Source organism: bacterium (genome assembly GCA_019695335.1).
Taxonomy (GTDB): Bacteria; CLD3; CLD3; order SB21; family SB21; genus JABWBZ01.
The window spans coordinates 1-55,721 of record JAIBAF010000018.1 but is presented as its reverse complement, the minus strand read 5'-3'; the positions used below and the strand labels follow the sequence as shown (position 1 = coordinate 55,721).

The following is a 55,721-nucleotide window of genomic DNA, read 5'->3' as shown; positions in this document are numbered from 1 at the left end:
TGTTGAAATAAACGGTACTTGAGCTGATTGTCCTGATTGTCTAACTGATTATGAATTTTGTTTTGCTGTTTCACTAAGTATTCACGTTTGACCGGCATCCAGCTTAGCTTCACTTCGGATGCGGGAATTTCAAGCGTGAGCGCCCGTCCGTCGTATGCATATTTAGGCAATTCAGGTTGTTCCACGCTGTTGTATAAAATCAAATAATCCGTCGGGCCGTATTGCATGATCTGCACGCGCACTACCGACTCGGTTCCCTTCATCGGCAAGTCTTCAAAAAGTCCGTACTTCTGACGCTGGAGTTCACTGATTGAGCGTCCCACTGAGCGGTCGAGAATCAATGGTTCCACGTTTGGATTGATCACCATGGACGCCGAAGCCTTCCGGCTTCCATACCACGCACCGGCTAGAAATCCAACCGCAGCCCCTGCCGCCGCCGCTGCAAATTGTTTGTCATTATCTTTGAATTTTTGCCATTCACTCGCCAATACTTTTGAACTGACTACCTTACCGGCTAACCATCCTGCGACGCCACCCAGCGCCGATACACCGCCCGCTCTCAAAAGCGAACGCCCGATATCATCCAATTCAATCCTGCTGATCGCCCTGACCGGTATTTCCTGCATGCGATCGCCTTGACGAATGATCACCCGATCCGATTCCAGGCCGGCCATCACACATTGGATCTCCACATCTCCTACATGCACCGTCACCGGCTTATTCATATAAATTCCCAAGGCATCTTTTAGCGCGTAATAATCATAACTTCCGTCTTTTGAATTCATCAGGCTTTTCGTTCCGGAACATCCGGTTAATAATAAGGCCCAAAGCAGCAAATAAATGAATCGCTTCATGGATTCTCCTCGAAGATAAAGTGGATTATTTATTAAAATTTTTCTCACTGAAATATCAACCCCTCAGTTGATGGAAGTTTTTTGTGAAGATCGCAGCAGGTTCGTGCAATCTTTCACATGACCGCGAATAAAGTTAGGAAATCGAAACAACGGATTTCAACGCACATTTTCGCAAGGCTAAATTGCTATGCTTCTTCGATGGGCATTTTCACAATATCAGCAAGCATAGGCTCCTGATTTTTTTGAGAATACGAAGCATTCATTTTTCCATATTCCGTCGGACTCATACCATATTTTCTTTTAAATGTCCTCAAAAAAGTACTGTAATGAACATAGCCGCACTCCGAAGCTATTTCAAACCGGCGTAATCGGTTTTTTAGCAACTCATTTTTGCCATGTTCCATACGGAAGCTTTCGATCAGTTCCTGCGGAGTGGTCTTTCTGAATATTCTTACGATTTCATAAACCCTTTGCGGGCTTATTCCCAATTCCGCGGCCAGCGCATTTACATTAAAATCCGGCTCATGGAAACGCTTTTGAATAATCTGATCGATTAAATTGAGCCAGTAGTCAGAGCGTTCCCTTTTTTTAGAAAGCATAATTCACCCCTCGTAGCATTTGAAACTTTTTTGGAAAGTTTGTGTGTGCGGCAAGACGAGATCGTCTCTAGCCCTCATACAAGAGACGCTTAACCGGTCATTTTTCCATGAAAACGATGGAATTTTTTTGACACAAAGGATAAGCTTAATATTTTAAGGAAATGCTATCGTTTTATTACGCACATAATTGAATTTTTAGTGATAATTAAGCATTGATTTATTTATCAAAATGTCTTAGTTTTACCACGGTTTTATCTTACTTTTAATCAGAATTTTCTATGCCTACTAAGACCGAAGTTCCACCCCAAGACCGCGTAAAAGCAAATTTTGTCAGCGGAGATATTCACATGGTAGATCCGTTTACACAAACGCTTATCCGAAGCGGACTCGCCGACCAATATTTTTTATCCGCAATGTACATGGCGCTGTCTGAATCATCCAAAAAAGATGCGGTCGAAGGACAATTAGCTTCTATTGGCAACGCTTGGGGAAAAGAATTTTATTTACAACTCAACAACCGAATTCAAGAAAACCCCTCTGACAATATTCACAAGCCTCAGGATTATCTTAAAGATGAATTTGTTGAACATCTGAACAGCTATTTTAGTTATTCGGGCCTTGGGCAATTTCGCATTACAGAAGGCCATAAGTTTTACGTTATCAGCATGAATAACCCGGCGATTTTGTACATTGAAAAAAGCGCCATATACATTCCCCTGTTTGCCGGATTTTTTTCAGGACTCTTCAGTTCCGTAGCGGCAAAAGAATTAGACTGCATTCCGCTCACGACAGCCAATCGTCAGGATCAGATCCATTTTGCTTTGAGTATTCCTGCCGTGATCAATGAGATCCGTACATTGCAGAAATCCGGCAAATCGGAAGCGGATATTCTGAATCAATACAACAATCAACACCTTCAGTAATTCGATAGCCTCTTACGTAATCGGTACCAATGGGACACATTATCAGCATAGCCAGCCAAAAAGGAGGCGTCGGCAAAACCACAACCGCGCTTAACTTGGGTATTGCATTTTCCTCGCGGCAATACCGCACGCTCATCATCGATGCCGATCCGCAAGGCGGCGTGGTCTTCAGTCTCGACCGGGGCCGTCAACATTACGATGCCAATGATCATCATCGCGGTCTTTACCATGCACTCTGCGGAGAGGCTGAAATCAATGAAATTGCACGCACGACGGAATTTGATCAATTATTTGTCGTCGATTGCGGTATTGCCAACTCCGTCATCGACGTACAGGCTTTTGAAGAAGCCACTCGCGCATCGGGCCTGCTGAGAGAAATTATTCAAAACACCATGCAATATTTTGATTTGATCTTGATCGATTGTCCCCCGGGTGTCGGATTGATCACTAACGGCGCTCTGATCGCATCCGATTATGTCGTTATTCCGCTTCAGAGCGAACCCCTGAGCCTGCGAACTTTGCCACAGTTGCTGCGTCAATTGATTGAAATTAAAAAAACATCCAATCATGCCATTGAAATAGCGGGTATTCTGATTACGATGTTCGACACATTGAATCCTGTATCTAAAACGGTGACCGAACAAGTTCATACCTATTTCAATGATGATCTGGTATTTCAGTCGCTCATTCCCCGCGACCCGCAACTTCATCGTTTGTACTCAGGGTCGATGAGCGTGAAAGAATTGATCAAAGAAATCGAACCGACTTCGATCGGACTGCAGGCCTACGACGAATTAGCCGAAGAAATTGAAAAAAAGTTTTTAAGAAAATGAGGTAATTCAATGTCAGAGATTAAAGATGAACGTCTTGAAAAATTTGCCGCCGTCGTGCTGCCGGAAAATTATATCAAGCACTCACCCGTTACGGCCGAAATTATTATGGACGAACAGCATCGCGTTATGGCGCTGGATACGGTGTTTCTTTCGGCACTGCACCAATTCATTCATCACAGTTACAAAGGTCAATCCGCCGCAGTTTTATACAAAACGGGTTTTCATTGGGGCGATCAGGCCTATCAAAGTATCGAAAAATTAGCTTTATCAGTTTACACGGATGTTAAGACAATTAAGGAACTTAGCATGCCTCAATTCCACCGGCTTTTCACCAATCACCTGGCGGCCATGGGTTGGGGAAATTTTGAACTTAAACGCCGGGATGACTTTCTTTTTGTTGATCTTTATGACAGCTTTGTCGTTGAATCGTTAAAATCGAATGAGAAAACGGCGACGACGGTGTGTGATCTTTACGCGGGTTTTCTTGCAGGAATTTTCAGCCGTATTTCCAACATGCAATTGGCCTGTTTGGAAATTACATGTATGATTGAAGGATATGAATTTTGTTCTTTCCTGCTCGACAATGAAGAAACGATCGGACAATTAAAGGAAACCATTAGCCATGGCATGACTCCTTTGGAAGCTTTTCAGAAATTGAAGAAGGAAATAGGAGAATCCGCATGAGCGAAAGCAAAGCGTTTGAAGAGACAACCGTTGCAGCTAAATTACTCGATGAATTTTTTTCCCTCTCCCGGCATTCGGTTCAAACTACCGCAACATCGGTATTTTTTGATAAACAATATTTGACGATTACGGAATTTTTAGCGCCGATCGGAAACGATTTGGCCGTCGCAAAACCCGAAATGCGTTCGAATGGCAGTATTGAAAATTTTATTGCCACGTCTTTAAAACGTAAGAAACCAAACGCTTTTCGAAACACTCTAGCCCAAACATTAATGGTTACGAACGATGAACTGAAACCCATGACAATTAAAAATTTTCTGGACCGTTTGAGTTAAGACTTAAGCTGACGATAGCAAAAAGCCTCTCAAAAGAGAGGCTTTTTTAGTTTCCGAGATTACAGTAGAGTTTTAATCGCTTGCAGCGCTTTATCAAAGTCGGGTTGTTCTTCGATCTTTGGACAATATTGCGCGTACTTTACGGTATCGTCTTTATCGACGACAAAAACGCCTCGCCCACAAACTTGCCATTCTTTCAATAAAATGCCATAATTCATTGCAAAAGATTTTTCAGCGTAATCCGACGCCATTTTTATTTTTGCAGCGCCTTTAAGCTGATGCCCGCAAAAACGTCCTTGAGCCGGTGGCAAATCCATACTCACCGTCATGATTTCAACACCGTCGCCCAATTTGGCCGCTTCTTCATTAAACCGGATGGTTTGCGCTTCACACACACCTGTATCTAAAGACGGAACCACATTAAATACTCTGATTTTGCCTTTACTTGAATCCAAAGTAATCTCAGTATTTGGCGCGAGCCCTGTTCTGACTTTAAAATTGGGAGCTTTTTGCCCAACTTTGACTTCTTCGCCTAATAGCGTTAAGGGATTGCCTTTGATCGACGTAATACCGGTTCGCTCAGTCATTATTGACCTCCAAGTATATTGACTATAATAAAATGTAATTAAACGATTTTCTCTGCAAGAAAATAACGATTCTCGAGTCCAGAATCAAATGGAATCTCAGATATTCATTACGAAATCTTGATGAGAGAATTATTTTTTCATTAAAAAAAGATAACAAACATACTTATCTCTTGACTACATAGATCAATTTCTTTATAATAGGCCATCACCCTACCAAATATATTTCAACTTGCTTAGAAACATCGTTTGAAAAGACATATTAAGGACTAGAATTTTACCTTAATTAGTGAATTTTTTCTTAAAGTTGTTACTATTTTGTTTTCGTTACTTAATTAACGTATTTACATTAACTTAATTGAAGAGGCATGTATGAAACGAAGCTATCTACACAAAGTATCTTTGTTTGCTATCGCAGCAATCGCTATTGGTTCCCTCACCTACATCGGTTGCGATGATATCAAAAAAGATATCGCCAGCGTAAACCCCGAAACAAAACAATTTACCGGAACTGTGTTAGGTAAAATTTTTGATCGGTGTACGGGAGCACCGATCGCAGGTGTTAAAGTATCGATTGCTGGAAAATCAGCTGTGACAACCAATTCAAACGGCGAATTTGTTTTCCGTGATGTGCCGATTACTACGGATGGAACCTATACGAATGGCTACAACACTTTTTGGGATTCGTACGAAGTATTAATGGATTTCACTGGGTACAATAAGAATAAAGCCGACAGCCTAAAATATCCCGATTACAAACTGGATCAAGTAGACGTGATTTTTACAGATTTGCATGACGGAGATAATTACGGCAGCGGATCGGATGGAAATCCCAACGAGTCGGGTTCAGGTGCCGACACACCGGTTGATGGTATCGTATCCAGCATGACCGATCTTCAAGCTGGTCGTTTAAACACGACTATTAGCGGTGAAATTGTTGATGCTTTATCATACGATGCTGTCGCGAATGCAATTGTTTACTTAAAACAGACTAATTCAGTTGGAAACACTACGGTTGTTAAACAAACTACAACGGACAATAACGGACAATATGCATTTACACATGTTGAAAACGGCTCTTCATTCACTGTAGAAGCGATGAATCAAGCCAAGACCATGAGTGGTTCCGTTGCAGTCGGATTGACTTGCGGTCAAGATGCTATGTTAAGCTCACAAGTTACCGCACAACGCTTATTACTATCGTCCAATGACAACGTAGCACCGTTTGTGACTTCAATTAATATTCAAAACAACGAAGACGTTGACCTCGCCGCTAAATCAACGATCGTTTACACATTCTCTGAACCCATCAAACAAACGGCTTATACCGATGCAAGCCTTCCCAAAGGCCATAACACGATAATCGATGACATTACTTTTTCATTTACCGGCTTGAAAAAATCCGATGCGGTTATTCAATTTACAGCATCATGGAATGCACCGACCTATGATCAATTAACCATTTCACCGACGGGTATGGTTGGCGCATCACGTTATTCGGTTGCATACGCTGCCGGTATGGCTGCGAAGTTAACTGATGCCAAAGGGAATGCCTTAGCCAACGCAGGAACGGCAATTGTTGGTGACTTTTTAAATACGGAGTCGCTCGCGTTTACTACCAAAGGATTGAGTACTGAACCAGCTAAACCTGTATTGACGAAAGATCCGACTACTCCGCTTGTTCAATGGAATGGCGGCTCAGTCAAATTAGAATGGACGGTTAATGAAACCACGGTTAAGGTTAAATACTTTGACATCTATAAGAAAATTGGCGATGGACCTTTTGATCGCATTGCTACCAATGTTCGTTCAACCGATACGACATTGACAATAGGCACCACGGATTTAAACAGCGGTGGTAACAATCCTCGTTTTGCTCAAAGCGTTCAATTCATAGTTCAAGCAATCAGCACTAATTTGGTGGTTGGACCCGTTAGTGATGCCGTGACTGTAGTTGACGACACAAGACCGACGCTCGATGGAAATTATGCTATCAACGCTGCAGTTTCGGGATTACCCGGTGATGAATTAGCTGGAGCCGGCGATTATGTCTATATCGCGTTTAACGAGCCTGTCAGCGAGACAGACGCTGAGAATATTGCAAACTACGGTATTGACAACACGGGTGGAGGAACTGCTACAACCATTTCAAGTGCGGTTTATTTCGGTCGCACAACAATTACCGGCGTTTTTACTAACCTTTATGTAGTTCGTCTGACAGTAACCAATGGTTCAATAGACGGTGGTGATGTTTTAACGATTACGAATAATACATTCCATGATCTCGCAGGAAATCCAATTGATGTCAACGTCGATCAATTGACTTTCTAATTCAGTAGTTATCGTTTTACCAAAGCCAGCCCAATTCACAACGGGCTGGCTTTTTTTATTGTTGCCTTGATAAATTTCGTGTTGATTTTTTAAAGTACGGTACGTAAGTTAGCACGTCCAAGATTGGAATGTCGTCCAACGGTAGGACAGTGGACTCTGGATCCATTAATCGGGGTTCGAATCCCTGCATTCCAGCAATAAGACTTTCGGCAATACCTGCATGAAAGTCTTTTTTATTTTCTTGCATTTTTACTTTCAATGAGCTAATTTCCAGCGTTAGTTAATAAAGATTTATTACTCCTAATGGAGGTGTTATCCATGAATTTAGGCATGCCTGAAATTATCGTTATTTGTATTGCGGTATTAGTCCTTTTTGGAGCCAAAAAAATTCCTGAATTCGCTCAAGGACTCGGTAAAGGTATCCGGGAATTCAAGCGCGCAATGAACTCAACGGAAGAAGAAATCAAAAAGGGAATGAACGATACTTCCGAGAAAAAATAAAACCCATTGTACCTATCGCAAAATTTTTGCATCCACATCCCGATTTTATCGGGATTTTTTTTATAATTTAAACCTCACTCCATAGCATGAACCTAACGTATTCGGAAATCCGGAATGCTCTACAGCACGGCCGTTCTACTTGCCGCTCGATCATCGAAAATTATTTAACCGTCATCGAATCTAAAAAAAATCTTAATGCGTTCATTACTGTATTTGACCGCGAAAAATTAGTGAAACAGGCCGAGGTCATTGACACGAAGTTTAAATCAGGAAAAGCCGGACGCCTTGCCGGAATGGTGGTCGCTGTCAAAGATGTTATTGTCGTGAAAGACGAGCGCAGCACCAGTGGATCGAAAATCCTCGAACACTATATTTCACCGTACAATGCCACTGTGGTCGAACGATTAGAAAGCGAAGATGCTATCGTCATCGGTAAAACCAATCTGGACGAATTTGCCATGGGATCGTCGAACGAAAATTCGGCTTATGGACCTGCATTGAATCCCATCGATCCGACCCGTGTACCGGGTGGTTCGAGTGGCGGCAGTGCCGTGGCGGTTGCTGCAGGGCTGGCTACAACAGCTTTGGGTTCGGAAACCGGCGGCTCGGTTCGCCTCCCCGCTTCTTTTTGCGGCGTTGTCGGATTAAAGCCGACTTATGGCCGTGTGTCTCGTTACGGCCTTAGCGCATTTGCATCATCTTTTGATCAGATCGGGCCGCTTGGCAATAATGTGGCTGATACGGCTCTGATGGCTTCGATCATTTCCGGGTTAGATGCGCATGATACAACTACAGCAAATATTCCCGTCGCTGACTATTATACCGAGATGGAAAAAGGCGTCAAAGGATTAAAAATCGGAATTCCAAAAGAATATTTCGGTCAAGGCATTCAAAAAGACGTTGAAGATGCCGTACAGCAAACTATACGACGTCTTGTCGGCGCCGGAGCCGAGCCGGTTGAAATTTCTCTTCCCCATACGGAATACGGGATTGCAACGTATTACATTTTGGTTACGGCTGAAGCATCGTCGAACCTTGCCCGCTATGACGGGGTTCGGTACACGCACCGGTCGACTGATTCCAAAACGATCAACGATGTTTTTGTTAAAAGTCGTAGTGAGGGTTTTGGCCCCGAAGTCAAACGTCGAATCATGCTCGGCACTTACGTTTTAAGCGCGGGTTATTATGATGCTTATTATAAAAAAGCACAAAAAGTCCGTACACTGATCAAAAATGATTTTGTCGCCGCGTTTTCCAAAGTGGATTGCATCATAGCGCCCACATCACCTACTGCGGCTTTCAAACTCGGCGAAAAAACCGATGACCCTTTATCTATGTATCTCTCCGATGTCTACACGGTGAATATCAATATTGCCGGTAATCCTTCACTCAGCGTGCCGTGCGGAAAAGATTCTAATAATCTCCCTATCGGTATACAAATCATTGCCCAAGATTTTGATGAAGGCATGTGTTTCAGAGTTGCGCAGGCAATTGAAAAATTCTGATCATTCATGAAACGAGCCATTGTACTGATTTTTATTTTTTTTGGAATTGCGTGCTCGAAGCCGCAATCCCCAGCAGGTACAATAACCCTGAGTTGGTGGCAATTTTGGGCCGAACCTTACCAAAAACCTGTCGTCCAGGACATTATACAGAAATTCGAAAAAGAAAATCCCGGAATCAAAATTCAAATGACTGAGCTTACATGGCAAACCGGGCATGATAAAATCGCAGCAGCTTTTGCTGCCGGTCGTGCACCCGATGTGGTGGAATTAGGTTCAGACTGGATTTATGAATTTGTCTCCGGTGGAGTTATTAGAAACATTACTCCTCAGGCCGATTCCATTCGCGATCAGTTTTTAGGATGGGGTATGGCGACAGTTGACGGGCAGGTATATGCTTTTCCATGGATGCTAGGCTCGCGGGCCATATTCGTCAATAATGATCTTATTCAACAGCCAATTGCGGATTGGAACGAATGGCTGGCAGCCGTTCAAAAAGTTCATAAGCCCGAATCCGGAATTTATGGATTCGGCAATACCAAACGCGAACCGCATCAATTATATAAAAAAATTCTTCCATTCTTCTGGAGCAATGGCGGCGATTTATTTTCACAAGACGGAAAAATGCCGTTGATCAATGATGATCGCAACATTCAGGCTCTTGAATTTTATCTAAAATTATGTGAATTAGGATTACTCGAAAGTCAAAAAAATCTCGACGATTATTTTACGCAAGGTAAGGTCGGCTGCGTCATTTCCGGAGGATGGCTGATCAAAAAAATTCAGGATCAGAACCCTGAATTGAACTACAAAGTAATACCAATGCCCAAAACTTCCGTACAATCTGAGATTCCCGGTTATTCATTTTTGGGTGGAGAGTTCTTAGCCGTTAATGCCAAATCAGAAAATACCGACGCTGCAATACGATTTATTCGTTTTTTGATGAAAAAAGAAAATGTTTTACCGCTCTCAACTTTATCCAAAGTAACTACGCCTGCAGCTAAGAACGGCATTGACGACGCTTACTTCCAAAACGCACCCTTTGAAAAAACCTTGTATCAGCAAATGTTAATTTCAAAACCATCTCCTCTTCATCCGAAATGGACGGCCATTGAACGGATTTTAGAAGAAGAAATTGAACAGGCCGTATATCGTAATAAAACCGCCAAGCAAGCTTTGGATGATGCTCAGAAACGCGTTGAGAGTTTGAATTGAAAAAATATTTTTTTACAATTTTTCTGATAACAATAACCGGGTATCATGCCGACGGACAAGTCAAGCAAGATCTCGGACGTGTATTCTATCAGCAAAACTATCGCCCGGGCGACTGGATTACGTTTTCGGGAAGCCGTTTTGTGACATCGATAGCCGTCAGTCATAACAAAGCGTATATCGGCACTGAAAGCGGGCTTTTGCGGTACGATTATGTCCAGAAACAATGGGAATATCCGCTGACGACCAGCAATGGCATGCTGGATAATGTTGTCTATCGAGTCGGTTACGATCAAAGAACGGATTACGTCTGGATTGCCACTAAAAACGGAATACAATTTTACAACCCCTACTCCCAGCAATTTTCAACGACCACGTACGCCCAGATTGGAATTGATCCGAATGAAACGATTTTGTCTATCGGCTTTGATCAAACCAATGTTTGGTTACAAACATCGAAGACCTTTTATACTTCCAATGCAGCTATTATGACCGTTTCCCGCGGAACACCTCCGCAAAGTGGTATCCAATGGTTTGGCAACGCATCGCAACTCATCAACCGTTTGCCCAATGTTTATACCAACACGGAAAGCGGATATCAATTTTATAGCGCAGAACTGAATTTTGTTGACAGAGAGTTTCGGAAATTTCCGCTATCCTGTTACGCCTTTGATCCTTTCGGCAATATCTGGATCGGCAGCTACGGAGCCGGCGCCTGGTTTGCCAACGGAGTATCGAATTTGGCCGAACCGTTGAAATATGGACTTGCAATGGAAGATGTTACGGCAATGGCTTTCGATGATGCTTCCATGTGGCTTGGCGGATATGCTCACCCATTGATTCAAAATTCCCTTTTCAGCGAATATTCCGCCATTACACAATGGAATCAGGAAACGGACCAATTCACATATTATGAATCAGGATTTCAACGCGGTTTGAAAGCCGATAAAGTAACGGCCATGTTGATTGATTCGCATAGCGTGTGGATCGGAACGGAAGAGGGATTGATTCGTAAATCCAAATCCATGGATTACTGGAGTACCTTTGGAGCGTACAGCGGGTTGTTTCATCCTCACGTTTATGCTTTGGCCAAACAAGATAAGCGTTTGTTTATCGGATCGGAAGACGGTTTGAATTTTGCTTCCGTTGTTGATAAAGAGTATGTAATCCAGCGGGTCGATATTCCGGAACTACGCAACCTTGCGGTCTTTAAAATCGTGATCAGCGACAACATCTTGTGGCTTGGTACCGATAATGGTATCTATGCTATCGATCAAAATGAAAAACGTTGGTATCATTATGACTCTTACGGATTCAGCACCGGTGCGACGACCTATTTACGCCAATATGTGCGTGGCATAGCTGAAGACGACTCATCTATTTATTTCGCTTCGCAGAAAAATGTTGTTCGTTATAGTAAAAAATCCAAACAGTGGGAATCCATTCCTTTGAATCCTGATTTTATCGAAGCGGGGATCAATGACGCATCTTGCGATGATCGTAATCTCTGGATTGCGACTAATTCAGGCGTTCTGCGATTTGTCAAAAATAAACGGAAATGGATTTATTATAGTTCACAGGACGGGCTGGCATCCGATATCGTTAAAAGCATACTCATCGATGGCGATTACGTTTGGTTCGGAACCGAAAAAGGCGTGACACAATTTTATTGGAATGCCCCCCATCTGAAAGAATAAAATTCTACCGCCACCAGCTTGCAACCGCTCCCAGTTTGTTAACCATTTTTTGCCGCGACGGATAAACGTTCGGGTCATCCGAATACCGGATGTATTCTTGATTATAATCCGATTGTGAACGGCCTACAAAAATCGTAGCAAGATCCTCATGTTCATTGCGAATTATAACCCTTGTAGCAAAAGTTTCTTGAACGCCTAATTTCGCATACCGCGATGTATCATCGGTCACTGCTCCTTCGCGTTCACCTCTTAAAACCTCCTTAAGAAATTGATCGATTTTATATTTGGCCGGCTGACCCGTGTCAGGCTCAGCAAAAAACCAAGCTGTATCTTTTTTAACAATCGACACCGAAACATTATCTTTTGAGATACTAAAACCGGTGACTTCTTCAGGTTTGAATTTAAAAATCGGTTTAATGATAGCCTGATATTTTTGCTCGCGAAATTGGGTGTATACGAGCAAAAGAATCAAAATTCCGAATACAGCCAAATACGGAAACCACGGATTGGATTTCATATTTTTAAGCATACAACTCCTCCAATAATTTGCGGCGATCACGATTGCGTTTCCATCGGTAAAAACCCAGCAATACAATCACCACTGCCGGTAAAACAATGTTGATCCATTTCAGCGATTTACGGGCCGTATCACCGACGTCTTGAAGCGGCTGCAACGTCACATCGCGCGCTCGAATAGCAATCAATTCCTGATCACCGGTAAGATAATCTACTGCGTTCAGAATCCACTCCGTATTTTCCTCAACGCCACCGCCGCGACGGTCGTTAAAAAATTGATTATCGGTGATAAGCAAAATCCTACCGGAATTAGTCGATTGAATAAAATCAGTTTTTCTGGAATACGCTGAATCGCCTGAAAAGAAACTGCTCATCGTTCCTTCGATCATACCGGCTATGCATTTGGACGGAAACGCAAACGCCTGCATCATCGGATTTTGATTGGGTTGAATCTGAAAAAAAGGCCCGGGTAAAACGCCCGTCTTGTCGGATGTAAACATCAGCGGAGTAAACGCAGTTTTAACGCCTTCGGTTTGGGATAATTCGCTCACAAAAAATACACGCGCTTGCGACAGACCTTTTGTAATCGGATGATCGGTATTAAATTTTTGAATCAAAGGAAAAACCGGGTAATCGATAGCATTTCTGAAAACAAAAGGCCCTTGCTGCGTTTGGATTTGAATCTTACTGCACTTTGCGTCTGTTAGCAATTCCTTCCCTACTTTGACTCCGTAATGTTCAAGCCATGAAAAAATATTCGAACGTATCTCGGTAGCGAAACCCTGTTGAAGGAAATCTTTCACTGAACCTTGCGCGATGAATAGTTGTCCTCCTCGCATCACAAATTGATCCAGATGATATAATTCATCGGGTTTCAGCGAATCCGAAACGCCGTTCATAATAATTGCCTGAATTTCAGACGGAATAGCTGATGACAATTCCACTCGCCGAATCGTGTACAATTGTTCGAGAAACTTCGACAAATTTTGAGTGGTTACTTCCTCATTTTCTTCCGAAATAATCCCGACTGTTTTCAAATTGGTCGCTGTGATCTTCTTAATCGTCGCCGTCAGGTTATATTCCAACCCTTGAGTCGTTTGGATCACGGGAACGGTTTCTTTTTTGTCGCGATACAAAAAAACCAATCCCATATAAACATTCTTTATCTCCATTTTATCATTTTCAATTGCCTGCAATTGCACCGGCGGAATATTATAATTGCGGGCCTGCTCCTGAGTTTTGGCGTCTTCGGCAGGATCGAAAAATTCAAATCGAAACCGGCCGCCGGAATACGCCTGGTACTCTTCAAGTAAATCTTGAAGATACCGTCGTGAATTGGCGTATGTATTGGGCATATTGCTGGAAAAATAAACCTTAGCTACAAGCTGATCCTCCAGTTTACCGATCACTTCCCGGCTCGCATCGGACAACGAATACATCTTAGAATCCGTCGCATCCCACCGAAAAAACAATGTCCTCGAAACGATGTTTAAAACCACCAAAATGGCGGCCATCAACAAAAAATATTTGACGAATTGATTTTTATTACTGATTTCCATCTTATCTCCACTTTCTGATTTCTAAAACCCGCGCGCTCATGATCAAAAAAAACACCATTAATGACCCAAAATAAATCAGGTTTCGCGAGTCGATTACCCCCCGTGAAATGTTGTTCAAATGATAATCAATACTGATAAACTGAAGCACTTCTGTCATAAAATCGGGAACAAACGGCAAGATTTTTTCTAAAAACCATAGTATTGAAATAAAAAGAAAACTAAGGAGAAATGCTGCGATCTGATTTTCAGTCACCGAGCTTCCCAAAATGCCAATAGCCGTATAAGCCGCCCCTACCAATAAAAGTCCGAAATATCCGCTGAAAATAGCGCCAATATCAACGGCCGTACCGACAAACAACAGAGTAATAAAATGAATTCCAGTGAACAACAAAGCTATGCCAATGAGCGAAACGATCGCCAAAAACTTTCCCAAAACAATGTGCGAATCCTTCATCGGAAGCGTCGCCAGAAATTCCATCGTTCCGCTGTTTTTCTCCCTCGCAATCGATCCCATAGAGATGGCCGGAATGAAAAAAAGATAGACCCAAGGAACAACATCAAATAAACTCCGCAAATCCGATTGATTGGACAGAAAAAAAGTATTGGTAAAGAACCATGATGTAATGAGTGCAAATACGATCAGCACAATATACGCGACCGGGCTGTTAAAAAAAGCAGCCATTTCTTTCCGATATATCAACTTAATATTATCCATTCTGCACGCCTCCTTCTACGGTCAAAGTGCGGAAAACATCTTCAAGACTGACTTTATAACGGCCCATTTCCAGGATCGTCCAGCGCCGGCTAACCGCATAATCAAATATATCGCTTCGTGGATCAATCGTATTCGGATATTCCAATTGAACGGTCATCGTTCCATTCAGGTTAACGACTTTTGCTACGTTGACGGCCTTCACTGTTCCTACAATACCGTTGATATCGGCTTCGTTGGCATTTTTTAATTCAAGAGTCAAAACCGTTTTGCCTTTGAATGATTGCATCAATTCTTCCGTCGTACCATCTGCCACGATTTCGCCTTTATTGATGATCACCATCCGGTCGGCCGTCAGTTCGATTTCCTGCAAAATGTGACTGGACATGATCAGAGTTTTTTTCTTGCCGAGGTTTTTGATCAATTCCCTGATCTCAACAATTTGATTAGGATCCAAGCCGCTGGAAGGTTCATCCAGAATCAGAATTTTCGGATCATGAAAGATCGCTTGAGCCAAGCCGACGCGTTGACGGTAACCTTTTGAAAGCTCGGAAATATATTTATGGATCACGCCGCGTAATCCGCACAGATCAACTACTTCGCCCAACCGCTTTTTGAATGCTTGCCCTGTAATCTCTCTTGCCGACGCAACAAATTGCAAATAATCATACACATTCATTTCAACATACAGCGGATTAAGTTCCGGTAAATAACCGATCATCCGCCTGATGTCGAGTGAGTGCTCGAGAATATTGAGTTGGTCAACATAGACATTGCCGGATGTGGGCGCAAGATAGGTCGTCATCATTTTCAAGGTCGTCGATTTTCCCGCTCCGTTCGGCCCCAGGAATCCCAGAATTTCTCCATCATTAACTTGAAAATTGATGCTATTGACGGCGCGCAACGTCCCGTAATTTTTTACCAGATTCTCAACACGAATCATATTGTCTCCTGATTGTTTTAAGCGGGTGCAAATTATAAAATCAAAAAAAAATTGTCAAGTAATACTATCCAAACCTTCAAACAGGTAACGCTTCCATAAAATAGGGTTTTTTTCCATAGAACAAATCTTCAATCGCCTTTTAAGTTCAATAAATCAATGAGATGCAATTCGGCATGGAGATTGTCTTAAGTTAACATCGAACTTAAGAAATTTCACTGAGCAATAGCTCAATAATAATTCACCTAATCACCTTAAAAGGAGAAAAAAAATGAAAGCTCTCAAAAATCAAAGCGGTTTTACCTTGATGGAATTGGTAACCGTGATCGTTATCCTCGGTATTTTGGCCGCTGTTGCGATTCCGAAATATTTTGACCTTACCGATCAAGCTGAAGCCGGCGCCTGCAAATCGAATCAAGGCGCTATCGAAGCGGCTGCTTCAGTCGGATATGCTCAAAGCGCTCTTGCTGGCGGCCCAGCCACTTTTCCGGCTTCTGCGGCTATCTTAGCAACGTCCAGCAACGCTTATTTCGCCAGCGGCGTCGCTCCGACATGCCCTTCCGGCGGTACCTATACCTATGATGCGACAACCGGTTTAGTTACTTGCAGTGAAGCAGGACACGCCCGTTAATTTATCAACCTATTTGACAAGAGTCCCGATTAAAGTCGGGACTCTGTTAAATTTAAAACGGCTTTAAGGAGTGCCTTTAACATGTTGAATCAATTCAAATCCAAAAATCCAAACTTAACGGTCGAAATCAATCCGGAAAGTTTTGGCGGCGAGCCCATCGAAGTACCGATCACGATTTTGAAATATTCGTCAGTGCGGCAAAAAGAATCACAGGAACTTTCCCGCGAAGTTAAGAAAAAAATCCGCCGTAATATTCAGGATTGGAACGTGGTTGAAGCGATGATCAAGCCATTCACTCCAAGCCAGTTGATCGAATTAGAAGCTTTTTTATGGGATGAAGCGATGGCGTACGCGGAAACCAATTTGCATCAGAAAATGACGCGTGAATTCATCACCAGCCGTATGGAACCAACGGCTAATTATCACCGCCGTCAGATGTGCAATGAGCCGTTGATTGCCTGTCGCGCTAATTATTGTATTCATTCGAATCCCGAATGCGCCAGCCGGAAACTTCGCGAACACATTCATGCCATTGCGAGCATTTTCGACCGGCGTACGGCTCGTAATGCAAGCATCAGCGACGCCCTCGATAAATTTCTTCAACAGCTGATCAAAAAATTCGGTTTATTCGCCCTGATCCTTACAACGGACAACGGTGTACCCGTTGCGGCACTCAGCGATATCGACGTCGGCAATCCATCTTCGGGTGATCATTCCGATTTTATTCGTTTTTTCTATTCTCACTTGCAAAAATATATCGATTCAAAATCACAGGATAGTTCAGTGTATTTCGACGTCGATTTAAAAGCCGTTTCGCAAAAGTTTGAAACGGATGGACAGACAATGATCATCACGCTTCTCGGCGTCAAAGACATTAATTTCGATGTGGCCATATTTCAAGCGACCATGGGCATCAGCCGCATTTTCGCCCAAGAAGAAACTATGCGTTCTAACAGCTAAACAAAAAAACAACCATGTTATCAATCTACGTCATACTTTTCAGTTTAGGTTCGATTATCGGCAGCTTCTTAAATGTGGTCATTTATCGTATTCCTAATGACTTGTCATTGTGGTCCCCTCCATCGCATTGCCCTAATTGCAGCCACCGCATTCCGTGGTATTACAATGTGCCGCTGTGGGGATTTCTTGTTCAATTAGGCCGTTGTGCATTTTGCCGAACACCTATTTCATTCCGTTACCCTGCCGTTGAAATTCTTAGTGGAATTTTCGTGTGCTTTCTTTTTTCGCAATTCGGATTAACGGTCCTATTTTTTAAACTCACGTTCTTAGCGTTGCTCATGCTCGTTTTAAGTTGTATCGACTACCAAAAACACCTGATCCCCAACCGCATCGTTTTTTTCAGCTTTCCCTTTGCCATACTGTTCAGCGTGATGGAAGGTAAACCTTCGATTATCGATTCCAGCTTGGGATTTTTAGTCGGTGGTTTAGGCCTCTGGGCTGTTTGGTACATCGGCCATCTTTTGTATAAACGCGATGGCATAGGCGGTGGCGACATCAAGCTTGCCGCCCTGCTCGGTATTTTTATCGGATGGAAATTATTGCTGTTAAGTATTTTTACATCATTCGTTTTGATATCGTTGATAGGATGGATGGGTATTCTGGCCCGGCGCCTGACGAATAACAGCCAGATTCCGCTGGCTCCGTATCTCACCATCGCTTTGTGGATTAATGTGTTTTACGGTCTCGATATCATCCGCTGGTATATTGAATTTATTAATTGATCAGAAAGAATAAGGTCATGGCACTACAACTTTTAACATCGCGGTTTCCTGATAATTCAGATTTTTCGGAAATCGCATCGAACATCGGCGAAGAAGATACGTCTGGCCTGACCGGCATTTTGCGTAAAGAACTAAACAACGAATTATTCGAAATCATTGACCACCTCGATGACGGCATTTTCTTTATCGATCTTCTCGATCAAGTGGTCATCATCAATAAACGTGCGGTACATATGCTTGGGTTACGCCGCACCGTCAATCCTGGTGAAAAGCTTTCCCTCAATGAAATTTTCAATACTTCCCGTATCGCGGTTGAAGATCTACTCAATCGCGTCCGTTTGTCAGAAAAGAAATCATTCAAAGAAACAGTAGTTATCAGCCACCGATCGATCATTTATGAGTTGGAAGTTAAAGACGTCGTAACCAAAAACAACGTAAGGATGGGCCGGCTGTGTATCATTCGGGATATTTCGAAAGCATGGATTGAATTGCATCGTAAATCGGAATTTTTATCGATGGTTGCGCACGAGTTGCTCAATCCAATGACGCCGATGAAAGAAGGATTAAGCCTCGTCCTGGAAAAAAGCGTAGGACCTTTAAACGAAGTACAAGAACAGTGCCTGCATGTGGTTTATGACGAAGTCAATCGCCTTTCGCGTTTAGTCAATGATCTATTGGATATCAATCGTATTGACTCCGGAAAGCTCAGAATCCATCGTCAATTAGTCGATGTTGAAAAATTAGTCAATGAAGTTTTAGCAACAACGGAAAATAAAGCTTCTGAAAAAAGCATTGACCTTGTTACGCACATTCAGCCCAACCTTTTCGACATGTATGCCGACCCGGACCGGATTAAACAAGTTTTGTTCAACCTGATCGACAACGCAATTAAATACTCTCCCACACAATCGCACGTCGTCGTATCGGTTATCGGCCGCACGAGTGGATTTGAAATTACCATACGCGATCAGGGCTTCGGTATCCGCAAACCCGACATCAAAAAATTATTCGACCGCTTCGTCCAACTCGATTATCCCGAACACATTCAAAACCGCCGGAAAGGCAGTGGACTTGGATTAAGCATCGTTAAAGAAATTATAAAACTGCATCACGGAAAAATTAAAGTTCAAAGTGAGTTCGGTAAAGGCAGCGCTTTTACCCTGCTTTTACCCAAACGAAAGAAGGCGCGTAAAAATGACTCATAAAATTTTGATCGTCGACGACTATCCTAATATGGTCGATATGTTAAGCGTTCGTCTCAAAGCCAATGGCTTCGATGTCATCTCCAGTTATGATGGCGTCGAAGGTTTGCAAATGGCGCGCTTGCAAAAACCGGATTTGATTATTCTCGATGTACTGCTTCCGCGTATGGACGGATTCAAAATTTGCCGGCTGTTGAAATTCGATGAAAAATACCGGCACATCCCGATCATTATGCTGACGTCACGCGCCCGCGATATCGACAAAAAAACCGGATTGGATATGGGCGCGAATGCTTATATCTACAAACCTTATGACTCGGCTTCACTCGTTCAGAAAATCAATGAACTCTTAAATACCCGTACGTTCGTGCCGCAAACTGAAAATTTCAGCGCGGCGGTTAACGTCATTTAAACGAAAAGACCATGCTCACTCATTCTAAATTAGGCGAAATGTTACTAGCCAATCAGTTGGTTACTGAAGCGCAGCTTTCGGACCTGTTATCGCAGCAGCAACGGTATGGGAAGAAACTCGGTAAAATCGTAGCCGAAAAGAAAATGGTGAGTGAAAATGATTTGATGCAGGTGCTTTCGGATCAGTTGGGATTGCCGACGGTTGAATTATCAACATTCGAAGTCGATCCTGAACTCGTTCATCTGATCCCGGAAAATCTGATGAAAGCAAAACTTGTTTTTCCATTATTCATAATCGGCGACGAATTAACTGTGGCGATGGTTGATCCGCGCGATCTCGAAGCTATCGATGAATTACGCCGTGTGACCAAAATGAACATCTCGCCGATGTTGTGTTCCGAGCAGGATTTGCAGGAAACATTGAACAGGATTTTCAAGGAATCGTCCTCATCGATCAAAAGCGAAGTTGAAGATGCCGTCAAAGATTACCAACTCGATGTCGAGATGGTCGAGGTCGACGCCACGGATCAAACTAAAGAAGAACTCGAAGAAGCGGCTCAACTGACGCCGATTATCCGGCTCTCCAACTTAATCATATCCGCTGCGGTCAAAGAAGGCGCCAGCGATATTCATATCGAACCGGAAGAGAAAAAGGTTCTAGTGCGTTTTCGCGTCGATGGGGTCATGAAAGAATCATTCGTGTTAGAGAAAAATCTGCAATCCGCATTGTTGTCCCGTTTCAAAATCATGTCGGGTCTCGACATCGCCGAAAAACGTTTGCCGCAAGACGGACGCTTTCAGACGCGCATCGGCAACCGTACGATCGATTTTCGTATTTCATCCTTCCCGACCATCAATGGCGAAAACATCGTCATGCGTATTCTCGACAAAAGCTCGGTAACCATGAGTCTATCGCAGCTTGGCTTCGATAAAAATACGCAAATCTTTTTCGAAGAACTCATTCGCCGCCCCAACGGAATCATTCTCGTCACGGGTCCGACTGGAAGCGGTAAAACCACTACGCTCTATTCTGCTTTGAGTACGATCAATTCCGTCGACAAAAACATCATCACCGTCGAAGATCCGATTGAATACAGACTTGAATTGATCCGTCAATGCCAGATCAACTCGAAAATCGGGCTGACGTTTGCGGCCGGACTACGTTCGATTTTGCGGCAAGATCCCGACGTGATCATGGTCGGTGAAATTCGAGATAAAGAAACAGCCCACATCGCCATCGAATCGGCTTTAACAGGCCATCTCGTATTCTCGACGCTGCACACGAACGATGCACCTAGCGCTATCAATCGTCTCACCGATATGGGCATTGAACCATTTCTGACGTCGTCGGCTTTGGCCGGTGTCCTCGCGCAACGTTTAGTCAGAAAACTTTGTCCGAAATGCAAAACGGTATTTCATCCCGACTCCGATACGCTTAAATCACTGAATATCCGCGTATCGCCGAATTATTCGTTTTACGCACCCAAAGGATGCCCTCATTGCAATAATAAAGGCTATAAAGGCCGACTGGCCATTTATGAATTACTGCTCGTCAACGACGAAATACGTCACCTGACGATTGAACGCGCATCGGCTAATCGGCTGAAAGACGCGGCCATCGAGAACGGTATGCGAACGCTGAGGCAAGACGGCGTCGCTAAAATTCTTCAAGGCCTGACCAGTATTGAAGAAGTCATCCGCGTCACATCGGAGTAAGATTATGAGCCAATTTCAATACAAAGCGATCAATAACTCAGGACAGATCGTCGTTGATACGATGGAAGGCCCAACAGCCGGGTTTATATCGGAACAACTCGAACGCTTAAATTACGTGCCGCTTCAAGTCACAGAAAAAAAAGGCATGTTTGCCGGTAAAAAAAACAGTGCAAAAAAGATCGAACCTAAAGAAGTGATCGTTTTTACTAAACAGTTTGCAACGCTTTTTAAAGCCGGCGTTCCCCTGCTCTCGTGTTTACAAGCGCTCGAAGAACAAGCGGCATCCGAAGCCATGCGCGACGTCATCAAAGACATTGCCGGAAGCGTGCAAAGCGGCAAAACGCTCTATGAATCAATGAAACCGCACAAAAATGCTTTTTCAAGTTTGTATGTCGACATGGTACGCGTCGGCGAAGCTGCCGGCGTTCTCGATGAAGTGCTCACGCGGCTGGTCGCATTTCTGTCGCACGATCTGGAAATAAAATCCTCGATCAAAAAAGCGACCCGTTATCCGATCATTGTTTTGGTAGGTATTGTGATTGCGTTTATCGTACTGATTCTTTTGGTTGTGCCAAAATTCGTAGACATTTTCACAAAAATGAAAGTCGAATTACCGCTACCGACGCAGATCCTCATCGCAATCAATACCGGCATCACTCAATACTGGTATATCGTTATTCCCTCGGCGATCGCGTTATTTATCGGTTTCCGGATGTTTATCAGAACACCGTACGGCAACAGAATGTGGGACGAAAAACGATTGAAACTGCCGATCTTTGGACCATTGTATCTGAAAACATCGATATCACATTTTGCCAAAACATTTGAAACGTTGAATAAGAGCGGCCTTCCGATCCTGCAAACATTGACGATTATCGCCGAAACCATGGGCAATATTATAATTTCGGAAGAAATCCAGAAAGTTATTACCGGCGTCAAAGAAGGCCAGGGTTTAGCACAACCGCTCCGCCGTAGTACAATCTTTCCTCCCATCGTTGTCCAAATGATTTCCATCGGCGAGAAATCCGGCGCACTCGATAACATGATGACCAACATTTTTGAATATTTCGATGAAGAGGTCGATTACACGGTCAAAAATCTTACGACACTCATCGAGCCTTTGATCACCGTGCTTTTGGGTGGAGTCATTTTATTTATTGCATTGGCGATATTTATGCCAATGTGGGACATGCTCGGACATATGGGGAAATGAACGACCATGACGACTTTTAATCAATTACAAAGGGGGCTTTTATGAACCCATTCATTCACACTTCAAAAAAATTCATTTATTCAGATCAGCGAGGTATGACGTTGCTTGAATCGGTGATGACAGTCGTATTTTTAAGCATTACACTCGTAGGTATTGTCCGCCTTTACGGAACACTGGCAATGGGTACGCCCCAGGCATCTTTGTCCATTGAGGGTACGCTTGCCGCTCAAAGCCAGATCGAATCGGTTCTACGCGACCTGAATAACCCAACGCGCGGCGTTCAATACATCAAAGTTCCTCAACGTTACCCAGACGTAACAATTGGCGAATTTATTGTGAGGACACAACTTGACACGGTCGAGCACATTTACAATAATGTTCCGTACATGCTCCTCCATGTTACGGCAACACATTCCAACCTCGATGATATCAGTTTAAAAATGTGGGTTACCAAATAACGGAGAAAATCATGAAAAAAAATTTTACATACTTTAAAAAGTTAAATCGGAATGAATCGGGCTTCACATTGTTTGAATTGACAGCGGGCCTTGCCATTTTCGGAATGAGCGGATTGATCCTGTCCACCGTGCTGGTTTCACTTATGGACATTTATTCCATTTCGACCACGTCAAGTTATCAAGCTTCTGAAGTAAGCCGCGTGGCTGAAATGACCCTGCGCGATATCCGGCAGGCTCAAGGCGATCAAGCCATCAATGCCGCTTCCTCGTCATCACTGATGTTTGTCAATCGAAACAATGATACCGAAACGTTTACGTATTCACTGCAGGAAGAAGCATTCTGGCGCACAATCTCCAACGGACAGGCCAATCGCACCGACACGTTGCTTTATACGCCCGGAATACAGATCTCGTTCGCTTATTTGGATTCCAACGGACAATCGCTCAATACAAATCCGATTCCTGTTTCATTGATTCGCGAAGTTCGTTTGAATTTCAGCCTGGCAACGATTGCAGGTAACCGGTTAGTCACGGCCAAAACGCAATTAAGAAATTTGAGGTAACCACTATGAAAACCACTTTTTTATATCAATTATGGCCCGAAAAGCCCGCTGCAGAAAAAGGCGCGATGGGTATGGCCACCAGTATTTTCATCGTCGCCATATTGAGCATATTCGGCTTGATTCTGGCCAACATGCAGGTTCAAACCAGCCAGCGCGCAGCATCGTCCTATGCTCTCACACAAGCGTTGTATATCGCTGAAAGCGGTATTCGGTATGCCTACACTAAAAGCATGAACGGCCTCGATCAGATCGATTCAACTGAAGCAAATAATGAAGACGACAAAGTTATTTTAACCCACATTCCTCCGGGCAATCCGTCGCAGGCACACACGATCTGCGTCGGACGTTCAGCCGTAGAAGCTCATCTTGCACACGGAGATTATCTTGGCACCAAAGAAATCGATTACGGCGCCAACGATCCGTGGACATGGTCACAAAACAACATCCCGATCGAAGGCGGATTCGCCGACGTGACAGTTCAGAGAACACGCCCCATGGGCGATACGGTATTGATCACGGCGCTGGGAAAATTCGGTGAAACAGCCACAAAAATTGAACGGACTATCCGGTTCATTGACTATTTGTATTATGCGTCGCTTACAACCGGTGATCTGGAAGATGTGGTGGTAGAAGATGAAACCGAACAGGCCGATCCGCGGAGAAAATGTAAAATAAAAAGTAACGACCGTTGTAAACCTAAAATGGATCACGCGAAATTATGCGATCACGCGGTGAAACAAACGCATTATTTTGACGGTAATCTCACCGTTGCACAAAACTCAACCTATCCTCCGGGTGAAGACGATTTTTATTACGAACCAATCCAGGGTGAAGTCATCCCAGGCGAATTGGACGAATCAGAATTGGAATTTGCCTATATGGCTGAAGGACGTATCGGTAATGTTGTCACCGGATCGTCGACGCATGAGATCGATTTAGGCCGTTCCAATTCAGGGCCGTTTTATTACGGGCAAACGTCCAACTTCCAATGGCAGTCCGGTGTCGCTTATCCGTTTTCATTAACCTATGATGGCAATGACGACGTTTACTTCAGTATCAACGGAACAGCCGTCACATATGAATTTCACGGTAATGAAGACGTCATCGAACGCATTTTCGTGCGCGCGCGTTCACAATCCAATACATCGATCGTGCTGGATAATTTTGTTTTAAATAATACCACGGTCGACGATACCCTCAATGCTTCCGCATCGGCCGGCACCGTCAATGTATTGCAAATCGCCGGTGGTAATCTTAAGGAAGGATTTACATTAACAGGCCGTGTCAAAATGACGTTCCCAACTTCAGGTACCAACCGGCCGACAAATTCAAGTTTAGCGTTCCAGATCAAAGTCGGCAAAGACAATACGGCCACCCAAAATACGCTTTACAAAAAACCGCTTGTCACATGGATCAACGGCGACCTGACGCTGAACAAAAATTCAAAAATCCGCGGCATCGTGGTTTGCAACGGGCGTGTGACGATGAATCAGGGATGTGAAGTCGATGGTATCGTATATGCACGCAATGAATCCCAGCCGTCATCGTATTCGATGGCCAAAAGCTGCAAAGTCAAGGGCGGATTCATCGGGCATTGCAGCCTAACCGGACATTACTCCGGTACAAGCCGTGTATGTCATAAACGTGATTATGTAGCTTCCTTTTACCAGTACGTCGTCGGGTATCTTCCATCTAGCGTGGAATGGATATCATGGAAACAATATTAACAAAAAATAAATGGATCCGGAATCAGCACGGCTATTCTGTTCTTGAAGTGATTACAGTCATTCTGTTCATTGGAATCGCGCTGCCGACGCTGGTCATGTTTTTCAGCCAGGCTATCTCGAACGGCGCTGAAGCCGAAGTTCAGACCAAAGCGCTCATGTTGTGCGAACAAAAAATGGAAGAAGTATTGACGGATAAACTATCGCCGTCGCGCGGTTATTCATGGATGACCACACCTAACCGGTATGTTTCCGAAAATATCTCAGGCGGGTATACCCGGACGGTCGCCGTCGCGACTACCGGCAAAAGCTTCAACGGTGTGGCTTATGCCGAAATCACTGTGACAGTTTCGCATTCTCTGATTACACCGATTCAATTGGTTAGTTGGGCAACCATGTACTAACATGAAAAATGCTTTGATAAATTCCAAAGGATTCACGCTGATCGAGCTGCTCACCACCGTAGCCGTGATGGGAATTTCATTTCTTGGCATCTATGTCATTTTTATGAAATCCACTGACATTTATTCGGAAGTTCTCGGAAGATCGCTCGCAGTGCAAACTATCGAACAAGCAACAGACGTGCTGACGCGGGAAACTAAAAATCTGCGCGACAAAAACAGCATCCTGATTGCATCGGCCTCCCAATTTCGATTTACGAACAACAACGGACAGAACATTGACTTGACGTACACGGATCAGCAATTGAAAAAAAATGCCGTCGCTTTCGCATCGCACGTTACGGCTTTTTCACTTACTTATAAAAAATGGGATGGCACATCGTGGACATCCGGTGCAACCAATCTGATCGCATCCGTACACTACAGCATTACGGTCAGAAATTCCGGTAAAAATGTGACCTTCCAGAATTCGATCTTGTTAAGGAATGCCAGGTGATCTTATGAAATCTTTTCTTCATGATGAAAGCGGCTCGGCTCTGAGCAGTACGATCCTGATCATTTCCATTCTTACGTTCATGGGATTGACGCTGACGCTGACCCAACAGAACAATGCCAAAATCAGTGCGACCGATAGCGACAACATGCGCGCATTTTATTCCGCTCAATCCGCGATCGACTATGCCGTCAAAGCCTCCTTAAACACCATGAACTGGCATTGGTCGGCATCGAATCAATCCATCGCTGGCGGCACTGTCACGATCACGGTCGAAGACAACACGATCAGACCTGCACTTAACGATACGTTGCAGGTAAGCGTCAAATCCGTGTACGGTCAAACGGCTTCTAATCAGGTTTTCCGCCTGCGTATGGTTGACATTAGCGGATATGCCGTATACATCAGCGGCAGTTTGAACGACGTCAGCGTGCGTGACTCGGCAGGAACCATCAATAATTCACTTGCCTACGAATACGCGACCGTTTTACCGGAAATCGACATTAACAAACTCAAGCAAACGGCCATTGCCCAGGGGCATTATTTCAACAGCAGCCTCACATTAGACAACGGATCGACGTATCCTACGGGCAATGATGCGAGCTATTATCACCCACGACCGAACGGTGTTCCCAGCGATACGCCTAATGTCGTCTATATCGAGGGCGATCTCGAAGTTAAAAACAGCGCAAGCATTTACGGAATTGTCGTTGTCCAGGGCGACGTACGCCTGAAAAACAGTCAGAAACTCGAAGGCATCCTCTATCTCCCCAGCCCCGTTTCAGTCGTCGAACCGCAGGACGTTACGCTCTACAATAAAGAAAATGTCTACGGCGGAATTTTCGGCGGCGCGAATGTCGAAGGTAATGGGAATCCAAATAAAATAAACGTCTACTTCCGTTCATCCTATATTCAAAAATTCTTCAGAAACTTCTCATCTAACGGCATGCCTTTCGTTATGTTCTGGCGAAACTGGAAGCAGATATAGACTCAGAATACTGCTTACGAAAGTCGCTGGTTCCAAATCACTAAAAAATAAAAAACGTCCTCCATTGCGGAAATGTGCTTGAGTTTCATCGCATTTTTTTAAAGCTTATTATTAAATTCTAGTATTACAGGAGAATGCATGGTCACGCACGTTGTTTTATTCAAACTTTTTCCGAATGTTGCACAGGATAAAATTGATCGGATGATCGCCGGGTTAAATGGATTAAAAAATGAAATTCCCCAACTGATGGAAATGCATGCCGGCGTCAATTTCTCCGATAGAAATAAAGGGTACGAATTGATGCTCGTGAGCCGGTTTAAAAATAAGGAAGATCTTAAAACTTACAACGATCATCCGGCTCACAGGAAAGTCGTAACCGAGATCATAAGTCCGATTCGTGAGGAAGTCGTGGTGGGCGATATCGAATTTTAAGATTGTTTCTGAACCAAAGAAATCGATTGCTCAAAATGGCATTGATCCAACCAGTTGTGTAGTGCTTGAGTCTGTCCTGCGTCCAACAACTGCCGGTGATGTTCATCCAGAATGATAGTTCTGATTTTGGTCTGCTGATCAATCATCGTGATACGCAGCATCAGACCGATTAAAAGCGTCTCAGTCTGCGAAAGCTGTAGCAAAGTGGCGTGTTTGGCTTCTGGAGAATGTTCCGGTGAAAATAAAATCTTAATTAATCCGGTCACGCTTGATCGATACGGTTTCGGCAGCTTCGAAGATAATTTTTTTATAAATGTTTCACGCGATTGTTCAAACTGCCGGTTTTTCAAAAAAGCCAATCCTTCCTGAACGATCTTAATATACCGCTTCAGCGATATCTGCCGACGTGCCTCATCTTCTTCATTTACCGGCTTTTCCAACTCTTGTAACTGCACGGCCAAAGTACTTTTACGACGGATCAATTCAGCAATGTGCTTCGATATCTCCAACGACTGTTGTTGCATTTCCTGAGAGGAACGCAGCAATTTAGCATATTTATCTTCATGTACGGTTGTTTGCAACTCCTCCAGCTCTTTAACAATTATTTTTTTCTGATCGTCCAGCTTCTGAATGGCCGATTTTATTTTTTTGGAATCGTTTTGAGAAAACAGTTTTTTAGTTTTGGAGAAAACCTGAAACTGATCGTATGCCGTTCGAAACTCTTGCCGTTCTTGTTTTAACTGATCAATTTCTAACTCAAGATCGGCATAACTTTTCAGCTTTTGTTCGATACGTTTAGACTCATTTTCGTACACGGCAATTTGTTTTGGAGACGGAACGTCATCGTCCGCTTCTTCGCCCGCCGGTACAACAGCCTTTTTAAAGCGCCTCAATTCCTGCTGCAGTCCGATCAGGTTTTTTTCAAGGTGAGCGCGTTCTATCAGCCGCTGTTCATAGTCGATAATACGTTTAGATAAATTTTCATACCGTTTACGTTTCTCGTCAATTTCGGCCAATTCTTCATCGCTCAGATCGGTGAGCGTATTATTGTCAATAATTGATCGGTATGTTTTCAGTTCAAATTCGATTTTATGCAATTCGTCTTTTTTATTTTCGATGAATTCATGGATCCGCGACGCCTGGTGCATATCTTTTTGTTCGCCAGAAAGCTTTTGTTCCAATTGATGCGCCAGTGTTTCTTTATTCTGAATTTCAATTTCGATTTGGGCAATTTCTTTAGTCAATAAACCGATCTTTTTGGAATCTCTCGCCCGTTCCTGGCTGATGAGTTTGGATTTATTTATTTCTTCGCCTATGTGTGATTCTATGCCGATCAAATGCTGATAAGCATTCGAGTATGCATCGGTCATAAAACACCGATCGACAAAGGACTCTTTCATAAGGCTTTGCAACAGATCCGCAGATGAGTCGAACATCAAAGCCGTCAGGAAGGCATACCGGTCATTGATCATTTCGGGATAAGGTTCGGTTTCATCGCCATCGCATTGCTGCAGCCACCATTTTTTCCATTTCACGGCTTCGTCATAATTCAACAAATTCATCGTGCGGTCATCGATAGAAACTTTCCACGCCGATACAGCTCCGGCTTTCCATTTTTTTTCGATCGTTGCATCCTTTTTACCAAAGGTTATCTGCAGTTTGACTGATGATTCGGATGCACCATCTTTGAGTAATCGCTGAGGATCGGCATCAAAACAGAGTACGCTACGAAGCGCGTGAATGACAGTTGTTTTCCCCTCGGCATTACCGAGGACAATTTGTGACTGACCGGCGGAGAAAGTCACGGTGTACGATTCAAACGGCCCGATATTTTTTAACCTAAGCTCTTTGAAGATCATAAGCGGAACATGGAAGTTTTAACTTGAAAGAGTTGCATGTAATATATAGTTTAGCCAATTCTCACTGCGCTTCCGGCGAATCGAGAAGCATAGTTATTTCAACAGTAATTTTCAAGCGCAATTCAACGCCCAAGCAGGAACTTGTGAAAAAAAACCGTCTCCCTGTCATCGCAATTATCGGCCGTCCCAATGTCGGCAAATCGACGCTTTTTAATCGTATTATCGGCCGCCAGGATGCTATCGTCGACGATACGCCTGGTGTCACGCGCGACCGGCATTATGAAATTTCAGATTGGGCTGGCAAACAATTTATTCTCGTCGACACCGGCGGATTCATTCATGATTCGCACGAGCAGATTGATGCGGCGGTCCGCGAACAGGCACAACTGGCCATTGAAGAATCCGATCTGACGATTCTGGTCATGGATGCCAATGCCGGCCTGACCACAGCCGAACAGAAAATCGCGGAATTACTGAAACGGTCAAAAAAACAATGTCTTTTCGTGGCGAATAAAGTTGACAATGAAAAAATCAATCAAACATTAGGCGCCGATCCGGAAATTTACCGCCTCGGACTGGGTGAACCTTTTCCGATCTCGGCTTTAAACAGCCGTAATATCGGCGATTTTCTGGACAAAATTTTCGACCACCTCGACGATCAATTTCAAGTTTCGCTTGACGACATTACATTCGAAGAAGATGTTATTCGCCTCGCGATTATCGGAAAACCAAATGTAGGCAAATCATCGTTTGTAAATGCCGTCATCGGAAAACAAAAGCATATCGTGACGGACATTCCCGGAACGACGCGGGATTCTATCGATACGGACTTCGAATATGACGGACAAAAATACAAATTAATCGATACGGCAGGATTGCGTCGCAAAGCCAAAGTAAAAGAAAACCTGGAATTTTACAGCACGCTTCGCACGTTGAAAAGCATCCAGGAGTGCGATGTAGCGGTTTTACTGATCGATGCCATCGAAGGCCTTGCATCGCAAGATATCCGCGTTCTCGAAGAAGCACGGCAATTGAAAAAAGGCCTGGTCATGGTGATCAATAAGTGGGATTTGGTTGAAAAAGACGATAAAACATATCTGGCATACGAAAAACACTTGAAACAATCGCTCGGATCAACATCGTATGTGCCGTTCGTTTTTATTTCGGCGTTAAGTAAACAGCGCGTTCACAAAGTCATCGAAATGTCAAAAACTGTTTTTGACGAACGCAATAAAACCATATCGACGTCAACGCTAAATGAATTTCTCCGTAAGATCATTGCGATCAATCACCCGCCTGCTGTGCAAGGAAAAGATATTAAGATCAATTATGTCACACAGATCAAATCGCGGCCGCCGGTGTTTGCGTTCTTCTCCAACGAACCGAAATTACTGCCCGCTAATTACCGACAATATATTGAAAACAAAATGCGTGAAACGTTTGGATTCAAAGGCGTTCCCCTGTCTCTGACGTATCGCAAAAAAAATAAGGACCGGTTTGAATGAAATACTGTATCGTACTGCTGTTTTTGTACCCTGCGTTACTTGTATATGCTCAGGAAAAAAATTCCAGTCAAAAAATCAAAGACGCCATTCAATCTGGTGAAATTACTGAAGACCAAGGGATGGAATATTTTGCGCTGCTCTTAAATAATCAATCGGATCGGTTACCGCAAGCGCTTCGTTCCAATCTACCCATAAAATGCGGATTTTCGATGATTGCCGACCTCAAAGCTTATCAAAAAACGCATCCTGAAAAAGCTCCGCTTCGAAAAAGCCTCGCTCAAGGCATTTACAACTACGTGTTTGATTTTAATGGCACACCCAAAACATTTCGGTTTCAGTATGATTCAACCGGTATTGATCAGGTACCTTCAGATGATCTGAATGCAAACGGAATCCGCGATTACCTCGAAGAAGCCGGTAAAGCGTTTGAGAAAGCCTACCGGCTCGAAATCGATACGTTGGGGTATAAGGAACCGGCTAATTTTTCTGTAAACGGATATTATGAAGTATTTATTCAAAACATCAGTGAGTATGGCTTCACACAATGGGGCGATAACCCTCAAATTACAGACATTACCATCGACAACAATTATAGCAGCGGTTATTATACGCAAGGATACGATGCCCTTCGTGTGACGTGTGCTCATGAGTTTTTTCACGCTATACAATTGAGCTATACTTACAACAGGCTTTCAGACGACGATTACTGGTATTACGAAGTTTCGTCAACATGGATGGAAGACGTTGCGTATGATGAAGTGAATGATTACTACAGCTATTTACCGTCATATTTTAACAGCCCAAACCTGATGTTGAATGCTTATAACGGCATTCATGAATACGGCGCAGCGATCTGGAATCATTATCTGGGAAAAAAATTCGGAACGGGCATTATGAAGCAGGTTTGGGAAACCATGCAAACGCAATCCGCGCTCAATGCATTGGCTGCCGCATTGCAGTCTCATGCGGGATTGTCGAAAGCATACTCAGAATTTTCCATCTGGAATTATTTTACAAGAAATCGCGCCGATGAAATGACTTATTATCCTGAAGGTTCGAATTATCCTCGCGTCAAATTCGAAATCAACCGAAATTTGATTGATACAACGATCAGCCGTACATTGCCGTCGTTGGCCTCACATTATCATAATTTTTTCTTAACGGATTCGGGCAATTGCACTATTACCTTTAACCCCATCGAGTCCGGAGATTTCTTTGAAGTCATTACTATCGAATACAATCAGTTTTCAAATAAAAAATATATTACCAATCACGGCAATGCGACCAGCATCCTGATTGATCAATTGGCAACGGGTGACAGCGTTTCGGTTATCGTTGTGAACAAAGAAAAAACTTTGCCGGCCGGTGTACCCTACTATCTTAGCGTTTCATTCAATCAGGATTCGGTGACACTGGATCCTGTTTCTAATTTCTACTCTTATCCCAATCCTTTCAGAAACGATGGCCAATCGGAAATTAGATTGAAATTTCGCCTGCGTAAAACTTCTTCTCTGCAATTTGAGGTTTACACGATATCGGGAAGACTGATACGCAGAATTGATTACGGAGAATTGGCGTCAGGAGTGTACGACGGGAATAACGGTTTGACATGGAACGGGCGTGATCACACAGGACAGCTTGTTCCCAGCGGTGTGTATATTTATAAATTCAAGGGCAACGGTTTTACTAAGACCGGAAAGATTGCAGTTATTCGGTAGAGATTTTATTCAGACGCCGAACCAAGTTCGACGGAACATTACTTTCGAACTTGGTTTGCATACTTTTTTACCCGATTGTTTCAACCCTCACGCTATTGGTTGGTCCGCGCGAATTAAACGGCAGTCCTGCCGTCACAACAAAACGATTGCCTTTTTCAAGTATGCCTCTTTCGAGGAGGCAGTTTTTTATTTCGTTGACGCTGTCATCAATATTGGTCTTCATTTCCGGCAAAATAATTCCGCGAACACCCCAAACTAAATTCAAAACTCTCAGAACTTCTTCGTCATGGGTGATGGCAATAATCGCCTTTCTTGGACGATACCGTGCAATCGCACGAGCCATGGCTCCGGTCAAAGTGATCGTCACAATCGCATCCGCATCAAGCATTTCGGCTAGCGAACACGCGGCTACAGCAACACCTTCCTGAATACGCGGCGATTCGCCGGGTGTACGGCGGCGGCGCGTATAATCCGTCTGCATATCCTGCTCGATCAACTTAATAATGCGCCGCATGGTCGTGATGGTTTCAATCGGATATTTGCCGGATGCCGTCTCGGCGGACAACATGACCGCATCGGATCCGTCAAGAATGGCATTGGCGACGTCTGACGCCTCGGCACGAGTCGGGCGCGGATTATTCACCATCGAATCAAGCATCTGCGTAGCCGTGATCACCGGTACACCCGCGCGATTACATTTGGCAATCAAACTTTTTTGGATGGGCGGTACTTCTTCAGTTTTCATTTCCACGCCGAGATCACCACGCGCCACCATTATCGCGTCCGCTATGGCAATGATGCGGTCAATACAATCCAGAGCTTCAGGCTTTTCGATTTTCGCCACAACCGGCGTATCTTTTTTATGCGTACGAATGATCTCTTTGACATGTAAAATATCTTCCGGCTTCCGGACAAATGATAAGGCGACATAATCCACGCCATTGGCAAGCCCAAATAAAAGATCTTCGGTATCTTTCTCCGTCAACGACGGTGCGCTGACTTTAACGCCGGGCAGATTGATCCCTTTGTTGTTTTTCAAAATACCGCCGTTGATCACTTCACACAAAACGTTTTCACCGTCCGTCTGCACTACTTTCAGATAAATCAGCCCGTCATCCAGTAATAAAATATCGTTAGCCCGCACGTCTTTCGGCAAAGCTTTATACGTTGTCGACACAATGGTATCGTCGCCATCAATATCGCGGCTAGTGATCGTAAATCGAGAACCGTTTTTCAGGTCGGTCGCACCTGTTTTGAACGTACCGACCCGTATTTTGGGCCCCTGCAAATCCTGCAGAATGCCCACCGTTCGGCCGGTTTTCTTGGAAGCTTGCCGGATATATTCGATCACCTGACGATGCGCCTCGTGTTTACCGTGAGAAAAATTCAACCGGGCAATGTCCATACCGGCGTCGATCATTTTTTCAATGGCTTCCAAAGTATTGGATGAAGGTCCTAACGTACAAATGATCTTTGCCCGCGTTTCAAAAAGTCTATGCATGAAAATCTTTCTATTTTGCTTTTTCTTTGGCTTTTAATGCTGTCTTCTCGTCAAGTTTTTCGTTCTTATTAAGAATCCTTTCAAGCAACTCATCGTCGGATTCACCGAGGTGATCAAGGGAAACTTTTACACTCGCAGCCAATTCGTGTTGAGGGTATTTTTTTAGAAATTCTTCATAAGTTACTTTGGCTTTTTCCATATCGTGAGCGATTGTTTCGTAAGTAAATCCAATCTTAAATAAACTCACGGTCGCTTGAGATGTTTGGGGATACGTATCGATAATGCGTTGCAACGATGCAATCGCTTTGGGAAAATCCTGCAAATGTACGGCATAAATATCGGCCGATGCTGTCCACGATTTGATAATCACTGCCGTGTCTTTTGGAAAAGCCGCCACGACATCGTCAAGCATTTTCAAGCCCTCTTCGATCTTGTTCTGTGCGACAAGAGAATCCGTGGCTTTGAAATAATCGTCCGGTTTCATTTTGGACGTTGGTGAACAACCGGCTATCACGGCTATTAACAGGCAAATCATGGCTACTACTTTTACTTTCATGAATGTAATACCTCCTTAAAAAATGAACACCTTGCTATTCTGTCAGCTTCAATTTATATTTTCAAAAATTAATCGACAACGTTACATTCAAATCCGCATGAAATCGCTTCAACTTTCACCTGAATTCTATAAAAAGACGACCATTGTTCTCATTAACGGCGAATTCAATCAATATGAAGGCGAGGCCGATATTCGCGCCTTAGTTGATACGTATATGGAAATTCTCGGCACAACGAAGCAAAAAGATTTCATCCTGGAATTCGATACTCCGTATATCGGTACAGTCGGAATCAACACATTGACCGAAATCTACCAGGTTGTTTCCGATCACGGCGGTAAATTAATATTTGTCAACTTCCCGAAAAACGAAATACGTTACCTCGAAATCACGGGTTTCATTCACTACGTCCAGTGTCTTTCCGGACGTTCTCAATTGGAATAACTTTCCATCAAGGGTGCCAATCTACTAATTAAATTTTTTCCATGCAAGATATTCGCGCAACGAATTCTAAAGAAAGTTTTGAAGGACAATGCAGGCTCCTTTTTGAGGAAGGTATTGCATTTATGGAGGCCTTGTCAGCGGATTTCGGTTGGTATACTTTCAATACTTCCTCGGTCCGTTTCGAACTACTCCGTGCTTCGTCGAGATTACATGCAAAAACCTTATCGCAAAAACCACGTGTCGGATTCATCCATATTCCTATCGGAGATCCTAAGAGACCTTTCGCCGCAATTGCCGTAACGAAATCAGCCGATCTCGCACTTATTCGGCAATTGACGGCACACATTGCAGCCCGTTATGAAGGGTTAAAGGCATTACAAAAAAATCAATTTGAATTCCTGATCCTTCATGAATTAGTGCGTGACCTAAGCCATACCACTTCTCTTAAATTTACAGCTTCATTGCTGACCAGTAAAATTAAAATATTGCTGGGTTGTAAACACGCCTATTTTTTTTATTCACAAGAAGGCAAACATTTTACGTGCTACGGACATTGGAAATATGGAGAGAATATATCGTTTAGTCTTCCTCATGATAAAAGCATCCATGACACTCAAAAATTTTCCAAGATCGTCCGTGATTGGATTGATCGCCAGCATCTTCCGATCGAATCCCTATCATATTGGCAGCCTTTTGTATTCAATGATCCGGATTCGAATCGTTCACGCCTGATTGCAATGCTTGGCATCTCTGAAAAATGGCAAGGTGAATGGACTGATGACGACCGCCAGATTTTACAAATGATCGCGTATCAAACCGTACCGATCATCCGTAATGCCGAGCGTTTTGAAAATCTTGTCGAATTGAATCATGTTTTGCAGGAAGAACTCAATGTGGACGCCTCATTCGGTGATATTATCGGTCGCAATCCTAAAATGACAGCTATTTACAAGACTCTGGAACGTTTTGCGAAAAGTGAAAAAAATTCGACCGTCTTGATTCGCGGAGAAACCGGCACCGGTAAAGAATTGATTGCGCGTGTTATTCATCAACAGAGCCGCCGTAGCCATGGTCCAATGATTGCGGTCAATTGCGGCGCTATTCCGCGCGAACTGATCGAGAGCGAACTCTTCGGACATGAAAAAGGCGCCTTTACAGGTGCGCAATCGATGAAGAAAGGTAAATTCGAACTGGCCAACGGTGGTACAATTTTCTTGGATGAAATCGGCGATCTGCCGCAGGATGCCCAGGTCAAACTCCTGCGGGTTCTGCAAGAGCGTGTCGTTGAACGTGTCGGCGGCTCGGTTCCGATTCCTTTGGATATCCAGGTCGTTGCAGCAACGCATGTGCCGCTCGAAACATTGATTAAACAAAAAAAATTTCGCGAAGATCTTTATTATCGTCTGAATATTTTTCCGATCGAACTTCCTCCTTTGAGAGAACGCAAAGATGATTTACCGTTGCTGATTAAATATTTAGCGGATAAACATTCGCGGCGTACTGTCAGCGAAAATATTAACGATTACGTGACTCGTGATTGCCTTGAAAGCATGCAATCATATGCATGGCCCGGTAACGTACGCGAGCTTGAAAACGTTATTGAACGAGTGCTGATTCTTGGGCGCCTGCCTATCACACACGAACATTTGCCGCCGGAGATTCGGACTCAATTCTCGGAGGGAATTTCATCACCGCAAAAAGAAAATCTGGCTGATGAAATTTTGCGCATCAAAGCTTCCTTATCCGAAATTGAAAAAAAGTATTACGGCAGCGAAAAAAACATCCCGGTTGACACAGGAGATTTTACAACTATCGAACTGTCATTTCTTACAACGCTGCGGGATCATCATTTTAAAACGGATGAGACGGCTAAGTCACTCAATCTGAGTGTTTTTAGGGTACGCGATATTTTCAAAGGCTTATGTTTCAAGGCCTATGTCGATAACGGATATGACTCGGATAGAGCTGCTTTGGCAATCGCACAACATCCTTTCCTTAAGGAAAAAGTAAAAGGCAAATTGTCCGGTTATATTGAAAACATTGCCGAACAATTTGCCTCTCACCCAAAAAAATATTCAGAAACCGTGGCGTTTCGAAACTACTCCAACAAAATTCCGCTCGAATACCGATCTTATCTGCCCTCGATCATCGAACATTTGAGTAAATCTAAAAAGAAAAATCCGCTGTAGCCGTTTGCCCGCTTTCCACTGCAATGGTCAGCCATTGGGTTCCTCCGTTTTCATGCCATGCACCAACTTTATAAGTCCCCGAAGGAATTCCCGTGATAGAATAACTGCCGTCCGACCCGGTCGTTGCAAAATACGGATTCTGCAAAACAATGATATAACCGCTCATGGAAGAATGGATATCACAGAACACTTTTACTTCACCGAATTTATTGAACGTAACGGATTTACTTTTGCCATTGGCATAACGGCCCAAATCGAACGATTTGACCGAAGAAAGAGAAAAAATGTTATGGTAAATATTATCCTCATTGGGAAAATCGACTGTCGAGCCAATAAGTACGGGCAAGACATGCGGCACAATGGTTATGTTTTTCTGACGCATCACAGGACGGCTTTGCGGTATCGGAAATTGTCCGGAGATTTTTTCGATAAATACGACGGCCTGACGATCATTGGCTGAATTCTGAACAATCTTCGATGCGTTCTTGCCATACAAGCCTTTAGTGGAACGAGCTTTTGTTCCAGAGGACTTGTTAACAAAAACCTTTCCGGTTATTTTTCCTTCTCCGGCCGGCAAAGCGGCGGCTTCGGAAAAATTCGGCGCAGGTTTGACCATCGGTAAATCTTTGATCGACTTGAAAAATTTTGAACTTTCGCTGAATTTTACAAATCCCAGCAGCGCGACTGCACTGAATAAACTTACGATTAACTTCATGCTTCCTCCATTAAAAAGGTACGGATAATTGTACCGCCGTTAATTGAATCATCTTGATACCCGAACCTTTTTCAAATTTAGTCAATTGTCCGACGACTTTCACCGTAGCATCGGTCGTAATACGAAACCCAAAACCGCCTTCCACTCTTTGAACGTTGTAATCCCATGTTTCCTTACGGCCGGTAGCCGGGTTTTCGATTTTGCTGAAGTCCATCCGATCATACCGTCCGGCGATATAGAAACGAGGATGCATTTTATATTTAGCGTCAATGTAGAAACTACGGTTGGTTAACTCGCCTTCCGTGACTTCAGCATCCCATTTGCTGTACACAAATTCTCCGAAAACCACAAAATATTTATAGCTGGCTTCAAGGTCTGCACCAAAAGCACGCTGCTTATATTCACCGGCTCCTTTACCAGCTTCCAACAACCGCTGTTTATCTTCCAATGTTTTTGGTTTCGATAAATAAGGATTCATGGCTGCTGAAAAACCGATATTCAATCCGGTTACGGGATTAATTCCCAATCGTCCTAAAAACTGTTTGCCGTCGTTCTCCGGACCGGCTTCCGGATTCGAAATCGATCCATCGGTCACGCCAAGTTGGTAATCAAAAATCGAAGCATTTCCAAAAAGTTCAATACCGAAATCCCAACGCGCATCGTACACCGTTGGTGTGGCTCCCCGCAGGACGTTCAAAGGCAGTTGTCCTTTAAATTCCGAACGGCGCTTTTTTAAAATAAGTTGTTCGCGATTATCCCACGTTCTTTCCCAATCAAGAGTAGTGCGATATTGACGCATCAATGGCTGGCCAATCAACGGATTGACGTCCGAGAACTCGCGTTTTGAAAAATTGCCGAAAAGATTCGGGATCTTTCCGATCATCAGGTTGATCTTTTCGTTGGGTAAATTAAAAATTGTAACGAAAGCTCCCTGCAGGCGAATTTTGTCCTGCGATGCGTCGTCATAAAGCACTTCAATATCGGCGCGTAACTTATCGCGATGCTGAAATTGGAAATTAGTCAGCGCACGGACTTTGTTGAAATTATTATCGCCGAGCGTATTGTTATTAATGCCGGGCTTATCACCTTCGGAATAACTTAAGTCGACTACTCCTCCAATTCCAACCGAATTATCCTGACCCGATCCCATGTCTTCTTCCTCTTGAGCAAACGCTGAAGGGATAGTCAGCATTAGTATTGCCAGTAAAAATTTTGTTCTTTTCATAAATTGAGTTCTCCGAATCAACTGTATTTCATAACGAACGTAAATATTCTAACAGATCGAGTCTTTCTTGCTGGCTGAGTTCAATATCATATATTCCGCGTGCATTCCATCCCCATGTTGTCATTTGTGTCGTCGTCACCGAATCGGCATAATAATTAATGACATCCGCCAGCGTTAGCGATTTATGGTCGTGAAAGTACGGCGCCGTTGCAAAAACCCAACGAAGCGACGGCACATCAATTGGCGGCGTATTAACACGAATCTGAATTTTGAAGTGTCCTGTAGACTCCGATCCCGAATGGCATTTGCCGCAGTGCCCTTGATTTTCAAATACGCTTTTACCGCGCTGCTGGTTTTCCGTCAGTGATCCATCTGTATTTCGCCACGGATTGGCCGGCACAACCAAAGAACGCTGATAAGCAGCAAGTTGATCCAATTCTTCATCGGTCGCCGATTCATTCAAAATACTGTCAATAACTACCTTGGTTAATTCCCGCAGATCGGAACCGCCTTCGCCAAGCCACAAATATGGCGGGGTATCGCGAACCCCAAAAAGTGACGGCGTAGCGACAGAATCGGCTGAGACCCTTGGAGGAAAACCCAGTTTCCATAATTTTCCGTCCATGTCACCGTTGGGATGACATTGACTGCATCTGAATTTTTCACTATTAAACAGCATACGGCCTTGCGTGATGAGCGTTTCTTCCGAAATTTCATCTTTGTCGCAGGCTGTCACTGTTATTAATCCAATGCCAATGACTACGAAAAAAATCCACCGAATCATTCACCCTCCGTTAAAAAGTCCGCAAATATTCGATCAAATCGTTTTTCTCTTGTTCAGTCAAGTTAATGACAAACCCCGATGAATGAAGGATCCCGCCAGGGTCCGCTATATAAAAATCGATCACTTCCCGCAGTGTTTTAAAACGCCCGTCATGAAAATAAGGACCGGAAGAAAATAACGAACGCAAACCAGGGGTTTTGACCAACAAACCCGTTCCAATGTCTTTAGGTTTAGTCGTCGTGCCGGTCGGCGCCGGATGACATGGCGAACAAAATCCGTTGGTTTCATATACAATTTTACCGCGTTGCTGCGCCGGTGTCAAACTTCCGTCGGCATTTCGCCATGGATTCACTGGAAATTTTAAAGAATTCTGATACGCTACCAAGGCTTCAATATCATCCTCGTTGGCCGTGCCGCCCATGATGGTATCGACATACAAACGCGTGACGGCATGCAAATCCCGCCGCGAGACATCCCACAAATACGGCGGCCCCGTTTCAGAAATTCCCCATAACGTCAACGTTCTGAATGAATCCGGCACGCCATCCGTTGTACCGTGAATCGCAGAAAAATGCCAGCGCCGATGATCCATGTGACCGTTGGGATGGCATGTAGCACAACTTTGATCGTTATCGCGCGATAACCGTGTATCGTTAAAAAGCTGACGGCCTCGCGTTACCAGCGGGTCTTCACGGGGTTCGTCCTTTTCACATGCAAGATAAATGAGGTTGAAAGCCAGTACCAGTACTGCGCAACGTTTCATGAGTTTTTTCAATGGAGTGTCTGTTTGCATGCAAGTGGGTGTGACAAACTTATATCAAACACCACGGGATTGCAACTAAAAAATAGGATTGTTGTTTTAACGACAGAACCTGCTTTAAAATTCCGATTATTTTAATGATTATCCAACTTCGATTCATCCCGCTCCCACTCCTGTTCTTTCCGTTTCATCGCTTTCCGTTTCATCCACCATGCTGAAAAAAATAAAAGCGGAAGAACAATGATCCATAAAAATTCATCGGTATAGCTTAACCACCGTGTCCAGGCAGGTTTGGCCAATGATTTTTCCCACTCGGATTCAAACATGTACACGCTTTGTCCTGTTACGGCTTTAAATGCGGTTTCAAAATCAGTGGTAGAATCCACACGTACAAGCAATTGGCGGACTACTGAATCGCCGTAACGATCCATAAGATATCTTGTCGCCGAATAACTCTGGTCATAACACAGGTCTGCCTTAATATTGCCATAGCGAAGCACATCGTCAATATCGTCAAGCCGCAACAACGATTGAGTCAATACAGCTTTTTCGAGTGCCTCGAGTTGTACGGATTGTTTTGACAAAACCATCGCTGCCCCTTCATTGAGCCACCGTGGAACATGACGATCAGGATCTGAAATTGCATCGTGAAACAGCAAATGAGACATCTCGTGTACTACTACAATCTCCAACGGCTGAACGACATTCGTCACCAATGTGTTCATCGATTGTGATTTCAGAATAATACGATTTTGGGTTGGAATGGCTACAGCTTGTCCCCAATCGGGAATTCCTCCGCCGGATTGAAGGTTAAATTCCTTTTCAGATGAAACAAGGATGATTGCAATCGAATCGTTAAAAACCGTTCCGTAAAAATTTTCCAATTCAGTGCGTCGAATTTGAACGGTTTGTAAAAGATTTGTTGTACTGGAACGATCGGCAGGATGAAAAAAAATATAAAAAGGTGGGGCACTTAGCCGCTCTTGCCCAATAGCCTGCACACAACAGAGCAGTATAATGGAAACAAGAATCCGGAACGGTTTCACATCAAGAGACCTTTATCATGAAGGAATTTCACAGTTCGGATAAGATAATTGTCGTAGGTGCGTTGAGTGCGACAGATGGCTGATAGAATTTGTTGTAATTTGTCTTTTAAAACCAAACCTTCAATCACTTGGAATTCGAATGATAAGCACTTTCCCAAATACTGAATAAGTGCGGTTAGTTCCTCTCTTTCTTTCTCATCCAGCGGTTCGATTATCCATAATTGGATTGAATTTTTTTCCTTCGGGAGATTCGCCCAAGCCAATAACTGGCTCATACGATCTTTGAGCATTTCCCGGCGCCGGCCAGGCGGATACGAATCGGTAAACCATCGTTTGGGATATTCAATGAAAAAAGCTTTTTTGATGGTAACCAAGTCGTGTGAATTTTTTTCTTCTGTTGTGCCGATGACCGGAACCGGTTCCATGCCCATAGCCGCTTCAAAATCGTAAAGATTTTTGGTAGTCATCTCGACGAGATACAAATATGCATCGGTTATGGCGTCGTCGAGTGATAAAGACGTTTTTGTGAAGCGTGCCATTAGATACTTTTATTCTTACTTTTCACAGAGGAAAGTTCATCTTCCTTGCAATTTCTCTTTGGCTTTAGGCAGCCACTCGTTAGCGCTTTGATGATCGGGATTAAGTTTCAGGCATTTTTCCCACGCGGTCACGACACCTTGCCAATTTTCAAGACGCCAGCACATTAAGCCAATGCTATAGAATGTTTCCGCCTTATTTGGATTAATTTCTGAAGCTTTTGTGTAAGCGGCTAAAGCTTCCTGATATTTGGCACGTCCGCCGTCTGCATTGCCTGCGGCTATCAACTCTTCTGCTTGCATTTCATAAATGAATCCTAAACCGTTCCAGGCAAATTCATAATGCGGCTTGAGTTCAATAGCCCGCTTGAACGAAGCAATGCCTTCATCATAACGTTTTACCGTACTGTACATATTACCAAGATTCGCATGCGCCAGTTCGTATTCTTCGTTACCGATTAAAGCACGTTTATAATATTCTTCCGCTTTTCCATAATCTTTTTCATTGAAATATTCGTTGCCGATAGTCAGGTTGGCCACGGGCAGGAATGGACTGATTTCAATCGATTTTTGAATTTCCGGATCGGTCACTTTACCACCGTATTTTGCACGCCACAATTGATACCATCCTTCGGCATCATTGGCGTTGAGATTCACCGCAGTCTGCGCTTCCGCTTTGGCATCGTCAAACCGGCGCAACATCTGATACGTCGTTGCCATATTGCGGTGAATAGAACCGATATTCGGCGAGATGCCTAATCCTTTTTGTACGTTTTTATAAGCGTCGTCGTACATAAATTGGTACGGTTCTCCATTGAGTTCTTTCTGATATCCCCAGAAGGCCTGGGCTTCGCCTTTAGCGCCAAGCGCTAATGCGTAATTGGGATCCAATTGAAGCGCTTTCTCATACCATCCGATAGCATCTTCGTATCCTTTGACAGAATATTTCAAATGTTCGCGACGGCCTTTGATATAATATTCGTAGGCGCTGACATTTTCAGTATTGGCCGTAATGGCCTTGATTTGCTTCTTTTCGTCGGCCGTGATGGTCACGTTAAAACATTCCGATTTACAGACGGCATTGATCATCTCATCGTAAACCTGCCATAAAAACTTCATTCCTTTTTCGGTCTGAGGACTGCAAGCTTTGATGTATTCACCTTTTTTCTTCGCATCAACGACGATAGCAAACGTATTGATCGTATCTTTGACTACATTGAACGCACCGATAATCACATAATCGAGGCCTAATTTATTGCCGATTTCGTAAGCGCCTTTGGAAGTAAAAAGATCATCGTTGGAATAGTTTCCTTTTTTGACGACGCTGTTGACCTGATTGCGATCCACAACGTAGATCGATTGAATCTGTTGTAAACCTTCGGTCAGCGTCGTGGCGAAACCTTCGCTGAGCCACATGTATTTTTCTTTCCCGCCTTTGTTTTTAAACGGCAAAACCCCAATTCGTTTCTTGTTTTGGGCCAACAAGTTCATGGCCGATAAAGCCATCAGAATTGCCAATACCGTGGTCAGTTTACGAAACATAATTCCTCCTCTCGCTTGATTTATTTTTTGGGATAGTCGTAAAAACCTTTTCCGCTTTTGACTCCGAGATAACCTGCCGTAACCATTTTTTTCAGCAACGGACAAGCACGATATTTATCGTCGCCTAAGCCGTCATGTAAAACATTCATTATAAATAAACACACATCCAATCCGATGAAATCAGCCAATTGTAAAGGTCCCATCGGATGATTCATACCCAATTTCATGACATTATCAATGGCTTCCTTGGAGGCAACGCCTTCCATCAGGCAAAAAATGGCTTCATTGATCATCGGCATCAGAACGCGATTGGAAATGAAGCCGGGATAATCGTTCACTTCAACAGGAATTTTTTCAAGTTTTTCCGTCATCGATTTGACCGCAGCGTAGGTATCATCGCTGGTCGCAAGACCACGGATAATCTCAACCAACTTCATCACAGGCACCGGATTCATAAAATGCATGCCTATGACTTTATCGGCACGTTTGGTTACGGCTGCAATTTGTGTAATGGATATCGAAGACGTATTCGTTGCCAAAATTACTTCAGGCTTGCAAACCGCATCTAACGTCTTAAAAATTTGCGACTTAATATCAAAATTTTCCGTTGCTGCCTCGATGACAAGGTCAGAATTTTTAGCATCATCCAGTTTGACCGATGTTTTCAAGCGATCAAGTGTCGCCTTTTTTTGGTCTTCTGTCAGCGCTCCTTTGCTTACCTGCCGACCCAGATTTTTGTCAATTGTAGCGAGCGCCTTGTCTAAAAACTCTTGTTTGATATCGACGATTTGAACTGAAAAACCATATTGCGCAAAAACATGGGCAATGCCGTTGCCCATCGTACCGGCACCGATAACGGTAATGGATTGAATGGCCATAATCAGAACTCCGTGAATTGATGTGAAAAAACGATATGCTTGGTAGAGGCTAAACGAGGAGGAATTTAAATGTTCAATGTTTGAATAACAAGTAAAAAAGCCTGCTTAAGGGTTGAAGCAGGCTTGATAATGAAGAACCATTTTCGGTACTGATTCAAGCTTCCACGAGGTGCTTTCTCTCTAAAATCCGCGCTATTTCTTCTTTCAGTTCACCCAGATCAGACGATTTGATCACATACGCCTCCGCGGCCCAGCAAATGAAATCATTTTTGTAATGGGAATACGCAGAGTTGATTATGACAGGAATGCTGATGCGACTGTCCAGCAATCGGGTTAGAAATTCCTTGCCGTCGCCGTGCGGCATCATAATGTCCAGTACGATCACGTCCGGCTGTTGATGTTCAACGTATTGATACGCTTCACGACCGCCGGATAAGCAGATCGCCTCGTGCCCCATGCTTTCAATTTCCGATTTATACAGCAGTTGGAGATTGGGCTCGTCTTCGATGATCAATATTTTTGCCATCGTGCTCCCCTTGCTTAGTCTTTAAATCGTCAGAGAAGTTATTTGGGTAGGTGTTTGGTCAGAACCTATTAGTTTAACGCCGCGATTCTATTAAAAGTTCCAGCCCGCATACTCTGACGCATCTGATTTGCTCAAACTCCCAAATCGCCCTTAATTACCTTATCCGCATTATAATCAACTATTAAAATAAGCCCTTAACTTGTAGAATGCAGAATCTTTATACTTTTTTTATAGTCTGAATTCATTTCTTTATGAGCACTTAATTGTGTCGGCTTACTTGGTTCATTAACTTTGCAATAGAACGCCATAAACACTACAAGGAGACTTTTAATGGATACTATTTTTCTCAGTATAATTCTGCTGTTCTTCATTCTGAGTTGGGGATTAGTAAAATTTTGTGAGAAGCTATGACAATATCGTTTCGAAAAAATAAGGAATAGGCTATGAATATATTGCATCTCATCAGTGGTATTATTGCTTTCATTTTATTGATCTATCTGTTCTGGGCACTTTTGAAACCGGAGAAATTTTCATGACACTTAATGGATATTTGCAACTCGTCGTTTACATCGCGGTTGTGATCACATTAGCCAAGCCGCTAGGTTGGTACATGACTCTTATTTATGAAGGAAAACCATTTGTTTTGGGTCGCATCTTGGGGCCATTCGAAAGATTGATCTATCGTTTGTGCGGAATAAATACTCAAGAAGAGATGAATTGGAAATTTTACACTCTCGCCATGCTGTTTTTCAATTTCGCCGGATTATTAGTCGTGTACGCGCTCCAGCGCTGGCAGGACTTCCTTCCTCTCAATCCACAGGGATTCGGAGCCGTCACGCCGGATTCTGCATTTAATACCGCCATCAGTTTTGCGAGCAACACCAATTGGCAAGGATACGGTGGTGAAATGACGATGAGTTATTTGACGCAGATGTTGGGACTGACAGTACAAAATTTTGTTTCCGCGGCCAGTGGCATGGCAACCCTGATTGCATTAATTAGAGGCATGGCCAGACATACATCACAATCGATCGGTAATTTTTGGGTTGATATAGTTCGTACAACGCTATACATCCTCTTGCCTCTGTCCATTGTCCTCGCGCTCATTCAAGTTTCGCAAGGCGTTGTTCAAAATTTCGACACTTATCAAAACGTGTCCTTGCTGCAATCGACCGTTGATGCGAATGGCAATATCATAGCTGAACAATCGTTACCGATGGGTCCAGCGGCTTCGCAAATTGCGATCAAGCAACTCGGCACTAACGGCGGTGGCTTTTTTAATGTCAATTCAGCTCACCCATTCGAAAATCCAACTCCGCTTTCTAATTTTTTTGAGATGCTGGCGATTTTATTGATCCCGGCTGCTTTGTGTTACACATTCGGCAAAATGGTCGGCGACACTCGTCAAGGCTGGGCCATACTAGCAGCGATGACGGTCATATTTGTTGCTATGCTTACTTTATGTGTTGTTTCAGAACAAAACGGAAATCCGGCATTAACCGGCATGGGAATTGATCAGAAAGCCAATGAGTCACATTCCGGTGGCAATATGGAAGGCAAGGAAATTCGTTTTGGTATTGTCAATTCTGCCTTATGGGCAACGGCGACTACGGCAGCTTCTAACGGTTCTGTCAATTCCATGCACGATTCTTTCACTCCGCTGGGTGGGCTTGTCCCGATGCTGATGATGCAATTAGGTGAAGTTATCTTTGGCGGCGTGGGTTCAGGGCTCTATGGAATGCTGGTGTTTGCCATCATCGCCGTGTTTGTCGCCGGCCTGATGGTCGGACGTACACCAGAATATCTCGGTAAAAAGATCGAAGCATACGAAATGAAAATGGCCTCACTGGTTATTCTGATCCCGCCGGTAGTTGTATTGGGATTCACGGCTTTGGCCGTGGTCACGGAATGGGGCACGGCAACGCTCTACAACCCCGGCATTCACGGATTCAGCGAAATATTGTACGCATTTTCATCGCAGGGCAATAACAACGGCAGTGCGTTCGCCGGTCTCGGCGCCAATAATCCGTTTTACAATTTAACAGGCGGCCTGGCAATGTTGTTTGCCCGATACTGGCTTGCAATTCCCACTCTAGCTATTGCAGGATCGCTCGCTAAGAAAAAACAAATTCCTTCCGGCGCCGGTACGCTCGCAACGCATACACCTTTGTTCGTGGCTTTGCTTATAGGCGTTGTCATGATCGTCGGCGCTCTGACGTTTATTCCTGCGCTCGCGCTCGGCCCGATCGTCGAACACTTTGTGCAATGAACAATTAACGATGAATTAATGACTCAAATTTGAAATCTAAAATTGTAAAAACGGAGCAAATTAAGAATGTCCACTAAACCCAAAGTCCGCCCGTTATTCGATCCACCGATCGTAAGGCAAGCCATCATTGATTCGTTTCTTAAACTCGATCCCCGAATTCAAATTCGTAATCCGGTCATGTTTGTCGTATTAATCGGCAGTATTCTGACTACTGTATTATTCTTCCAATCATGGCTGGGACACGGCGAAGCCTCCCCTGTTTTTATTTTTGCGATTTCGATGTGGTTATGGTTTACCGTATTATTCGCTAATTTCGCCGAAGCGATGGCCGAAGGCCGCGGCAAAGCGCAAGCGGATTCTCTCCGGCGAGCGCGCCGCGATACCCATGCAAAAAAATTATATCAATCCGAATTGAGTGCGGAATACGCTGTCGTTTCAGCTTCGACTTTGAAAAAGGGCGATATTGTTTTGGTCGAAGCCGGCGACATCATTCCCGGCGACGGCGAAGCAATTGAAGGCATTGCCACCGTCGATGAAAGCGCCATTACGGGCGAGAGCGCCCCGGTGATTCGCGAAAGCGGCGGCGATCGCAACGCCGTAACAGGTGGAACACGTGTGCTTTCCGATTGGCTTGTAGTAAAAATTACGGCCAATCCGGGCGATACGTTTCTCGACAGAATGATTGCCATGGTCGAAGGCGCCAAACGCCAGAAAACTCCGAATGAAATTGCACTGAACATCTTGCTCGCAGCATTGACAATTATTTTTCTTTTGGTAACAGTTACGTTACTACCCTTTTCAATTTACTGCGTCAACGCGGCTGGATCGGGTTCACCTGTCGCTGTAACGGTGTTGGTAGCATTACTGGTATGCCTCATTCCGACTACCATTGGCGGGCTTTTATCGGCTATCGGAATTGCGGGAATGGACCGAATGATCCAGGCCAATGTCATTGCGACATCCGGACGAGCAGTGGAGGCGGCCGGCGACGTCGACGTACTTTTACTCGATAAAACCGGTACGATTACTTTAGGTAATCGGCATGCAACGGCCTTTCTTCCTGCTCCGGACGTTGCTATTGAAACGCTCGCCGATGCCGCACAGTTGGCTTCCCTCTCTGACGAAACACCTGAAGGGCGTTCCATCGTCGTACTAGCGAAAGAAAAATACAAATTGCGTGGACGTAATATCCATGAGATTGGTGCAACGTTTATTCCTTTCACTGCTCAAACACGGATGAGCGGAGTAAATCTCGACGGACGGCATATTCTCAAGGGCGCTGCTGATGCCATCGATAATCACGTCAGTTCTTCCGGTGGAAAATTTCCAGGAGAAGTTCGGTCAACTGTCGAGTCGATTTCGAAAAACGGAGGAACACCGCTGGTCGTTGTTGAAAATTTGCAAGTTCTCGGTGTGATCGAACTAAAAGACATCGTTAAACGTGGCATCAAAGAACGTTTTGCTGAATTGCGAAAAATGGGTATCAAAACCGTCATGATCACCGGCGATAATCCCCTTACGGCCGCCACCATTGCCGCCGAAGCAGGCGTTGACGATTTTCTTGCTCAAGCAACGCCGGAAGCAAAACTCAAACTCATACGCGAACATCAGGCCGGCGGACGGCTCGTCGCAATGACCGGCGACGGCACCAATGATGCGCCGGCGCTCGCCCAAGCAGATGTGGCCGTGTCGATGAATACCGGCACGCAAGCCGCCAAAGAAGCCGGAAATATGGTTGACCTTGATTCCAATCCGACCAAGCTGATCGAAATTGTCGAAATAGGAAAACAATTACTCATGACCCGAGGCGCCTTGACGACATTCAGTATCGCCAACGACGTCGCCAAATATTTCGCCATCATTCCGGCGGCCTTTGTTCCGATTTATCCGGCCCTGGAAGTTTTAAATATTATGAAACTCGCGACACCTTCGAGCGCTATTTTATCGGCCGTTATTTTCAATGCCCTGATTATTATCTTTCTTATACCCTTAGCGCTTCGTGGCATACGCTACCGTCCTGTCGGAGCAGTTACCGTGCTGCGAAATAATTTACTGATTTTTGGGCTCGGCGGATTAATCGTTCCATTTATAGGAATTAAATTAATTGACATGTTTTTGTACGCTTTGGGATTAGCTTAAATCCAAAAAACAAATAAAAACGAAAATCAAAAATGAAAAATCTGATAAAACCTGCTCTACTTTTACTTGTCGCACTAACTATTATAACCGGTGTTATCTACCCTCTGTTCGTGACCGGAATTGCTCAAATCTTTTTTCAAGAAAAAGCTAACGGTAGTTTAATGATTAAAAATGGAAATACTATTGGATCGGAATTGATCGGACAATCTTTCGACGATCCGAAATATTTCTGGGGACGTTTGTCGGCCACAGGATCATTTCCATACAACGCCGCTTCTTCATCCGGATCCAATTACGGGCCGACGAATCCGGCGTTGGTCGCCGCCATCCAAAACCACATTGACGCCCTTCGTGCGATTGATTCAACTGACCGGTCGGCTATACCCGTTGACCTGGTCACAGCGTCAGCAAGCGGGCTTGATCCCCATATTTCTCCGGCCGCGGCGTATTATCAAGTTTCCAGAATTGCACGCGTCCGCGGTTTAGACACAAACATGATACGTGAACTGGTCAAAAAAAACATCGAAGCCAGACAATGGGGATTCCTTGGAGAACCACGCGTGAATGTATTGAAATTGAATATGGCATTGGATGAATTGACAACTAAACAATAACATCCCGCTTGATTGAACCAAAAATCGGAATTACATTCATTCAAACTTAAACCCCAAGGATTTTTTTATGAAACTGAACTTTGTTTTCAAAACGGCGATCATTGTCTTGATCTCGAGCACCGCTAAAACCGGTTTTGCTCAGGTATCATTTTTTAATATGCCCAATCCTGACATGATGCCGCGCGTAGGCTACTCGTATGTCGAATACGATCAGTATCAGACTTTGAAGGACAACAAAGCCGTTAATGCGTACGTTCCGCGAATTTCCATACAAGCCTTGCCGTATCTAGAATTGGGAGCCAATTTTTGGTTTAATAAAGAAACAACGAAAAGCATCGACAAAGTGGTACTGGCCCATAAATGGCGTATCTGGTTATATCAAAGCGAGAAATATAAAATCAGCATGTCGCCCGGCGGATGGCACAGCATTTACACCGACGGTGATCTGTCTCCCAAACACTTGCTATATGATTTCGTCGGTCTCACCATCCAACATAGCGACGTCATCTATACTCGCCTGATGGCCGGCGGTTATATGAAACATTGGAAGAATGCTCCGAAGATTCAAGACGTCAAAAAAACTTCTTTCGGTGCATTGGCAGGCCTCGAACAGCGAATCAGCAAAAGTCTGGTGTTTGTAACGGATTATTTCCAGGGATCGGGTGAAGGCTACGGTTTGGCGCCGGGATTCGTTTATTATGCGACCGAAAACGGCGGTAATTTGCCTATTTACCTTGCGTATCAATTTGATAATGACGATCGGAAAAATGATTTATTACTATTTGAGATCGGTTACATGTTCCAGCTTTTCGGTGAAGAATAACCATTGATAGAAACCAACGAAAAAAATCGTCCCGATCCCGACGCTCTTCTTTCATTTCTCAAAAAAGAGGAAGAAAAAGAGAAACGCGCCCGACTGAAAATTTATTTCGGTATGTGTGCCGGCGCCGGTAAAACGTATGATATGCTTAAAGCGGCTCATGACGCTTTATCCAAAAACATCGACGTCGTTATCGGCTATATCGAAACGCATAAGCGACCCGATACGGAAGCGTTGCTCAACGGTCTGCCGGTTATTTCACGGAAAAAAATCGATTACAGAGGAACCCAGCTTGAAGAAATGGATCTCGATGCGATTTTGGCGCGTCACCCGAAATTAGTTTTAGTCGATGAACTCGCCCACACCAACGCCCCCGGCAGCCGTCATGCTAAGCGTTATCAGGATGTTATTGAATTATTGGACAACGGTATTGACGTATACACGACGTTGAATGTTCAACATCTCGAGAGCCGTGCCGATACTGTCGCGCAAATTACTGGTGCGACCATTCGTGAAACCGTGCCCGATTCGATTTTCGAGCAGGCCGATGAAATCGAAGTCATTGATATTTCACCGGAGGAATTATTGCAACGATTGCGCGAAGGAAAAGTTTACACACCCGAACGTTCGCAACAAGCCGTGCAAAATTTTTTCCGAGAAGGCAACCTGACAGCTTTACGTGAGATGGCGCTCCGTTTAACGGCCGAACGTGTCGATCATCAGCTTCGTGACTACATGAAAAACCGTCGTATTGCCGGCCCGTGGAAATCGAGTCAGAGACTACTCGTCGGTATCAATGCTAGCCGGCATTGCTTTAGTCTAATTCGTTGGGCTCGCCGTCTCGCCTATTCTATCAACGGTTCCTGGGTGGCCGTGTATGTTGAAACTACCAAACAACTTTCGGATGCTGACAAGTCGCAGCTATCCAAGAATGTAAAACTTGCATCGGAGCTTGGCGCCGAAGTTATAACAACGTCGGACGAAGACGTCGCCAAAGCGTTGGTGCGCGTGGCGAGAGAACAAAATGCCACGCAGATCCTTGTCGGAAAGTCAAAGTATTTTTTACCGTTTGGAAAAAGCCTGTTAGAAAAAATTATTGAGATCAGCGGCGAATTGGATATTCACGTCGTCGGTGGCGCGATGGATGCAGGTAATCGGTTGCGTTGGCTACGTTTGCCAAGTCTTCATTCCGGATGGATGCAATATTGGATCTCTGCAATGATCGTTATTGCCGTAGCGGCAATTTGTTTTCCCGTTTCTCCCTGGCTTGGTTACCAGACTGTTTCATTTATTTTGTTGCTGACGGTTACGTTAATGCCGCTTAAATTTGGCACCGGACCGGTTTTATTGGCGGCTGCGTTGAGCGCGTTGATCTGGAATTATTTTTTTATTCCGCCACAATTTACTTTTTATATCGGATTGACCCACGACGCATTAATGTTCTTGACGTACTTTGTGATTGCTTCGGTTACGGGCACCCTGACGGCGCGTATTCGTGTCCGCGAACGAATTGTACTTCAGCGTGAAGCGCGTACTAATGCGCTGTATGCATTGACGCGTGATCTGTCAAACGCACGCAATCAGAATGAAGTTGCCAAAGCTTCCGTAGCAAATATCGAACAGTTCTTCAACGGTTCGGTCATTATTTTTTTAAGCGATCTTAGCGGTGATCTTCTACCTGAGCCACATCCTGCCAGTACATTCAAAGCAGACATGAAAGAATTTTCTGTACCGTCGTGGGTGTACTGGAATGAAAAGAAGGCAGGAAAATTCACTGACACGCTTCCCTTTGCAGCCGCCACGTATTTTCCAATTTCCGGGCCGCGATTTCCACTCGGAGTGATCGGAATTAAACTCGACCGCTCATTCACTATCGATCAGGAAACCTTAATCGAAAACTTCATCCGTCAAATTGCCTCGGCGCTCGAACGCGAGCAATTGAACGAAATCAATAAAAACTCTATTGCCGTCGTTGAATCTGAGAGATTGTATAAGACGTTATTCAATTCAATCTCACACGAACTCCGTACGCCGATTGCTGCGATGATCACAGCTTCTGAAAGTTTGCAACACACTGAAAATCTAAAACACGATTCATTGGCGAAGGATTTGCTTGGAGAAATTCATACGGCTGCAGACAGGCTGAATCGTTTGGTCGGCAATTTACTCGATATGGCACGGCTCGAATCGGGCCATATTACCATAAAATCCGATTGGTGTGACATTCATGATATAATTCATTCTGTTTTACAAAAATTAGAACATCAATTGTCATTGCACACCGTCACTGTCGTCGTTTCGCCGGACTTGCCTTTGCTTAAAATCGATTTCGGTTTGATGGAACAAGTTATAATGAATTTGCTTCTGAATGCAGCCCTATACACTCCGAACGGAGTAACCATTGAAATTAAAGCGCTCAAAGAGAGTCATGACTGCGTATTAATGATTGCTGATAATGGCCCCGGTTTTCCGGTTGACGCATTGTCACATTTGTTTGATAAGTTTTACCGCGTTCCTGGAACGAAAACCGGCGGTACCGGCTTAGGCTTGTCCATTGTCAGAGGATTTGTCGAAGCTCATCAAGGCAGGATAAGCGCGGAAAATCGAAAATCCGGTGGGGCGCAATTTACGATTCGTCTGCCATTGCATCCGGTTCCTGCGACCGAAACTATTGTACATGAGTATGAATGATTTACCGCGCATACTGATCATTGATGACGAAATCCAAATTCGACGCCTGCTTCAGATTACGTTGGAGGCAAACGGATATAAAGTTTATTCCGCTACATCCGGCGAAGAAGGTTTGCAACAAGTTGCCATGGTTCGGCCTGACATGCTGATCCTCGACTTAGGCTTACCGGATATAGACGGAATCGAAGTGTTGAAAAAACTCCGTGAGTGGTCGTCGATTCCCGTAATCATTTTATCGGTTCGCTCCGATGAATCCGACATCGTCGCCGCGCTCGATGTCGGGGCCGACGATTATTTAAATAAGCCTTTCCGAACCGGCGAATTGTTGGCGCGCATCCGAACGGCTTTACGGCATGTAACCTCGCCCAGTAGTGAAAACAACATTTTTAAAGGCGGACCGTTATGGGTCGACTTGAATGCGCGCATCGTCAAACTCAAAAACGAAATGATCAAACTTACACCGACGGAATTTCGCCTGCTTTCGCTCTTCATTCGCCACGCCGGCAAGGTTCTCACCCATCAATTTATTCTCAACGAAATCTGGGGACCGTCCTTCGCCGAAGAAACTCAATATTCAAGAGTCTACGTCGGCCAGCTTCGGAAAAAAATTGAAGAGAATCCGAACTCACCTAAATTGTTAGTAACTGAATCAGGAATCGGGTATAGGCTGGAAGTGATTGAATAAGCATTTACAAAAAAAAATCCCCTGATTTTCATCAGAGGATTTTGAAGTGCGCGCTCATGGATTCGAACCAAGGACCTTCTCGGTGTAAGCGAGACGCTCTAAACCAGCTGAGCTAAGCGCGCGAAAAGTGGTGCCAATATATTCGCCGACGCATGAAAAAGCAATAATTATTTTACTTCTTAAGTATTTTTCCGATTACTGCTTCAATCTGATTTTTCATTGTTACAACAGCCGCGTGCGCAGCTTCAGCAAAATCGTTTCCCGAAGACGCATATAAAACGGCTCGTGACGAATTGACAAAGGCGTTCACTTTTTGTCCGTCGAAATTAATTTTTACCGTCGACTCCAGATCGCCGCCCTGCGCACCGATGCCGGGAATTAAAAACGGCATAGCGCCGCTGATCTGGCGAAGCTCTTGCATTTCTTCTGAATGGGTCGCCCCTACTACCAAACCGCAGTTGTGGCGTTGATTCCATCCCAAAACTTTCATGGCAACGGACTCATACAATCTCTTTCCATCGGATGAACGGTATTGAAAATCTTTCGAACCTTCATTGGACGTAAGACATAAAACAAATGCGCCGTAATTTTCATTTTCAATAAACGGCTGCACCGAATCCAATCCCATGTATGGGCTTACGGTAATGGCATCACAACCTAAATGATCAAATACGGATTGTGCATACAAATTAGCCGTATTGCCAATGTCGCCGCGCTTTGCATCCGCAATGATAACCGCTTTCGGTGCCGTTGAACGGATAAAACGAATAGTCGCTTCAAGAATGGCCCATCCTTCGGCCCCAAACGTTTCATAAAAAGCAAAATTAGGTTTGAAAGCGCCAACAAGATCGTAAGTGGCATCGATAATTTTTTTATTGAATTCAAGAATTGAGGCTGGTTCTTTTTTAAAAACAGGCGGCAATTTATTCAAATCCGGATCAAGGCCGATGCAGATCGGACTTTTT

The 55,721-nt window shown here is 44.0% G+C and carries 54 protein-coding genes and 2 tRNA genes; 35 read left to right on the top strand and 21 right to left on the bottom strand.

Features of this window, described 5'->3' with window-relative positions:
* Window positions 1-854 (bottom strand): hypothetical protein (locus K1X84_06780; protein MBX7151328.1); only part of this gene is annotated, 854 nt, incomplete at its 3' end.
* A gap of 185 nt (window positions 855-1,039) precedes the next feature.
* Window positions 1,040-1,453 (bottom strand): helix-turn-helix transcriptional regulator, encoded by a 414-nt coding sequence (locus K1X84_06775; GenBank protein ID MBX7151327.1) that lies wholly within the window; start codon window positions 1,451-1,453, stop codon window positions 1,040-1,042.
* A 278-nt stretch (window positions 1,454-1,731) separates the two neighbouring features.
* On the opposite strand from K1X84_06775, the gene K1X84_06770 reads away from it, so the two are divergent.
* From K1X84_06770 to K1X84_06755, 4 genes are read left to right on the top strand one after another with little or no spacing between them, the layout of a single operon-like run.
* Complete coding sequence (locus tag K1X84_06770) at window positions 1,732-2,376, top strand: hypothetical protein (GenBank protein MBX7151326.1); 645 nt, start codon at window positions 1,732-1,734, stop codon at window positions 2,374-2,376.
* A 29-nt stretch (window positions 2,377-2,405) separates the two neighbouring features.
* Window positions 2,406-3,209: a ParA family protein gene (locus K1X84_06765; GenBank protein MBX7151325.1), complete on the top strand. Its 804-nt coding sequence runs from the start codon at window positions 2,406-2,408 to the stop codon at window positions 3,207-3,209.
* A 9-nt stretch (window positions 3,210-3,218) separates the two neighbouring features.
* Window positions 3,219-3,893, top strand: a complete 675-nt coding sequence (locus K1X84_06760; GenBank protein MBX7151324.1) for a hypothetical protein — start codon at window positions 3,219-3,221, stop codon at window positions 3,891-3,893.
* Window positions 3,890-4,228, top strand: a complete 339-nt coding sequence (locus K1X84_06755; GenBank protein MBX7151323.1) for a hypothetical protein — start codon at window positions 3,890-3,892, stop codon at window positions 4,226-4,228. The genes K1X84_06760 and K1X84_06755 overlap by 4 nt, the downstream gene beginning before the upstream one ends.
* A gap of 59 nt (window positions 4,229-4,287) precedes the next feature.
* Here K1X84_06755 and tpx read toward each other — a convergent pair whose 3' ends face one another.
* The gene (gene tpx, locus K1X84_06750; GenBank protein ID MBX7151322.1) at window positions 4,288-4,815 is read right to left on the bottom strand and encodes a thiol peroxidase; all 528 of its coding nucleotides are present in this window, start codon (window positions 4,813-4,815) and stop codon (window positions 4,288-4,290) included.
* 369 nt (window positions 4,816-5,184) lie between these two features.
* Here tpx and K1X84_06745 point away from each other — a divergent pair, with 369 nt between their 5' ends.
* From K1X84_06745 to K1X84_06720, 6 genes are all read left to right on the top strand, one after another.
* Window positions 5,185-7,143 carry a hypothetical protein gene (locus tag K1X84_06745; GenBank protein ID MBX7151321.1) on the top strand — a complete coding sequence of 653 codons (1,959 nt, stop codon included), beginning with the start codon at window positions 5,185-5,187 and terminating at the stop codon, window positions 7,141-7,143.
* 124 nt (window positions 7,144-7,267) lie between these two features.
* A tRNA-Gln gene (locus K1X84_06740) sits at window positions 7,268-7,338 on the top strand.
* A 108-nt stretch (window positions 7,339-7,446) separates the two neighbouring features.
* A complete protein-coding gene (locus K1X84_06735; GenBank protein ID MBX7151320.1) occupies window positions 7,447-7,644 on the top strand; it encodes a twin-arginine translocase TatA/TatE family subunit in 198 nt (65 codons plus the stop codon).
* An 86-nt stretch (window positions 7,645-7,730) separates the two neighbouring features.
* The gene (gatA, locus tag K1X84_06730) at window positions 7,731-9,149 is read left to right on the top strand and encodes an Asp-tRNA(Asn)/Glu-tRNA(Gln) amidotransferase subunit GatA (protein MBX7151319.1); all 1,419 of its coding nucleotides are present in this window, start codon (window positions 7,731-7,733) and stop codon (window positions 9,147-9,149) included.
* Window positions 9,150-9,155: 6 nt separating this feature from the next.
* A complete protein-coding gene (locus K1X84_06725; GenBank protein ID MBX7151318.1) occupies window positions 9,156-10,361 on the top strand; it encodes an extracellular solute-binding protein in 1,206 nt (401 codons plus the stop codon).
* Complete coding sequence (locus tag K1X84_06720) at window positions 10,358-12,055, top strand: hypothetical protein (GenBank protein ID MBX7151317.1); 1,698 nt, start codon at window positions 10,358-10,360, stop codon at window positions 12,053-12,055. The genes K1X84_06725 and K1X84_06720 overlap by 4 nt, the downstream gene beginning before the upstream one ends.
* 4 nt (window positions 12,056-12,059) lie before the next feature.
* Here K1X84_06720 and K1X84_06715 read toward each other — a convergent pair whose 3' ends face one another.
* The 4 genes from K1X84_06715 to K1X84_06700 are packed head-to-tail and all read right to left on the bottom strand — an operon-like array spanning window position 12,060 to window position 15,785.
* A complete protein-coding gene (locus K1X84_06715) occupies window positions 12,060-12,584 on the bottom strand; it encodes a DUF4340 domain-containing protein (GenBank protein ID MBX7151316.1) in 525 nt (174 codons plus the stop codon).
* Window positions 12,577-14,130 (bottom strand): GldG family protein, encoded by a 1,554-nt coding sequence (locus K1X84_06710; protein ID MBX7151315.1) that lies wholly within the window; start codon window positions 14,128-14,130, stop codon window positions 12,577-12,579. The genes K1X84_06715 and K1X84_06710 overlap by 8 nt, the downstream gene beginning before the upstream one ends.
* A gap of 1 nt (window position 14,131) precedes the next feature.
* Window positions 14,132-14,845: an ABC transporter permease subunit gene (locus K1X84_06705; GenBank protein ID MBX7151314.1), complete on the bottom strand. Its 714-nt coding sequence runs from the start codon at window positions 14,843-14,845 to the stop codon at window positions 14,132-14,134.
* Entirely contained in the window at window positions 14,838-15,785 is a 948-nt protein-coding gene (locus K1X84_06700) for an ATP-binding cassette domain-containing protein (GenBank protein MBX7151313.1), read from the bottom strand. The genes K1X84_06705 and K1X84_06700 overlap by 8 nt, the downstream gene beginning before the upstream one ends.
* A gap of 268 nt (window positions 15,786-16,053) precedes the next feature.
* Here K1X84_06700 and K1X84_06695 point away from each other — a divergent pair, with 268 nt between their 5' ends.
* The 14 genes from K1X84_06695 to K1X84_06630 all read left to right on the top strand — a co-directional run bounded on the left by K1X84_06695 (window position 16,054) and on the right by K1X84_06630 (window position 27,756).
* On the top strand, window positions 16,054-16,413 hold the full coding sequence (locus K1X84_06695; GenBank protein ID MBX7151312.1) for a prepilin-type N-terminal cleavage/methylation domain-containing protein: 360 nt from the start codon (window positions 16,054-16,056) through the stop codon (window positions 16,411-16,413).
* Window positions 16,414-16,494: 81 nt separating this feature from the next.
* On the top strand, window positions 16,495-17,373 hold the full coding sequence (locus K1X84_06690) for a hypothetical protein (protein ID MBX7151311.1): 879 nt from the start codon (window positions 16,495-16,497) through the stop codon (window positions 17,371-17,373).
* Between the two features lie 14 nt (window positions 17,374-17,387).
* Window positions 17,388-18,155 carry a prepilin peptidase gene (locus K1X84_06685; protein MBX7151310.1) on the top strand — a complete coding sequence of 256 codons (768 nt, stop codon included), beginning with the start codon at window positions 17,388-17,390 and terminating at the stop codon, window positions 18,153-18,155.
* Between the two features lie 17 nt (window positions 18,156-18,172).
* Window positions 18,173-19,360 carry a cell wall metabolism sensor histidine kinase WalK gene (locus K1X84_06680; GenBank protein ID MBX7151309.1) on the top strand — a complete coding sequence of 396 codons (1,188 nt, stop codon included), beginning with the start codon at window positions 18,173-18,175 and terminating at the stop codon, window positions 19,358-19,360.
* Window positions 19,350-19,769 (top strand): response regulator, encoded by a 420-nt coding sequence (locus K1X84_06675; protein MBX7151308.1) that lies wholly within the window; start codon window positions 19,350-19,352, stop codon window positions 19,767-19,769. Before K1X84_06680 ends, K1X84_06675 begins: the two co-directional genes overlap by 11 nt.
* 11 nt (window positions 19,770-19,780) lie before the next feature.
* The gene (gspE, locus tag K1X84_06670; protein MBX7151307.1) at window positions 19,781-21,484 is read left to right on the top strand and encodes a type II secretion system ATPase GspE; all 1,704 of its coding nucleotides are present in this window, start codon (window positions 19,781-19,783) and stop codon (window positions 21,482-21,484) included.
* A 4-nt stretch (window positions 21,485-21,488) separates the two neighbouring features.
* The gene (locus K1X84_06665; GenBank protein MBX7151306.1) at window positions 21,489-22,697 is read left to right on the top strand and encodes a type II secretion system F family protein; all 1,209 of its coding nucleotides are present in this window, start codon (window positions 21,489-21,491) and stop codon (window positions 22,695-22,697) included.
* A gap of 41 nt (window positions 22,698-22,738) precedes the next feature.
* A complete protein-coding gene (locus K1X84_06660; GenBank protein MBX7151305.1) occupies window positions 22,739-23,155 on the top strand; it encodes a hypothetical protein in 417 nt (138 codons plus the stop codon).
* Window positions 23,156-23,166: 11 nt separating this feature from the next.
* Entirely contained in the window at window positions 23,167-23,718 is a 552-nt protein-coding gene (locus K1X84_06655; GenBank protein ID MBX7151304.1) for a prepilin-type N-terminal cleavage/methylation domain-containing protein, read from the top strand.
* 5 nt (window positions 23,719-23,723) lie between these two features.
* The gene (locus K1X84_06650; GenBank protein MBX7151303.1) at window positions 23,724-25,445 is read left to right on the top strand and encodes a hypothetical protein; all 1,722 of its coding nucleotides are present in this window, start codon (window positions 23,724-23,726) and stop codon (window positions 25,443-25,445) included.
* Complete coding sequence (locus K1X84_06645; GenBank protein MBX7151302.1) at window positions 25,430-25,846, top strand: hypothetical protein; 417 nt, start codon at window positions 25,430-25,432, stop codon at window positions 25,844-25,846. Before K1X84_06650 ends, K1X84_06645 begins: the two co-directional genes overlap by 16 nt.
* A gap of 1 nt (window position 25,847) precedes the next feature.
* Window positions 25,848-26,339 (top strand): prepilin-type N-terminal cleavage/methylation domain-containing protein, encoded by a 492-nt coding sequence (locus K1X84_06640; GenBank protein ID MBX7151301.1) that lies wholly within the window; start codon window positions 25,848-25,850, stop codon window positions 26,337-26,339.
* Window positions 26,340-26,343: 4 nt separating this feature from the next.
* Window positions 26,344-27,324, top strand: coding sequence for a pilus assembly PilX N-terminal domain-containing protein (locus tag K1X84_06635; GenBank protein MBX7151300.1), 981 nt, complete (start codon window positions 26,344-26,346; stop codon window positions 27,322-27,324).
* Window positions 27,325-27,462: 138 nt separating this feature from the next.
* Window positions 27,463-27,756 carry a Dabb family protein gene (locus tag K1X84_06630; GenBank protein ID MBX7151299.1) on the top strand — a complete coding sequence of 98 codons (294 nt, stop codon included), beginning with the start codon at window positions 27,463-27,465 and terminating at the stop codon, window positions 27,754-27,756.
* Here the strand turns inward: K1X84_06630 and K1X84_06625 are convergent.
* The gene (locus tag K1X84_06625) at window positions 27,753-29,615 is read right to left on the bottom strand and encodes a hypothetical protein (protein ID MBX7151298.1); all 1,863 of its coding nucleotides are present in this window, start codon (window positions 29,613-29,615) and stop codon (window positions 27,753-27,755) included. The genes K1X84_06630 and K1X84_06625 overlap by 4 nt on opposite strands.
* A 143-nt stretch (window positions 29,616-29,758) precedes the next feature.
* On the opposite strand from K1X84_06625, the gene der reads away from it, so the two are divergent.
* Both der and K1X84_06615 read left to right on the top strand, forming a co-directional pair.
* Entirely contained in the window at window positions 29,759-31,120 is a 1,362-nt protein-coding gene (der, locus tag K1X84_06620; GenBank protein MBX7151297.1) for a ribosome biogenesis GTPase Der, read from the top strand.
* Window positions 31,117-32,838: a T9SS type A sorting domain-containing protein gene (locus tag K1X84_06615; GenBank protein ID MBX7151296.1), complete on the top strand. Its 1,722-nt coding sequence runs from the start codon at window positions 31,117-31,119 to the stop codon at window positions 32,836-32,838. The genes der and K1X84_06615 overlap by 4 nt, the downstream gene beginning before the upstream one ends.
* Before the next feature lie 67 nt (window positions 32,839-32,905).
* On the opposite strand, the gene pyk is transcribed toward K1X84_06615, so the two are convergent.
* Together pyk and K1X84_06605 are read right to left on the bottom strand one after the other, a co-directional pair.
* Window positions 32,906-34,339, bottom strand: coding sequence for a pyruvate kinase (gene pyk, locus K1X84_06610; protein ID MBX7151295.1), 1,434 nt, complete (start codon window positions 34,337-34,339; stop codon window positions 32,906-32,908).
* A 10-nt stretch (window positions 34,340-34,349) separates the two neighbouring features.
* On the bottom strand, window positions 34,350-34,895 hold the full coding sequence (locus tag K1X84_06605; GenBank protein MBX7151294.1) for a tetratricopeptide repeat protein: 546 nt from the start codon (window positions 34,893-34,895) through the stop codon (window positions 34,350-34,352).
* A 97-nt stretch (window positions 34,896-34,992) separates the two neighbouring features.
* Here K1X84_06605 and K1X84_06600 point away from each other — a divergent pair, with 97 nt between their 5' ends.
* Both K1X84_06600 and K1X84_06595 read left to right on the top strand, forming a co-directional pair.
* Window positions 34,993-35,337, top strand: a complete 345-nt coding sequence (locus K1X84_06600) for an STAS domain-containing protein (GenBank protein MBX7151293.1) — start codon at window positions 34,993-34,995, stop codon at window positions 35,335-35,337.
* Window positions 35,338-35,459: 122 nt separating this feature from the next.
* A complete protein-coding gene (locus K1X84_06595; protein ID MBX7151292.1) occupies window positions 35,460-37,526 on the top strand; it encodes a sigma-54 dependent transcriptional regulator in 2,067 nt (688 codons plus the stop codon).
* On the opposite strand, the gene K1X84_06590 is transcribed toward K1X84_06595, so the two are convergent.
* The 9 genes from K1X84_06590 to K1X84_06550 form a co-directional block, all read right to left on the bottom strand.
* The gene (locus K1X84_06590) at window positions 37,504-38,241 is read right to left on the bottom strand and encodes a carboxypeptidase regulatory-like domain-containing protein (protein ID MBX7151291.1); all 738 of its coding nucleotides are present in this window, start codon (window positions 38,239-38,241) and stop codon (window positions 37,504-37,506) included. The two genes, K1X84_06595 and K1X84_06590, sit on opposite strands and share 23 nt — an antisense overlap.
* Before the next feature lie 10 nt (window positions 38,242-38,251).
* A complete protein-coding gene (locus K1X84_06585) occupies window positions 38,252-39,466 on the bottom strand; it encodes a hypothetical protein (GenBank protein MBX7151290.1) in 1,215 nt (404 codons plus the stop codon).
* 28 nt (window positions 39,467-39,494) lie between these two features.
* Complete coding sequence (locus tag K1X84_06580; protein ID MBX7151289.1) at window positions 39,495-40,250, bottom strand: c-type cytochrome; 756 nt, start codon at window positions 40,248-40,250, stop codon at window positions 39,495-39,497.
* Between the two features lie 10 nt (window positions 40,251-40,260).
* Window positions 40,261-41,013, bottom strand: a complete 753-nt coding sequence (locus K1X84_06575) for a c-type cytochrome (protein MBX7151288.1) — start codon at window positions 41,011-41,013, stop codon at window positions 40,261-40,263.
* 131 nt (window positions 41,014-41,144) lie between these two features.
* On the bottom strand, window positions 41,145-42,056 hold the full coding sequence (locus K1X84_06570) for a hypothetical protein (GenBank protein ID MBX7151287.1): 912 nt from the start codon (window positions 42,054-42,056) through the stop codon (window positions 41,145-41,147).
* A complete protein-coding gene (locus K1X84_06565; protein MBX7151286.1) occupies window positions 42,053-42,595 on the bottom strand; it encodes a hypothetical protein in 543 nt (180 codons plus the stop codon). Before K1X84_06565 ends, K1X84_06570 begins: the two co-directional genes overlap by 4 nt.
* A gap of 36 nt (window positions 42,596-42,631) precedes the next feature.
* A complete protein-coding gene (locus K1X84_06560; GenBank protein MBX7151285.1) occupies window positions 42,632-44,134 on the bottom strand; it encodes a tetratricopeptide repeat protein in 1,503 nt (500 codons plus the stop codon).
* Window positions 44,135-44,154: 20 nt separating this feature from the next.
* Window positions 44,155-45,012: a 3-hydroxybutyryl-CoA dehydrogenase gene (locus tag K1X84_06555; GenBank protein MBX7151284.1), complete on the bottom strand. Its 858-nt coding sequence runs from the start codon at window positions 45,010-45,012 to the stop codon at window positions 44,155-44,157.
* A 154-nt stretch (window positions 45,013-45,166) separates the two neighbouring features.
* Window positions 45,167-45,538, bottom strand: coding sequence for a response regulator (locus K1X84_06550; GenBank protein ID MBX7151283.1), 372 nt, complete (start codon window positions 45,536-45,538; stop codon window positions 45,167-45,169).
* A 443-nt stretch (window positions 45,539-45,981) separates the two neighbouring features.
* Between K1X84_06550 and kdpF the strand changes: the two genes are divergently transcribed.
* The 7 genes from kdpF (at window position 45,982) to K1X84_06515 (ending at window position 54,756) form a co-directional block, all read left to right on the top strand.
* On the top strand, window positions 45,982-46,074 hold the full coding sequence (kdpF, locus tag K1X84_06545) for a K(+)-transporting ATPase subunit F (GenBank protein MBX7151282.1): 93 nt from the start codon (window positions 45,982-45,984) through the stop codon (window positions 46,072-46,074).
* A complete protein-coding gene (gene kdpA / locus K1X84_06540; protein ID MBX7151281.1) occupies window positions 46,071-47,807 on the top strand; it encodes a potassium-transporting ATPase subunit KdpA in 1,737 nt (578 codons plus the stop codon). Before kdpF ends, kdpA begins: the two co-directional genes overlap by 4 nt.
* Before the next feature lie 66 nt (window positions 47,808-47,873).
* Window positions 47,874-49,946, top strand: coding sequence for a potassium-transporting ATPase subunit KdpB (gene kdpB, locus K1X84_06535; protein MBX7151280.1), 2,073 nt, complete (start codon window positions 47,874-47,876; stop codon window positions 49,944-49,946).
* A 32-nt stretch (window positions 49,947-49,978) separates the two neighbouring features.
* Window positions 49,979-50,560 (top strand): potassium-transporting ATPase subunit KdpC, encoded by a 582-nt coding sequence (gene kdpC / locus K1X84_06530; GenBank protein ID MBX7151279.1) that lies wholly within the window; start codon window positions 49,979-49,981, stop codon window positions 50,558-50,560.
* 67 nt (window positions 50,561-50,627) lie between these two features.
* Complete coding sequence (locus K1X84_06525) at window positions 50,628-51,383, top strand: hypothetical protein (protein MBX7151278.1); 756 nt, start codon at window positions 50,628-50,630, stop codon at window positions 51,381-51,383.
* 6 nt (window positions 51,384-51,389) lie between these two features.
* Complete coding sequence (locus tag K1X84_06520; GenBank protein ID MBX7151277.1) at window positions 51,390-54,071, top strand: sensor histidine kinase KdpD; 2,682 nt, start codon at window positions 51,390-51,392, stop codon at window positions 54,069-54,071.
* Window positions 54,064-54,756: a response regulator gene (locus tag K1X84_06515; protein MBX7151276.1), complete on the top strand. Its 693-nt coding sequence runs from the start codon at window positions 54,064-54,066 to the stop codon at window positions 54,754-54,756. Before K1X84_06520 ends, K1X84_06515 begins: the two co-directional genes overlap by 8 nt.
* 47 nt (window positions 54,757-54,803) lie before the next feature.
* Here K1X84_06515 and K1X84_06510 read toward each other — a convergent pair.
* Both K1X84_06510 and pyrF read right to left on the bottom strand, forming a co-directional pair.
* Window positions 54,804-54,878, bottom strand: a tRNA-Val gene (locus tag K1X84_06510).
* Window positions 54,879-54,928: 50 nt separating this feature from the next.
* A partial coding sequence (gene pyrF, locus K1X84_06505) for an orotidine-5'-phosphate decarboxylase (protein ID MBX7151275.1) occupies window positions 54,929-55,721 on the bottom strand: 793 nt, incomplete at its 5' end.

Coding starts and splice junctions, on each gene's coding strand:
- K1X84_06775 (MBX7151327.1), bottom strand. CDS start 1,453: ATGCTTTCTAAAAAAAGGGAACGCTCTGACTACTGGCTCAATTTAATC.
- K1X84_06770 (MBX7151326.1), top strand. CDS start 1,732: ATGCCTACTAAGACCGAAGTTCCACCCCAAGACCGCGTAAAAGCAAAT.
- K1X84_06765 (MBX7151325.1), top strand. CDS start 2,406: ATGGGACACATTATCAGCATAGCCAGCCAAAAAGGAGGCGTCGGCAAA.
- K1X84_06760 (MBX7151324.1), top strand. CDS start 3,219: ATGTCAGAGATTAAAGATGAACGTCTTGAAAAATTTGCCGCCGTCGTG.
- K1X84_06755 (MBX7151323.1), top strand. CDS start 3,890: ATGAGCGAAAGCAAAGCGTTTGAAGAGACAACCGTTGCAGCTAAATTA.
- tpx (MBX7151322.1), bottom strand. CDS start 4,815: ATGACTGAGCGAACCGGTATTACGTCGATCAAAGGCAATCCCTTAACG.
- K1X84_06745 (MBX7151321.1), top strand. CDS start 5,185: ATGAAACGAAGCTATCTACACAAAGTATCTTTGTTTGCTATCGCAGCA.
- K1X84_06735 (MBX7151320.1), top strand. CDS start 7,447: ATGGAGGTGTTATCCATGAATTTAGGCATGCCTGAAATTATCGTTATT.
- gatA (MBX7151319.1), top strand. CDS start 7,731: ATGAACCTAACGTATTCGGAAATCCGGAATGCTCTACAGCACGGCCGT.
- K1X84_06725 (MBX7151318.1), top strand. CDS start 9,156: ATGAAACGAGCCATTGTACTGATTTTTATTTTTTTTGGAATTGCGTGC.
- K1X84_06715 (MBX7151316.1), bottom strand. CDS start 12,584: ATGCTTAAAAATATGAAATCCAATCCGTGGTTTCCGTATTTGGCTGTA.
- K1X84_06710 (MBX7151315.1), bottom strand. CDS start 14,130: ATGGAAATCAGTAATAAAAATCAATTCGTCAAATATTTTTTGTTGATG.
- K1X84_06705 (MBX7151314.1), bottom strand. CDS start 14,845: ATGGATAATATTAAGTTGATATATCGGAAAGAAATGGCTGCTTTTTTT.
- K1X84_06700 (MBX7151313.1), bottom strand. CDS start 15,785: ATGATTCGTGTTGAGAATCTGGTAAAAAATTACGGGACGTTGCGCGCC.
- K1X84_06695 (MBX7151312.1), top strand. CDS start 16,054: ATGAAAGCTCTCAAAAATCAAAGCGGTTTTACCTTGATGGAATTGGTA.
- K1X84_06690 (MBX7151311.1), top strand. CDS start 16,495: ATGTTGAATCAATTCAAATCCAAAAATCCAAACTTAACGGTCGAAATC.
- K1X84_06685 (MBX7151310.1), top strand. CDS start 17,388: ATGTTATCAATCTACGTCATACTTTTCAGTTTAGGTTCGATTATCGGC.
- K1X84_06680 (MBX7151309.1), top strand. CDS start 18,173: ATGGCACTACAACTTTTAACATCGCGGTTTCCTGATAATTCAGATTTT.
- K1X84_06675 (MBX7151308.1), top strand. CDS start 19,350: ATGACTCATAAAATTTTGATCGTCGACGACTATCCTAATATGGTCGAT.
- gspE (MBX7151307.1), top strand. CDS start 19,781: ATGCTCACTCATTCTAAATTAGGCGAAATGTTACTAGCCAATCAGTTG.
- K1X84_06665 (MBX7151306.1), top strand. CDS start 21,489: ATGAGCCAATTTCAATACAAAGCGATCAATAACTCAGGACAGATCGTC.
- K1X84_06660 (MBX7151305.1), top strand. CDS start 22,739: ATGAACCCATTCATTCACACTTCAAAAAAATTCATTTATTCAGATCAG.
- K1X84_06655 (MBX7151304.1), top strand. CDS start 23,167: ATGAAAAAAAATTTTACATACTTTAAAAAGTTAAATCGGAATGAATCG.
- K1X84_06650 (MBX7151303.1), top strand. CDS start 23,724: ATGAAAACCACTTTTTTATATCAATTATGGCCCGAAAAGCCCGCTGCA.
- K1X84_06645 (MBX7151302.1), top strand. CDS start 25,430: ATGGAAACAATATTAACAAAAAATAAATGGATCCGGAATCAGCACGGC.
- K1X84_06640 (MBX7151301.1), top strand. CDS start 25,848: ATGAAAAATGCTTTGATAAATTCCAAAGGATTCACGCTGATCGAGCTG.
- K1X84_06635 (MBX7151300.1), top strand. CDS start 26,344: ATGAAATCTTTTCTTCATGATGAAAGCGGCTCGGCTCTGAGCAGTACG.
- K1X84_06630 (MBX7151299.1), top strand. CDS start 27,463: ATGGTCACGCACGTTGTTTTATTCAAACTTTTTCCGAATGTTGCACAG.
- K1X84_06625 (MBX7151298.1), bottom strand. CDS start 29,615: ATGATCTTCAAAGAGCTTAGGTTAAAAAATATCGGGCCGTTTGAATCG.
- K1X84_06615 (MBX7151296.1), top strand. CDS start 31,117: ATGAAATACTGTATCGTACTGCTGTTTTTGTACCCTGCGTTACTTGTA.
- pyk (MBX7151295.1), bottom strand. CDS start 34,339: ATGCATAGACTTTTTGAAACGCGGGCAAAGATCATTTGTACGTTAGGA.
- K1X84_06605 (MBX7151294.1), bottom strand. CDS start 34,895: ATGAAAGTAAAAGTAGTAGCCATGATTTGCCTGTTAATAGCCGTGATA.
- K1X84_06600 (MBX7151293.1), top strand. CDS start 34,993: ATGAAATCGCTTCAACTTTCACCTGAATTCTATAAAAAGACGACCATT.
- K1X84_06595 (MBX7151292.1), top strand. CDS start 35,460: ATGGAGGCCTTGTCAGCGGATTTCGGTTGGTATACTTTCAATACTTCC.
- K1X84_06590 (MBX7151291.1), bottom strand. CDS start 38,241: ATGAAGTTAATCGTAAGTTTATTCAGTGCAGTCGCGCTGCTGGGATTT.
- K1X84_06585 (MBX7151290.1), bottom strand. CDS start 39,466: ATGAAAAGAACAAAATTTTTACTGGCAATACTAATGCTGACTATCCCT.
- K1X84_06580 (MBX7151289.1), bottom strand. CDS start 40,250: ATGATTCGGTGGATTTTTTTCGTAGTCATTGGCATTGGATTAATAACA.
- K1X84_06575 (MBX7151288.1), bottom strand. CDS start 41,013: ATGAAACGTTGCGCAGTACTGGTACTGGCTTTCAACCTCATTTATCTT.
- K1X84_06565 (MBX7151286.1), bottom strand. CDS start 42,595: ATGGCACGCTTCACAAAAACGTCTTTATCACTCGACGACGCCATAACC.
- K1X84_06560 (MBX7151285.1), bottom strand. CDS start 44,134: ATGTTTCGTAAACTGACCACGGTATTGGCAATTCTGATGGCTTTATCG.
- K1X84_06555 (MBX7151284.1), bottom strand. CDS start 45,012: ATGGCCATTCAATCCATTACCGTTATCGGTGCCGGTACGATGGGCAAC.
- K1X84_06550 (MBX7151283.1), bottom strand. CDS start 45,538: ATGGCAAAAATATTGATCATCGAAGACGAGCCCAATCTCCAACTGCTG.
- kdpF (MBX7151282.1), top strand. CDS start 45,982: ATGAATATATTGCATCTCATCAGTGGTATTATTGCTTTCATTTTATTG.
- kdpA (MBX7151281.1), top strand. CDS start 46,071: ATGACACTTAATGGATATTTGCAACTCGTCGTTTACATCGCGGTTGTG.
- kdpB (MBX7151280.1), top strand. CDS start 47,874: ATGTCCACTAAACCCAAAGTCCGCCCGTTATTCGATCCACCGATCGTA.
- kdpC (MBX7151279.1), top strand. CDS start 49,979: ATGAAAAATCTGATAAAACCTGCTCTACTTTTACTTGTCGCACTAACT.
- K1X84_06525 (MBX7151278.1), top strand. CDS start 50,628: ATGAAACTGAACTTTGTTTTCAAAACGGCGATCATTGTCTTGATCTCG.
- K1X84_06515 (MBX7151276.1), top strand. CDS start 54,064: ATGAATGATTTACCGCGCATACTGATCATTGATGACGAAATCCAAATT.